This is a genomic window from Pseudomonas sp. NBRC 111119, from assembly GCF_001320125.1.
GTDB lineage: Bacteria > Pseudomonadota > Gammaproteobacteria > Pseudomonadales > Pseudomonadaceae > Aquipseudomonas > Aquipseudomonas parafulva.
In genome coordinates this window covers 1-57671 of record NZ_BCAV01000014.1, presented here as the reverse complement: position 1 = coordinate 57671, position 57671 = coordinate 1, and the positions used below count along the sequence as shown (strand labels likewise).

51 protein-coding genes (1 of these 51 running past the window's edge) are annotated in these 57671 nt (G+C 62.6%); 8 read left to right on the top strand and 43 right to left on the bottom strand.

Translation table 11 applies throughout. The features are described 5' to 3' along the window. From fliF to APH25_RS06095, 40 genes are all read right to left on the bottom strand, one after another. Positions 1-519: part of a flagellar basal-body MS-ring/collar protein FliF coding region (gene fliF, locus APH25_RS06290; RefSeq protein WP_060481441.1), annotated on the bottom strand (this coding region is incomplete at its 3' end). The annotated region extends 1178 nt beyond the left edge of the window; the window shows 519 of its 1697 annotated nt. A 15-nt stretch (positions 520-534) separates the two neighbouring features. Next, positions 535-867, bottom strand: coding sequence for a flagellar hook-basal body complex protein FliE (gene fliE, locus APH25_RS06285; protein WP_028633473.1), 333 nt, complete (start codon positions 865-867; stop codon positions 535-537). 172 nt (positions 868-1039) lie between these two features. Further along, positions 1040-2386, bottom strand: coding sequence for a sigma-54 dependent transcriptional regulator (locus tag APH25_RS06280; RefSeq protein WP_060481440.1), 1347 nt, complete (start codon positions 2384-2386; stop codon positions 1040-1042). Next, positions 2386-3576, bottom strand: coding sequence for a PAS domain-containing sensor histidine kinase (locus APH25_RS06275; protein ID WP_060481439.1), 1191 nt, complete (start codon positions 3574-3576; stop codon positions 2386-2388). Before APH25_RS06275 ends, APH25_RS06280 begins: the two co-directional genes overlap by 1 nt. 115 nt (positions 3577-3691) lie before the next feature. Then, positions 3692-8857, bottom strand: coding sequence for a glycosyltransferase (locus APH25_RS06270; protein WP_256217487.1), 5166 nt, complete (start codon positions 8855-8857; stop codon positions 3692-3694). A 47-nt stretch (positions 8858-8904) separates the two neighbouring features. Beyond that, the gene (locus APH25_RS06265; RefSeq protein ID WP_082428219.1) at positions 8905-9966 is read right to left on the bottom strand and encodes an NAD(P)-dependent oxidoreductase; all 1062 of its coding nucleotides are present in this window, start codon (positions 9964-9966) and stop codon (positions 8905-8907) included. Positions 9967-10046: 80 nt separating this feature from the next. Beyond that, a complete protein-coding gene (locus APH25_RS06260; RefSeq protein WP_177331159.1) occupies positions 10047-11225 on the bottom strand; it encodes an FkbM family methyltransferase in 1179 nt (392 codons plus the stop codon). 229 nt (positions 11226-11454) lie between these two features. Continuing rightward, complete coding sequence (locus tag APH25_RS06255; RefSeq protein WP_060481437.1) at positions 11455-12369, bottom strand: nucleotidyltransferase domain-containing protein; 915 nt, start codon at positions 12367-12369, stop codon at positions 11455-11457. Then, on the bottom strand, positions 12369-13649 hold the full coding sequence (locus APH25_RS06250; protein WP_060481436.1) for a hypothetical protein: 1281 nt from the start codon (positions 13647-13649) through the stop codon (positions 12369-12371). Before APH25_RS06250 ends, APH25_RS06255 begins: the two co-directional genes overlap by 1 nt. Next, on the bottom strand, positions 13646-14683 hold the full coding sequence (locus APH25_RS06245; RefSeq protein WP_177331158.1) for a hypothetical protein: 1038 nt from the start codon (positions 14681-14683) through the stop codon (positions 13646-13648). The genes APH25_RS06250 and APH25_RS06245 overlap by 4 nt, the downstream gene beginning before the upstream one ends. Then, positions 14680-15738 (bottom strand): FkbM family methyltransferase, encoded by a 1059-nt coding sequence (locus APH25_RS06240; protein WP_060481435.1) that lies wholly within the window; start codon positions 15736-15738, stop codon positions 14680-14682. Before APH25_RS06240 ends, APH25_RS06245 begins: the two co-directional genes overlap by 4 nt. Continuing rightward, entirely contained in the window at positions 15728-16486 is a 759-nt protein-coding gene (locus APH25_RS06235; protein ID WP_060481434.1) for a TylF/MycF/NovP-related O-methyltransferase, read from the bottom strand. Before APH25_RS06235 ends, APH25_RS06240 begins: the two co-directional genes overlap by 11 nt. After that, entirely contained in the window at positions 16483-18288 is a 1806-nt protein-coding gene (locus APH25_RS06230; protein WP_256217486.1) for a thiamine pyrophosphate-binding protein, read from the bottom strand. Before APH25_RS06230 ends, APH25_RS06235 begins: the two co-directional genes overlap by 4 nt. 24 nt (positions 18289-18312) lie before the next feature. Beyond that, positions 18313-20211, bottom strand: coding sequence for an N-acetylneuraminate synthase family protein (locus tag APH25_RS06225; RefSeq protein WP_060481433.1), 1899 nt, complete (start codon positions 20209-20211; stop codon positions 18313-18315). After that, positions 20208-21572: a CBS domain-containing protein gene (locus APH25_RS06220; protein WP_060481432.1), complete on the bottom strand. Its 1365-nt coding sequence runs from the start codon at positions 21570-21572 to the stop codon at positions 20208-20210. Before APH25_RS06220 ends, APH25_RS06225 begins: the two co-directional genes overlap by 4 nt. Beyond that, complete coding sequence (locus tag APH25_RS06215; RefSeq protein WP_060481431.1) at positions 21569-22261, bottom strand: sugar phosphate nucleotidyltransferase; 693 nt, start codon at positions 22259-22261, stop codon at positions 21569-21571. Before APH25_RS06215 ends, APH25_RS06220 begins: the two co-directional genes overlap by 4 nt. Further along, entirely contained in the window at positions 22261-23583 is a 1323-nt protein-coding gene (gene rfbH, locus APH25_RS06210) for a lipopolysaccharide biosynthesis protein RfbH (protein ID WP_060481430.1), read from the bottom strand. The genes APH25_RS06215 and rfbH overlap by 1 nt, the downstream gene beginning before the upstream one ends. Beyond that, on the bottom strand, positions 23576-24643 hold the full coding sequence (rfbG, locus tag APH25_RS06205; RefSeq protein WP_060481429.1) for a CDP-glucose 4,6-dehydratase: 1068 nt from the start codon (positions 24641-24643) through the stop codon (positions 23576-23578). Before rfbG ends, rfbH begins: the two co-directional genes overlap by 8 nt. Further along, entirely contained in the window at positions 24634-25404 is a 771-nt protein-coding gene (rfbF, locus tag APH25_RS06200) for a glucose-1-phosphate cytidylyltransferase (protein WP_060481428.1), read from the bottom strand. Before rfbF ends, rfbG begins: the two co-directional genes overlap by 10 nt. A 207-nt stretch (positions 25405-25611) precedes the next feature. Next, positions 25612-27087, bottom strand: coding sequence for a transcriptional regulator FleQ (fleQ, locus tag APH25_RS06195; RefSeq protein WP_060481427.1), 1476 nt, complete (start codon positions 27085-27087; stop codon positions 25612-25614). Between the two features lie 165 nt (positions 27088-27252). Continuing rightward, a complete protein-coding gene (fliT, locus tag APH25_RS06190) occupies positions 27253-27546 on the bottom strand; it encodes a flagellar protein FliT (protein WP_028633477.1) in 294 nt (97 codons plus the stop codon). Positions 27547-27562: 16 nt separating this feature from the next. Then, positions 27563-27964, bottom strand: a complete 402-nt coding sequence (fliS, locus tag APH25_RS06185; protein WP_028633478.1) for a flagellar export chaperone FliS — start codon at positions 27962-27964, stop codon at positions 27563-27565. Between the two features lie 127 nt (positions 27965-28091). After that, positions 28092-29477, bottom strand: a complete 1386-nt coding sequence (gene fliD / locus APH25_RS06180; protein WP_060481426.1) for a flagellar filament capping protein FliD — start codon at positions 29475-29477, stop codon at positions 28092-28094. 83 nt (positions 29478-29560) lie between these two features. Beyond that, positions 29561-29911 (bottom strand): flagellar protein FlaG, encoded by a 351-nt coding sequence (locus APH25_RS06175; protein WP_060481425.1) that lies wholly within the window; start codon positions 29909-29911, stop codon positions 29561-29563. A 76-nt stretch (positions 29912-29987) separates the two neighbouring features. Beyond that, entirely contained in the window at positions 29988-31430 is a 1443-nt protein-coding gene (locus APH25_RS06170; protein WP_060481424.1) for a flagellin, read from the bottom strand. A gap of 339 nt (positions 31431-31769) precedes the next feature. Then, complete coding sequence (locus APH25_RS06165; protein WP_060481423.1) at positions 31770-32699, bottom strand: ketoacyl-ACP synthase III; 930 nt, start codon at positions 32697-32699, stop codon at positions 31770-31772. Positions 32700-32981: 282 nt separating this feature from the next. Continuing rightward, entirely contained in the window at positions 32982-34544 is a 1563-nt protein-coding gene (locus APH25_RS06160; protein WP_028633483.1) for a flagellar hook-associated protein 3, read from the bottom strand. 12 nt (positions 34545-34556) lie between these two features. Next, positions 34557-36599 (bottom strand): flagellar hook-associated protein FlgK, encoded by a 2043-nt coding sequence (gene flgK / locus APH25_RS06155; RefSeq protein WP_060481422.1) that lies wholly within the window; start codon positions 36597-36599, stop codon positions 34557-34559. A gap of 12 nt (positions 36600-36611) precedes the next feature. Then, complete coding sequence (flgJ, locus tag APH25_RS06150) at positions 36612-37781, bottom strand: flagellar assembly peptidoglycan hydrolase FlgJ (protein ID WP_060481421.1); 1170 nt, start codon at positions 37779-37781, stop codon at positions 36612-36614. 11 nt (positions 37782-37792) lie between these two features. Then, entirely contained in the window at positions 37793-38902 is a 1110-nt protein-coding gene (locus APH25_RS06145; RefSeq protein ID WP_028633486.1) for a flagellar basal body P-ring protein FlgI, read from the bottom strand. Positions 38903-38913: 11 nt separating this feature from the next. Then, entirely contained in the window at positions 38914-39609 is a 696-nt protein-coding gene (gene flgH / locus APH25_RS06140) for a flagellar basal body L-ring protein FlgH (RefSeq protein WP_028633487.1), read from the bottom strand. A gap of 36 nt (positions 39610-39645) precedes the next feature. Beyond that, a complete protein-coding gene (flgG, locus tag APH25_RS06135) occupies positions 39646-40431 on the bottom strand; it encodes a flagellar basal-body rod protein FlgG (RefSeq protein WP_028633488.1) in 786 nt (261 codons plus the stop codon). A 47-nt stretch (positions 40432-40478) separates the two neighbouring features. Next, the gene (locus APH25_RS06130) at positions 40479-41219 is read right to left on the bottom strand and encodes a flagellar basal body rod protein FlgF (RefSeq protein WP_028633489.1); all 741 of its coding nucleotides are present in this window, start codon (positions 41217-41219) and stop codon (positions 40479-40481) included. Between the two features lie 155 nt (positions 41220-41374). Next, the gene (locus tag APH25_RS06125) at positions 41375-41572 is read right to left on the bottom strand and encodes a hypothetical protein (protein ID WP_028633490.1); all 198 of its coding nucleotides are present in this window, start codon (positions 41570-41572) and stop codon (positions 41375-41377) included. Between the two features lie 47 nt (positions 41573-41619). Next, entirely contained in the window at positions 41620-42942 is a 1323-nt protein-coding gene (flgE, locus tag APH25_RS06120; RefSeq protein WP_060481420.1) for a flagellar hook protein FlgE, read from the bottom strand. Positions 42943-42971: 29 nt separating this feature from the next. Further along, entirely contained in the window at positions 42972-43673 is a 702-nt protein-coding gene (gene flgD / locus APH25_RS06115; protein WP_028633492.1) for a flagellar hook assembly protein FlgD, read from the bottom strand. Between the two features lie 12 nt (positions 43674-43685). Continuing rightward, positions 43686-44129 (bottom strand): flagellar basal body rod protein FlgC, encoded by a 444-nt coding sequence (gene flgC, locus APH25_RS06110; protein ID WP_028633493.1) that lies wholly within the window; start codon positions 44127-44129, stop codon positions 43686-43688. 2 nt (positions 44130-44131) lie between these two features. After that, entirely contained in the window at positions 44132-44542 is a 411-nt protein-coding gene (gene flgB / locus APH25_RS06105; RefSeq protein WP_028633494.1) for a flagellar basal body rod protein FlgB, read from the bottom strand. Between the two features lie 255 nt (positions 44543-44797). Beyond that, the gene (gene cheR / locus APH25_RS06100; RefSeq protein WP_060481419.1) at positions 44798-45625 is read right to left on the bottom strand and encodes a protein-glutamate O-methyltransferase CheR; all 828 of its coding nucleotides are present in this window, start codon (positions 45623-45625) and stop codon (positions 44798-44800) included. Between the two features lie 50 nt (positions 45626-45675). Further along, positions 45676-46605 carry a chemotaxis protein CheV gene (locus APH25_RS06095; RefSeq protein WP_060481418.1) on the bottom strand — a complete coding sequence of 310 codons (930 nt, stop codon included), beginning with the start codon at positions 46603-46605 and terminating at the stop codon, positions 45676-45678. Positions 46606-46682: 77 nt separating this feature from the next. Here APH25_RS06095 and flgA point away from each other — a divergent pair, with 77 nt between their 5' ends. From flgA to APH25_RS06075, 4 genes are all read left to right on the top strand, one after another. After that, entirely contained in the window at positions 46683-47432 is a 750-nt protein-coding gene (gene flgA, locus APH25_RS06090; RefSeq protein ID WP_060481417.1) for a flagellar basal body P-ring formation chaperone FlgA, read from the top strand. Positions 47433-47596: 164 nt separating this feature from the next. Then, complete coding sequence (gene flgM, locus APH25_RS06085; protein ID WP_028633498.1) at positions 47597-47911, top strand: flagellar biosynthesis anti-sigma factor FlgM; 315 nt, start codon at positions 47597-47599, stop codon at positions 47909-47911. Between the two features lie 49 nt (positions 47912-47960). Continuing rightward, positions 47961-48428 carry a flagella synthesis protein FlgN gene (locus APH25_RS06080; RefSeq protein WP_028633499.1) on the top strand — a complete coding sequence of 156 codons (468 nt, stop codon included), beginning with the start codon at positions 47961-47963 and terminating at the stop codon, positions 48426-48428. An 80-nt stretch (positions 48429-48508) separates the two neighbouring features. Further along, positions 48509-49252, top strand: a complete 744-nt coding sequence (locus tag APH25_RS06075) for a flagellar brake protein (protein ID WP_060481416.1) — start codon at positions 48509-48511, stop codon at positions 49250-49252. A gap of 81 nt (positions 49253-49333) precedes the next feature. Here APH25_RS06075 and APH25_RS06070 read toward each other — a convergent pair whose 3' ends face one another. Then, positions 49334-50665, bottom strand: a complete 1332-nt coding sequence (locus APH25_RS06070; RefSeq protein WP_060481415.1) for an MFS transporter — start codon at positions 50663-50665, stop codon at positions 49334-49336. A gap of 135 nt (positions 50666-50800) precedes the next feature. Then, positions 50801-51286 (bottom strand): Bkd operon transcriptional regulator BkdR, encoded by a 486-nt coding sequence (gene bkdR / locus APH25_RS06065; protein ID WP_028633502.1) that lies wholly within the window; start codon positions 51284-51286, stop codon positions 50801-50803. 198 nt (positions 51287-51484) lie between these two features. On the opposite strand from bkdR, the gene APH25_RS06060 reads away from it, so the two are divergent. Genes APH25_RS06060 through lpdA form a run of 4 tightly spaced genes read left to right on the top strand, consistent with a single transcriptional unit; the run spans position 51485 to position 56413 of the window. After that, positions 51485-52717, top strand: coding sequence for a 3-methyl-2-oxobutanoate dehydrogenase (2-methylpropanoyl-transferring) subunit alpha (locus tag APH25_RS06060; protein ID WP_028633503.1), 1233 nt, complete (start codon positions 51485-51487; stop codon positions 52715-52717). Position 52718: 1 nt separating this feature from the next. Further along, positions 52719-53777, top strand: coding sequence for an alpha-ketoacid dehydrogenase subunit beta (locus APH25_RS06055; protein ID WP_060481414.1), 1059 nt, complete (start codon positions 52719-52721; stop codon positions 53775-53777). Then, a complete protein-coding gene (locus APH25_RS06050; protein WP_060481413.1) occupies positions 53778-55031 on the top strand; it encodes a dihydrolipoamide acetyltransferase family protein in 1254 nt (417 codons plus the stop codon). It begins immediately after the preceding gene. A gap of 2 nt (positions 55032-55033) precedes the next feature. Beyond that, complete coding sequence (gene lpdA / locus APH25_RS06045) at positions 55034-56413, top strand: dihydrolipoyl dehydrogenase (protein WP_060481412.1); 1380 nt, start codon at positions 55034-55036, stop codon at positions 56411-56413. Positions 56414-56435: 22 nt separating this feature from the next. Here lpdA and APH25_RS06040 read toward each other — a convergent pair whose 3' ends face one another. Then, the gene (locus APH25_RS06040) at positions 56436-57434 is read right to left on the bottom strand and encodes a diguanylate cyclase domain-containing protein (RefSeq protein ID WP_060481411.1); all 999 of its coding nucleotides are present in this window, start codon (positions 57432-57434) and stop codon (positions 56436-56438) included. Positions 57435-57671 lie beyond the last annotated feature (237 nt).

The window sequence follows — 57671 nt, the reverse complement described above, 5'->3', positions numbered from 1 at the left end:
CAGGTGCACGCGGGCGGCCTTGACGTTGTTCAGGCTCGACACGGTCCGCGCCAGCTCGCCTTCCAGGCTGCGGCGGTAGCGGGTGGCTTCCATGAACTGGCTGGTGCCCAGCCCCTGTTCCTTGTCCAGCAGTTCGAAGCCGACATTGCCGTCGCTGGGTGCCACGCCGGCCGCTGCCAGTTTCAGGCGCGCACGGGAGAGGTCGTCGGCCTTCACCAGCAGGGCGCCGGAATTGGGTTCCACGTTGTAGGGGATGTCAGCGGCCGACAGGGTATCCATGACCTGCTTGGTGTCCATGCCCGACAGGCTGCCGTACAGGGGGCGGTAATCGGGCTGCTGCGACCACAGCACCACGGCAAAGCCGATGGCCACGCTGGCGGCCAGGCCGACCATGAGGCCGATCTGACGCAGGATGGGCATCTGCGCGATGTTTTCCAGAAACGCCAGGCGCAGCATCGGCGGCTTGGACGCTGGCGGGCCACTTTTGGCGGGCGCGTTGTCGACGACTGCTTCAGCCATGGTCTACGTCCGCCCTCACACCGGCATCTGCATGATGTCCTGGTACGCCTGGACCAGCTTGTTGCGTACCTGGGTCAAGGCCTGCATCGAGACGCTGGCCTTCTGCGAAGCGATCATCACATCGGTCAGGTCAACGCCGCTCTTGCCGATTTCGAAGGCGTTGGCCAGCTGGTTCGAAGCCTGCTGGGTTTCGTTCACCTTGCCGATGGCCTGGCCGAGCATGTCGGCGAAGGTGCTTTGCCCAGGTGCCAGTTCAGGGGCGACAGCCACCTTCGGCAACGACATGGCGTCGGCCTGCATGGCGCGCATGTCCAGCATCAGACGATTGAATTCAACACCTTGGCTCATGACCTTCTCTCTCCTGCGGCCGCATTTTTTTGACAGTGATGCGGCAGATACCCTACCTAAGCAACAAAGGTGCCAGCCTTGGCTGGAGCGGTTGGCATGTTCGGAGGGGAGGTGTTCGTATTGGCGGGGCCTGCCTATGAGACCGGGCGCCGCTGCCAGCCTGCAGCCAGGTTCACTCGCCGTACAGGCTGGCTTCCACATCGAAGCCGGCATCACGCATCTGTGCAAGCTTGTAGCGCAAGGTGCGCGGGCTGATGCCCAGGCGTTCGGCGGCTTCCTTGCGCCGACCGCGCTCGGCACGCAGGGTGTCAATGATCATCTGGTACTCGTGCCGGCGAACATCGCCCTCCAGCCCGGCGCTCTCCAGTGATGGCTCAGTGCCAGCTGCCAACGGAATGGCGCCTTCCAGACAAAAATCCGCCGCCTCGATAATCCCGCCCTGCTGCAGGATCAGCGCACGCTGCAAGGCGTTGTCCAGTTCCCGCACGTTACCCGGCCAGGCCCAGGCCTGCAGACAGGCACGGGCTTGTGCAGACAGCCGTACAGGTGGGTGCTTCATCTTCTGCGCATGCCGCGCCAGCAACTTTTCGGCAAGCGGCAGGATGTCGCCCTGGCGCTCGCGCAGTGGTCGCCAGGCCAGCGGGAACACCGAAAGCCGGTAGTACAGGTCTTCCCGGAAGCGCCCCGCCGCCACTTCGCCCGCGAGGTCGCGGTTGGTGGTGGCCAGCACGCGGATATCCAACTGAATGGGCCGGCGCCCGCCCACCCGCTCCACCTCACGCTCCTGCAGCACCCGCAACAGCTTGGCCTGCAAGCCCAGGGGCATCTCCGAAATCTCGTCAAGCAGCAGGGTGCCGCCGTCGGCCTGCTCGAACTTGCCGGGCTGGGCGGCAATAGCCCCGGTGAAGGCCCCCTTCTCGTGGCCAAACAGCGTGGCTTCCAGCATGTTGTCGGGGATGGCTGCGCAGTTGATGGCCACGAACGGTTGGCTGGCACGGGTGGACTGCTGGTGAATGTAGCGCGCCAGCACTTCCTTGCCCGTGCCGGACTCACCAGAGATCAGCACCGTGGAATCGCTGCGGGCCACCCGCGCGGCCAGCTCCAGCAATTGGCGGCTGGCGGGCTCACAGGCAATCGGGCCGTCCGCGTCCTCGGCGCGCCCTGCCGCGTGCTGTTGCACCAGGCTGAGCAAGGCCTTGGGTTCGAAGGGCTTGACCAGGTAATCAACGGCGCCTTGGCGCATGGCCTCTACGGCGCGCTCCACGGCGGCATGGGCGGTCATCAGCAACACCGGCAACTGCGGTTGCTGGCGGCGTAATTGCGTCAACAATTGGTGCCCGTCCATCCCTGGCATGTTCACATCGCTGATCACCAGGTGGAACGACCGTTCGCGCACGGCCTGCAGGGCCTGCTCGGCACTGCTCACCGCCTGGTGGGCGACGCCGCCGAGGTCGAGGGTATCGGCCAGCGCCTCACGCAGCACGCGGTCATCCTCGACCAGCAACACCGTAACGGGCATCACGGGCCGTCTGCCCCATCGATCAGCGGCAGCTCGATGCGCACGCAGGTGCCACGGCCAACCTTGGAGCGCAGGCTGAGCGCGCCGTCATGGGCCTTGACCACGGCCTTCACCACCGCCAGGCCCAGGCCGGTACCCGTGGATTTGGTGGTGAGGAACGGTTCACCCAGGCGCCCTAGCAACTCGGGCGCGATGCCACTGCCGGCATCACTGACGCACAGGTGCAAGGTGCCATGGCGGCGCCACAGGTGAACCTTGAGCCTTGCCGGCGCCGGGCTGGCCTGCAATGCATTCTCGATCAGGTTGAGCAACGCGCCCACCAGGGTGTCGCGGTTACACAGCAACTCGCCCAGGCGGCTGTCGCACTGCCAGCGTACGGCATGGCCCTGAACGTGGGTCTGGGCCGCTTGCTGCAGCGCCTGGAACAGCGCCTTGGGGGTTACACGGTCCTGTAGCGGCAGCTCTCCGCGGGCAAACACCAGCATGTCGCGCACTTGCTGTTCCAGCTCGTGCAAGCGTTCTTTCAGGCTGCCGGCAAAGCGCTGGCGGGTCTGGGTGGTCAGCGCCTGCTCGGGGTCTGCCAGGTGGCTGGCATACAGCATGGCGGCCGACAATGGCGTACGGATCTGGTGCGCCAGCGAGGCCACCATGCGCCCAAGGGACGACAGGCGTTCATGACGGGCCAGTTGATCTTGCAGGCGACGGGTTTCGGTCAGGTCATTGAGCAGCACCAATTGCCCGGGCTCGGCGTCCAACGAACGGGTTGCAATGGACAAGCGGCGCCCGTCGCGCAGCGAAACCTCGTGGCCGTCGTCCTCACGCGGGGCAAAGCTGCGCGCGATCACGTGCCGCCACAGCTGGCCGAGCAACGGCTCGCCCAGCAGCTCGCAGGCAGCCGGGTTTGCCTCGCGTACCCGCCCTTGCCCGTCGATCACGATAACGCCACCGGGCAGCAGGTCCAGCAGGTTCTGCAGGCGGTTGGCCAGGCGCTCCTTTTCGTTCAACTCCTCGATGCGCTGGGCGCTGACCACGGCCAGCTCACCTTTCAGCTCGCTGACCCTGGCTTCGAGCAGGCTGTAGGACTGGCTGAGCTGGCTGGAGACCTGGTCGAACAGGGCGAACGCCTGCTCGACACCCTGCCGGCTCTCCTGCTCGGCCAGGGACGGGGATACTTGGGCGGCCTGGGGCATCGTGCTCTCTCGCATGGCTGACCGTCATAAAAACGGTGTGTTGCCAGCGATGAAGCAATAGCCGTGCCGAAACTTGGGCACCGTGCACCCAGGCGATTCCCAGCTTACCCCGCTGTTATTGAGCAGTATCCGGCAACCACGCCCTGCCCCACCTGGCCAGGTTCTCCCCTTCCAGCATCCACCCGCCCAGCACCGCACTGCGCAGTTCATCACCCGCCCTGGCCGTGGCATCCAGGTCGGCAATGTGCATGCGAATCGCATCCACCCAGGCCCGGAAACGGTTTTTCACCAGGGTCACCGGCAATTCCGGGTAGCCCTGGTAGCAGCGCACATCACTGGCGATGACCGGGAAGCCGCACGCGCCGTACTCCAGCAAACGCAGGTTGCTCTTGCAGTCGTTGAACAGGTTTTGCTCAACAGGGGCCAAGGCCAGGTCCAGGTTCATGCTGGCCAGCGTTGCCGGGTAATGCTCGATGGCAACGCTCTCATGGTACTCATGAATGTACGGCCGCAGCTTGGCCGGGCACAGGCCGAAGAATACCCACTCCACTTCGCCTGCCAGCTCCTTGATCACATCTGCGATCACTTCCAGGTCACCGGTGTGGCTCGCGCCGCCCGCCCAGCCCACACGTGGTTTGCGCGATTGCCGGCGCAAGGCACTGAGCCCGCTCCAGATCCGCGGCTCCAGGGTGTTGGGCACTACCCGTATATCGTCATGCAGCCCGGCGAAGGCCTCGGCCAGCGGCTGGGTGGACACCACAAAGCGGTCCACATAGGCCAGGCCACGGCGGATGGAGCGCAAGATGTCCTTGGGCATGTGCGACCGGTGCACGCTCTTGACCGGCAGGTTGGGCAGGTAGTCGTCCAGCTCGAACACCTTGAACGCCTGCGAAAACGCATGCATTCGGCGTATGTGCTCGATCTGCTCGTCGCCGACCTGGCGCTGCAGCACGATGCTGTCCGGGCTGAAGCGCTCCAGCTCGGCAGGCGCCAGGTGGTTCCAGGACAACACGCCCTCGGCCAGCCCCTCACGGCTGAGCGCCTCCAGCGGCTGCATGACGCGATAATGGCCACACCCATGACGGTCGGCGGCATGGGCCAGAATCAACGGCAGCGGTTTCCACGACGCCAGTGGCCGCCAGCTCAACTCGGTGGGCGCCAGGGCAAAGCCGTTGGTCGAAGACAGCGAGAAGTTGGGGTTGTAATACGGGTCGCGCGCCAATGCAGGCAGCCAGCGGGCATACAAGGCGTCCTCCTCCTTGACGCTGGGCGGCGTGGCGGCGTCTTCGCTGAGCAGCAGTTGCGCACGGGGGGTCCAGACGTTCAGGTAACCCGCGCTGTGCAGGCGCAGGCACAGGTCCACATCCACCCAGCGCTGCAACTCGGGCGACTCGTCGAAACCGCCCACCTCCAGGAACAGGCCCTTGTTCACCAACAGGCATTTGCCGCTCACGGCCACGTAGTTCTGGTCCACCTGCAGGCGTTGCAGGTAGCCGGGCGCATCCAGCGGCAAGCCGGCGAACGCCTCGGCTACCGGGCCATTGAGGCCAAGCACGTAACCGGCATGGCGGATGGTCGCGTCGCCTGCCACCAGCTTGGCCCCTACAGCGCCGACTTCCTGACGCATGCCATGGTTGAGCAATTGCTGCAGCCAGTCGTTTTCGAGCACCGCAGCGCCTTCGTCGAGCCACAGCAGGAAGTCGCCACGGGCCTGGGTGGCTGCCTGGTTGCGCATCTGCGCCGGCGACAGGCCGGCAGCAAAGCGCAGGCAGCGAATGGCATCGGTACCCAGCTGGGCAACGGCGCCCAGCCAACCGTCAACCGCAGCGCCAGCATTGGCCGGGGCCACCAGCAGCACTTCGTAATGGCGGTGGGTGGTCTTCTCCAGGATGGTTTCCATGCACCGCTGGGCCCGCTCGGTGCTGGCGCCTTGCAGCAGCACCAGGATGCTCACCGGAATGTCGCCAGGGGCGCCGTAGTTCAGGTCGTAACGCCCCGGCTGACCCGGCGCGACCTGCGCCTGGGCAAAGCCCCGGGCGTGCAGATGGCGCTGGATGACGCCGCGCTGGTCAGGGCAGTCCTGCAACGACGGGGCCTCACCGATCAGCAACGGCTCGCTGATATGCCCCAGGCCTGCAAAGCCGCCAGACTCGATCAGCCGCAGGATGTAATCCAGCTCGAAGGCCTGGCCGGCCTCCTGGCGGAAGCCGCCCATGTCCAGCCACACCTGGCGGTTGAACAGCCAGTGGCGCGACAGGCTCGCCGGCAGGCTCAGCAGCAGGTCCAGGTTCAAGTCAGGGCGCAGTGCTGCGCCCATTTCCGCGCCATCGCCGCGCAAGCCCTCGTCAGCATAAACGGCGCGGCAGCCCGGTGCCGCCAGCAGGTCCAGCGCCGCAATCAGCAAACCGCTGGCCGTGAACTCACTGCCCGCCTCCACCACCATGAACCAGTCGAACTCACCCGCCTGCACCAGCGGGTTGATCTGCTCACCCAGGCCGGCAGCGCCCAACGGCATGACAGTCAGGCCATGTTGCTGCGCCATCGTGGACGTGTCGGCCGCAGTCAGCGCCAATACCTTAACGGTGGCGTACAGGCAGCGGTCACTGGCCAGGCTCTGCAGCGTGGCGTTCAAGGCATCCAGCTGGGCGTGCGCATCGACGACGATGACCCCAATCATGGGCCCACCTTGGTGTGCTTGAAGCCGCTGCTCGATAAGCCGCCGCTGCGTGTCCCCCGGCACCCGCTGGTCCAGCCAGTCCTGCAAGGTCGATGCTGCGGGCTTGCCCGCCAGAAAATCCAGCATCTGCTGGCGGCCGCGCTGAATCTCCTCGCTGCCCGCATCGCTGTGGCGGGCGTACAACTCGCGGTACAGCGCAGGGTAGTCCTTCAGCGCTTGCTCCGAGCGCCGGGCAGGCGCGCCATCATCCAGGCGCATGCGCACCTGCACGGTCTCGTAAGGCAGGTGATGGAACGCGCTGCGGGCACACAGGCGCATGAGCAGGTCCCAGTCTTCCAGGCCTGCCAAGGTTTCGTCGAAATCCCCCACCGCCAACGCCAGCGCCCGTGGGCAGGCAAAGGTATTGATGGGGATGTAGTTGTTGATCAGCAAACGCTCACGGGAATACTGCCCATGGGGGTAGCGCTGCTCGCGGGACACCTCGTTGCGTTGCCCTGCCGTGATCACTTCCTGGATAAACACCGCGTCGGTGTACACCACGCTGTCGGGGTGCGCCTCCAGCCCCTGCGCCAACCGCTGCAGGTGGTCGGGCAGGTACAGGTCGTCATCGTCCAGGTACACCACGTACCTGCCACTGGCCAGCTGCAGCGCAGCGTTGCGCGCAGCAGCTGGGCCACGGTTACGGCCCTGGCGCAGGTAGGTGATGGGGAAGTCGTAATCGGCCAGCAGCGACTCCACCGGGTCGCCGTTGTCATTGACCAGAATGACCTCGAAGTCTTTGAAAACCTGGCCGGCGATGCTGTTCAGCGCATCACGCAGCATGTGCGGGCGGTTGTAGGTGGTGAGGATGATGGAGAACTGGCTTCTTTCAGCATCCTGGGCCAGCGCCTCCAGGCGCTCGCACAGCTGCCGCACCCGGGCACCGAGGCCAGTGGAATGCTCTAGCGGGTACAGCGACAGCCGCCGCTTGAGGTGCGCCGCGATCTCACGCTCGTAGCCGTTGAGCAGCCCCTGCTTACCACGCTCGAACACGCCTTCGACGATGCAGGTATGCCCCTCAAGCGGCGCCGACGAAACATAAAACTCGTGAGAGTGCTGCGCGCCATGCACCCGGTAGCTGACCCCGGGCACGGTGGTAAAGACGAAGTCAGGGTAAAGCTCTGCAAGCTGCACCATGAGTTGCCAGTCACCGGCGCCGCGAATCCGGACATCACGCCGCCAGGCTGTGAAAAAAGCGTCTCGGCGGATGATGGCGGCAGAGGGTGTGATGTAGCTGTCGTAGATGAGCAGGTCTGCCAGTTCATGGCGGCCGCCGACGTAATCTGCGCTGCGGTGGCCAGGGTGGGCTGGGCCAGGGATCGGCTCCCCGTGCTCGCTGACCCAACGGATTGGGCTGTAGCCAAGGGCGAATGACGGGTTGCGCTGAAGTGCGGGAAGCAGGCGCTGAAGGTGGCCAGGGTTCATGAAGTCATCGGCCATGAACAACACAAGGTACGTGCCTTTGGCAGCCCAGAAGCCATTCTGGGAGCTGTTGCCCGCGCCGATATTGCGCCGGTTACGCATGTACCGCACGCGCGGATCCGACGAAAACGCCGCCATGACCTGCTGGGTGTCGTCAGTCGAGGCATTGTCCACCACAAGGACTTCGATGTCCTCCACGCCCTGGCCCAGCACGGACCTGACGGCCTGGCCCAGGTACCGCCCGTAGTTGTAGGCCGGGATAACCACACTGACCAACGGCGCTGCACCCCGCACTTGAGCAGCATCCAACGCAATCGCCGAGGTCAGTGCATTGATCCAGAAATCGACCGTGTAGGGGTAGATACGCTCATCAGGTCGGGCACTGCCAAGCATCAGAAATGACTGCAGGCGGTTTGACAGGGCTTGGTAGTCTGGCCAAGGCATGCCGTCGACAAAAGCCCATAGCGCCGCACTGTCGGCAAAGGCACCCGCGTCGATATAGCAGTCAGCAGGGAACCACGCTGGAACGGGGGCATGGCCGCGATGTATCGGCACCGCCCCAGCCAGCAGGCAGCCCTGCCATTGAGGTGGCAGCCACTCAGGCAACTCTGGGTCCTGATCACACACGGCAAAGTGCGCGTTCGGTAAATCGATACCGTCCCGCCCAAACACTTGGGCCTTGCCCGCAAACGGGGTAGGCGGCACCCACTCAGCCAACGGAAGTTCAAGGGCCTGATTCAGCCGCACCAGGCGCTGCCCGGTAAACGCCCGGGCGGCAGGCAGGAACACGCGATCAAACCGCTCGAGCCACTGCGTACCGTCGTCATCGCCTTGCAGCCGCAGCAGGTAAGCCCGAGTGCCAGCGGGTAACGTCAAGCCAGGGTTGTCGGCGCGGATCTGCTCCACGAGCAATACTGCGTCGTATTGGGCCACCGTAGCCGCGTCCTTCACTTGCTCGAACGACAGGCCATTGGCATCGCCGTACGCCAGCAAGGGATCAAATGGCAGCAAAGCCCGCAGTGCCTGCCATTGCTCATCGCTCAAACAGAATGCATTGCACGCCTGCTCAGGCTGTACGCCGGCAATGCCCACCCGCCACGGTGCGCCTTGGCAGCTACCGCCTGCAATTGAGGCCCAATTCATCACGTATCCCCTTCTGACGGCCTCGCCTACACGCAGCCTCGTTGAAATTAATGTCGCTGACCTTGGTTTTTTGCCCAGGCCGCCATGCTGTCGATCGACTGGTCCAGCGCGGTCCAGACATCCAGCCCCACCGCCCGGGCCTTTTCGATGCCTGGTACGTAAAAAGAAGGGGCACTACCTTCGGCACGCCCCATGACCCTCACCGCTTTGCCTGGGGCCACCCGCGCGACCACACGGCGCGCCAAGTCAGCGATGCTGATCGCCTGGTCGGAGCCTACGTTATAGGCTTCCCCGGCCTGACCTCGCACCAGCAACGTCAGCAACCAGGCCGATAGATCGGCGCCATGAAGGTAGCTACGGACCGCCGTGCCGCAGGAGCGAATGACGATCGCATCCTCGAACAGCGCATCGCGGACGAAATTACCAATGGCGAAGTGGCCGTTTAGTGGCAGACCTGGCCCGGAGAACGCAAAACAGCGCGCCATGATTACGTCAACTCCATAAGTCGCTGCATAAATCGCGCCCAACGTTTCCTGCGCCCGCTTGCCTTCGGCATAGGCACTGGTCGCGCTGTTACTGATGCAGGCCGCCGTAAAGCTTTCCCGCACCCCAGCGTGCACTTCGGCCCCGACGTTCAAGGGCCCATACTGTGCTCCAGACCCGACCAACAACACGCGCGCCCCCTGCTGCACGGCCAGGTCCAGTACCCGGCGTGCCCCTGTGATAATGGTGTCGAACAGCTGCAGCGGGTTTTCATGGGCGGTCGCCGAAGTATCGGTGGCCGCATGAACAACGAGGTTTATACGCGCACCCTGATAGTCAAACGTGTCACGCACATCCCCGCTGACCCAGCGCAGCCACCCACAATCACGGTACCGGGGCTGAGCATTCAGAAACCGCGTCGGGTTGCGTGCCAGCACCGTCACGTTTACCCGTGTGCCCTGCTGGTTCAGTTGGTCGAACAACGCCAGTAACCATGCTCCGAAAAAACCGGTTCCGCCGGTGAGCAGAACATGCTGCCCGTGCAGCGCACCCTGCAGGCCAAGGTTGGAGGGGATGGCCTGCAAAGCACTGCTGATGATCGGCGACTGCAATGAAAGACTGGACATGGGCTCAGCGACTCACACGGAAGGAAGCGAAATTGAAGCAGCGCCACGCCGCGGGGTGCGCGCTGGCGCCGCGCCAGGGCTCAGTAAAAATACAGCGTGATGTCCTCAAGAATGTCTGCGTACAGGCGGATACCCACCTTGTAGTCCCCGCGAATGGCCTGCACCTCATCCATCAGTTGCCAATAGTCATCGGAGCGGTGATAGGCGCACACGGCGAGCACGGGTTTGTCACGCTGAATGATGGCACGCGCGCCCCGCAGGGCCGGCGCTTCCATCCCCTCGATATCGAGCTTGAACAAACCCACCTCACCCGGTACCACGCCATCCAACGGCACGCCCTGGATAAATGACGTGATGCTGGCCGGTACAGCGCTGCTCATTTCACCGGCGATGTCATAGGAAAGCGCGGGCTGGTAGAGAGCCCGGCTGGGCACCTCATCCAGCCCCATGTTGAATAGCCAAACGTTCGGCCGGTCTGCAACGTCCCTCAGGGCTTCGTAGTAGGCGGGCAATTCAGGCTCGAACAACCAGGCCTGCTGAACGGGGCCGAAGTGTTCTTCCAACCGATGCAGGGTATCGCCCGCCGCCGCGCCCGCGTCGACGAAGCGGGCTGCGTGCTCGGGTTGTACGAAGGCGCGGTCGAAGTACTCGTCATGCCAGGGCGATTTGACCGGTTCGGCGCACTGGATGGACAGCCCGACCCGCATGCCGATCAACCCGTCGAACACCTTGCGCGACGGTTCGTCATCAAGCCGCAGGAAGGCAGAGATGAAGCGCCAGGGGTCGCGCAGAGGCGCCTCTACGAACGCTGAAAATAGCTCACACCCCAGACCTGGGCCGGCACCGTCCAGCGCGTAGAGGCACTCATGCAGGTTGACCACTCGAATGCCAGGTACATCACGCAGTTGGCTGGCGATGGCATTGCCATGCCGGCCACTGGCGACCACCACCACGGCGTTCTCCAGTGGCAATGCCGACGGGTGATCGATAGGCACCCCCTCGAGTTCAGCCCCAGTCCTGGCCCTGTCATTGTCAAGAAAGCCCCTGACCTGCAACCCCAGTGCGCGTGCGTGGCGCACAACCCGCAAGCCAATTTTGAACGCCCCGAATATGTAGAAACCTTCCGCCAGCCACCCGCGCACCTTGTGCTTGTGGGCAGCCAGCTGCGCCAGGCCGGCAGCTGTCTCCAGCATGCGCTCGATGTTGGGGTATTGATCGAGCCGCGCAAGTACCTCCAGCTTCGCCGGGTGCCTGACCACGATGTGGTCTACTACCTCACGTAGCAGGGCCTCCGATAGGCAAACCGGTACGCGCCTGCCAGATGCAAGAGCAAATGAATGAACAACACCTGTACGCATTTCTGAAACACTGCTATCTACGGAGGACACGCTGACATTCATCCCATTACCTGCCTGAGCATTGGGCGACGGAAGCTGCCACCCCTGACGTACAATTTCTGCGATCACCTGAAGGCCAAGGCCTGCAGGCTCAACCAATGACCACCTCGAACAGCACTTCGCTGCGGTGTGGGTACAACGCAAGCAAACGTGGTTTTATCCTGGCCAACCGGCCAGCAATCCAGCGGTTCAGCACATCATCCGGATCGATCAGCAGCTTTTCCTTCGCAGTGTTTGCCTGCGCGTTGACCGTCAAGAAGCGCCGCGCCGTTTCCAACACCTGTGCGTCGTCCAGATGCTCCAGCATCACGGAAATATCAGGCGCAGGGATATCCCGGTGATCGAGGGCATACTCGATCGCCAGCAGGTCATTGATGCTTTGCAGGTAAGTGCGGAGCCTGACATTGCCGGGTTTTACAAGGTAGTGCTGGAGCCGGCCGTAGGTGGTGACGTAGCGGCGCTTACAAAACTCATACACCCGCAGGCAGCGCTTGAGCGTCGAGAAATCACGGCGCAGGGTGCCTTGGCGATCAGTCAGCACACCGTTGCCGTAGTAGAACAGATCGGAAAAAATCGACGCCGCCTTGGGCGAGTTGTCACCAGGCAGCACCGCTATATCGAAGGCCCGATCATGAACGGTGAGTGTGTTCAGGTGCTGGGGGTACGCCTGAATGAGCATGGCCTCAGGCATTTCCATGAACGCTGGCGAGAACAGGGCATTGTCGGCGAGCAGCATGTTCACCTCGCCGGGAATGTGCGCTGCCCCCAGCAACGGGGTTTTGTTATTGATGATGTCGTACTGGGCAGCGGTGAGTGCTGCCCGGGGTTGGTAAACAGCCAGCAGGTCGTAGTCCGAAGACGCATTGCCCATCCCCAATGGGATGGAGCCCATCAATGAGTAGTACAGAATGCGCACCGGGCACTCACGCTCCATACGGCTGATCGCCGCCTGCACCTGAGGTTGCAGGCCAGGCTGTGCACACTCACCGATCAATTGCACACGCATTATTCAGCCACCCATTCATCCAGGACGTAGTCACTGTGGTCCAGCGCAAGCTCCGCGTGCGTGAAACGCGCGGCCACCCGGTACAAGGCCCGAACGCAACGATCAAACTCGGTTTCCTGGTACGCGTAGCTGATCGAACAGCCCAACAGGGCAAACGCTTGTGCCAAGGGTTCATGGCACGCGCTGTGGACACGCAGACACACGCCTTTGAGGCTGACCTTGCCGGTGGTGTTGAAATGCTTCAGAACCAGCGCACGGCAAGCCCTGAGCAGTACTTCCCAGTAAGCGTTTTGTGCCTGGTAGGGCGCTCTCAAAAAATAGGAGTGAAGGACCGGATACGGCAACTCGGTAACCCCCGATTCCCCCATGCAAGTGATCAATGCCTGCAACGCAGGGCGATTGAGGTAGGTTTCATAGTCCTCGGCCGACAGCGTCAACGGAACGAGCGAGCGTTTGCGGTGGATCAAGAAGGCCGCGCGGTGTTTGCCGCTGTCCATATTGAAATGTGCTTCGTCCGCGTTCCAGTCAGCACGCACCGCATGGCGCACGAAGAATAGCGGGTCGATGGACTCGGTCTGGCGCATGCGCTCATAAACTTGCCTGCGGCTGCTGAGCACGTTGCCAACCCACGCGGCAGTTTGCGCGATGCCGAACTGCTCGGCGGCTGGGCGGCAGTACAGGTCGATGTAATGATCCGGGGTCGCACCTGCCTCGCCGTCGAACCATTTGAACAGTTCCAGATAAGGAAACAGGGTAAATGCCGGGCTGTCCTTGAACAGCCCATTGCCGTCACGTCGGGCACAAACCAGCCATGCAGGCACCCACGCCAACACCTCTGGGCCTTTTCCGTCGATCAGCGCTTCATCTTTGTACTCCGGATAAAACAGCCCCGTCATCCCAGGCACTGCCACCGGTATTGCCAGTTTCTCGTCCAGCACCGCGGCGTGCACCTTCGCCATGTGCTCGCGGTCAAGCGCGCTGCGCCATGACATGTTGGAACCGTTCACCGGGCAAAAGATGACCCGCTCGAAACCTTGCGCGGCCAGGTGCTGGGCAATGCTTTCGTGCTCGAAAATGTTATTGACGCACACCACCACAAGCGCAGCTTTGTCAGCCGTATCGACCGGCATGACAGGCAAACCCTCGTGGGTGCTTATCTCGTCGGCGCGCCTGTCGATGAAGCCAATTAAATTGCAGCGCGCCCTCAAGTAGCGCGAAACCATGGTTCCGCGGTGCGCGGCGCCGTACAGAATCACCGGCGTTTCGGCAGTCCACATCATGCTGGGCGCACTCCTTCGAGCAGGTGCAGGAATTCAGCGTCTGGAGCCTGCTCGCAAACCGGGAACGACATGAACGCTGGATGCTGGACGACCATGGGGAGTGATGCGAGGCCACTGCAGTGATCCATCAGTGCCTGCGCCTCAGGCGCCCTGAAATAGGCCTCCCACTCCGCCCGCTTCATCTTCAGCGGAATACCCTTGAACCCCTGACGCTCCAGGTACAAGGCACGGTGCGAGCCATCGAGGAGATTGAAACGATGCAAGGCGCTGTCAAACACCGCCACCGGCGCGGCCTCGCGGTAGTACTCACCCATGTCGAAAAAGGTTTTGGCGTGATAGAAATCCAATTGATCTTTGGTGAACAATGCTTCGCACGGCAACATCGCCTTCACCACAGGGTCGCCTATAGGCACGTTGGTTGCCGTGTCGATCAGCGCCTGCTCCTGACCCTGCCACTTGAAATAGTCGGCGTAATCGTGATCCAGCCCCGCATAGGAACGCCGTACGGTGTACACATCCTCCTTGTGCACGACTGCTGTGACATAACCTGACGAAGCGCTCGACACGTAGTCGTGCGCAACCAATGTGTTGAGATCGTCATAGCTGCAGTACGCTACCGTCGGGTCACCGGCGTAATAGGCGTTCCAGGCCCGCGTCATGTCCGCCGCCCGCTGGCCACGAAGGTAGGCAGGCAAATGCAGTATGTGGGTGTACCCCACACTGCGCAGACCGCGGGCAATGCTGGGGTGTGCCAGGCCGTTGCCGATCGCCACGAACACCTGCGTGTTGCCATGCTGCTGGATGCACGCTTGCGCACTCATCACCTGCACAGGGGCACCGACCACACCTTGCGGGTCGCGATCAATGACTGCGCAGACATTGACGCCGCGCTTTAGCAGGCGTCGACACAGGCCAATACCAATCTGACCACCGCCATAAACGACCACTGACACGCCTGTCGAAGGTTCAGGCATCGATCCCATACTCCCTTTTCTTTCCAACCGGCAATGAGCCTGGGAGGTATACGCCGTCATGATTCACCCGCAACGGCGTACAGCACCGTGTCGAAGGTGCTGGGTGAGTGGCAGCGCAGGTAGAAACGGTAACCTAGCTCAAAGCCCTGCAACTGCTCGGCGATTTCCCAGAGGTGTTCGGCACGGTGGTAGATGCTGATGGCCAGATGTGGCTTGTGCGTGCGCAGCAGGCATTGCGCGCCGCGCAGGGCGGCCGGCTCTTCGCCCTCGATGTCCATCTTGATGAAATTGGGTGCGAACCCGGGCAACGCATCATCCAGGCGCACGCAACACACAGGGTTGCCGCCGGCCTCCACCAAGTGGCCACCCGCCCCCAGGCTGGGGTCGTAGCCGCTCAGGCGATTGCTGTCGGAGACTCCGCACGGGAAGTGCACGGCGCCCGGCACTTGCCCAAGCCGCGCCACCAGCCGGCGGTAGTTGTCCAGATCGGGCTCGAACGTCGCCACGCTGGCGAACTGCAACCCAGCCTCCAGCAACGCTTCAACGGTATCGCCGACGTAAGCGCCGCAATCGATGAAGCGCAAAGGCTCCGGCAAGCGTGGCAGGTCCGAGGGGAAATACTGCTGCGCCGTGGCAGGCGGCAGGCAGCGCGGATCACCCAATGTACGGTATTGCACGATCGCATCCAGCAACTGCTTGCTGGCTTCATCGACCAGTGCAGCGCGCAATGCTTCGATACGTGGCACATGCTGCACATAAAATGCGGGGTCGACCAGCCAGTAGCGAAACGGTTGCGCGTGGGGGTAAAGGCCAACGAACTCGACCAGGCTGACGATGCGGCCCACCCCCAGTGCCTGCAGGTCGTCGACGATCTCCCGGGTGTCCACATGGGGGTTGAACACCCCGATGATCACGCAGGCCTTGCGCGCCTCCTGGTCTGCAGCCCAGCGCTGTGCTGTGAACACCGGCAGGCCGTCGACCTCGCCAAGGGTGCCATCACGGTCCAGGAACGCGTCGACACGCTGCCCCTGCGCCGCCAGGTACTCTCTGACGCGGCGGCCGGCGAGCCTGGCGCCATAGATGATCAACTGGTCAAAGCCAAACTCATTCGCCATGATCGGCTACCTTGATCAGAATGGCGTGGCCATTGAGGTTGTGCACAAACCGGTAACCCGTAGCTTCTGCCATGAACGCATTGACCATGCGCGTGACGCCCTCACAGCCATGAAAGCCATAGTCGTCGAATACCACCACTGCCCCACGCACAAGCCTGGGCGCTGCCCAGCGCAGCACATCCCGGGCGGACTCAAATACATCCACGTCAATGTGCAACAGTGCCAACCTGCCACCCACCTGCGACGCATTGTGTTCAGGGAACATGCCCACCAATACGCGTACGTCGTCCTCCACCTGGCAGCGCCTGGCCAACGCCAGCACGCGTTGAACGTCTGTATCTGCGTGTTCACCGCCGGTGTACCGCGTGTCGTGCTGCCCCGCCTTGACCACGCCACTGAAGGTATCTGCCAGGAACACGCCGCGCCCCGCGCGTTGGCTGGCCATGGCCAGCAGGCACCCTGAGCCACCACGCCACACGCCGACTTCCAGAAAGTCGCCGTCGACGTGATCCAGTTGGCGTGCCAGGGTCCACAGTTCATACAAGCGCATGATGTCGATCAACGTATGCCCGCGCACTGCCTCATGAGCCTTCAAGAAAGCAGTGTCATTGACCCAAGGCGCATGGCTGGCCATCGGCAGCACGCGGGCATGACGTACTTCAGGCGCCTTGTCATGGGCCCAGTCGCGTTGGCTGCGCAGGTAGCCGTAGCACAGGCCAGTCAGGCGGCGTTTGAGCCATGCACTCATGCCTGTGGGCCCAGCGACACCGCCATTTGCAGCATCAGCTCCTCGCGGCTGAGAAACGGGTACAGGTCTTCCAGTGCGCCGGTGACCGGTTTGCCGTTCTCATCCATACGGGTCATGACGCGTGGGATCCGCGGCTCTTCCACCTGCACCATCACTTCACAGATCACCGGCCCTTCACGGTCCAGCACTGCTTGCAGGTTGGCCTGCAGGTCCTTGTGCGACTCGATGCGTGCGTAGCCCACGCCATACGCGCTGGCCAGCGGTGCCAGTTCAGGCAATCGCAGGCCGCTGCTGACATCGGCACCGACCAGCAGCTGGAAGTGTGCGGTTTGCGAGGTGCGGATTGATGCATAGCCCTGATTGTTGATGACGAAGCATTTTACCGGCAGGTTCTGCGCTGCCAGGGTTGCCAGCTCCTGGATGTTCAACTGCAGGCCGCCATCCCCTTCGACACAGATGGTGGGCTTGCGGCCTGCTGCCAGGCACGCACCAATCGCCGACGGAATACCGAACCCCATCGAGCCCGTACCCCGGTTATGGAAGCACCGCTGGCCCTTCTTGAGGCGCAGGTTTAGCAGGAACAGCTCGGACGCAAAGCCGGAACTGCCAGGTGCGATCACATCTCCTTCACTGAGTAGCGAGGACAACTGGTCAGTGAAGTAGTACATGCTCACACCCAGGCTGTCGTCAGCATGCTCGCGTTGCAGCAGTGGGTATTGTTGACGCCACTCGGCTATGCGCTCCAACCAGGGCGCATACGACGGCAAGGGGGCCTGGCAAACATGGGCGGCCAGTGCCTCGATGAAGGGCTTCACATCGCAAACGACGGGCACCTCCACTGGCATCTGCAATTTGGCAATCTCAGCCGGATCGATATCCACCACTACCTTTTTCGCATAAGGCGCGAAGTGGCCGTGATTGTATGCAGTCAGGGCCATGTCCAACCGCGAGCCCAGCACGATCAGCACGTCGCAGTTCTGCAAGGCGAAGTTGGCCCAGCGCGGAGCGATGGAGCCTGGCCGGCCGGCGTACAACGGGTGTTCGTCTTCGATGATGTCCATAGCAAGCCAGGTCGGCATCACCGGCACCTGTGCGGCTTCGATCAGCTGGTTGAAGGCGGCAACCGCACCCGCCATGCGGATACCACTGCCGGCGATGATACCGGGGCGCTTGGCCTGGCGTAGCAGGCTTACGGTTTGCTCGACTGCCGCACCAAGGTCCGCTGGCGCGGCAACCTCTGGCAAGGTTGCCCGGCGCAGCGTCGCAGGGTCGATGCGGGCCGCCTGCACGTCCAAGGGTACATCCAGCCATACCGGACCCCGCCGACCGCTGAGGGCGGCCTGTTCGAGCCGGTCGAACACCTCGCCGATTGCCTCGGGGTCGGTCAGGGTGACCGCGGCCTTGGTGATGGGGGCGACGATCGACACGATATCGGCTTCCTGCACACCGAGCATGCGCAGGCCGGTATCAGCTTTCAGGTCGGCACTCTTGACCTGGCCCGACACGAAGAACACCGGGGTTGAATCCAGCCAGGCGCCCAGCACTGCCGTAACCGTATTGGTTGCACCTGGCCCGCAGGTGGTCATGCAGGCAGCCGGGCCACCTGTGAGCTTAGCTGCAGCTTCGGCAGCGATGGCGGCAGCCTGTTCGTGCAGGCACAGCACCGGCTCAAGTTCAGGGTGGCGCCCCAGGGCATCATTGAGGTGCATAGCCCCGCCACCCGGCAGAAAGTAGACCTGCCCCACGCCCAGCCGCGCCAGGCGCTCCATGATGTAGTCCGCTACACGCATCGTCTGTGTCACTTTCAATTCCCTCAAAGCCGGCAATCAAGCAAGCCGTGTCAAAAACTGCAGGGCCGACCAGAAACCAGCCCCATGATCCTTGTGCCCCTGCCACACCTCAGGGATGAAGCTGACGTCGGGGTATTTGCGAATCTGCGCCCAGGCAGCGGGCCAGTCGATGTCACCGGTGCCCATCAGCACCCCTTCACCGTTGATACCCTTGGCATCAGCCACGTGCAGGTGCGCCGAGTACGGCAGCAGCAGGGCCAGGGCTGCCTGGAAGTCCAGCCCGAAGTGGAAGCAGGTCATCTGCAAGTGCGACAGGTCCAGGCACAGGCGCAGGCCATGTTCACGAGCCTGCGCCGCCAGTTCGTCGGGCATCATGAAAATGTTCTGGTGGCGCTGGCCGCCGAAGTGCCACGGAAATGGGGCCATGTTCTGAGGGATGAGCTCGGTACCGGCAAAATCCACCTGGCGACAGGCTTCGTGGAAGCGCTCATAGAGTTCCGGGCGCATGGCCAGCGGGCGCGGCGCATCGGCGGAGAAGCCGCCAATGTTGGCAACGATCAGGCGGGCGTCGGCAGCAGGGAAGTATTCGCCGATCTGCAAGGTGGCATCCACCACCCGCTGCAAGTTGTCGATGGAGCGCTGACGGTAGGCAGCGTCGTCCGAGGCCAGGTCCAGCAGTTCGCTGTTCTCGAACAGCTCCGGGGCATGCACGACCAGACGCGAGCAGGCTACCTCGGCCAGAAACGGCTGAGGCTTCAGGCCCAGGTCGCGGTACGACAGGTGGAACTCGAACAGGTCCGGCTCGATACGACGGCGATAGTCGCCAAAATCGTGGTAGCGCACCGGCACGCCCCAGCGAATCGGCAGGTCGAAGGCCAGTTTCTGCTCGGCCTGCTGGGTTTGCAGGTCGCTGTCGAACAGGAAGTCACCCTGGGCAATGTCACGCTGGGCCGGTTTGCCCAGCAGCTCCGGCAGCCGGTAAGGCGGCAGGCCCTGGCCCGGGCTGGCGATGCGCAGCATGCTCTGCTCCAGTACCGCACCCCGGGCGATGTCACAGGCGGCAGTCACACTTTTGCCCAGGTTCTCGCGGTTCAGCAACTCACCTTGGCTGGCGTGACGCCCAGGCCCTTGCCAAGGCAGCGCCAGTTCCAGTTGGCGAATGCCGTCGACCAACTGACGAAATTCGGCGGGCTCCAGGCTGGCCAGGTGGTCGGGCCCTTCCATAGTACGGTCCAGCGTAATGTGGCGCTCCACCACGCGCGCGCCAAGGGCAACGGCGCCGAGGGTAATGGCGATACCCCGCTCGTGGCCGGAATAGCCAACCAGGCCATGCAACTGCTGCAAGCGGCGCAGGTAGCCCAGCTGGATATCCGCCTCCGGGGCCGGGTAGGCGCTGTTGCAATGCAGCAGCACGAAAGGCGTGCCCAGGGCGTTGAGCTGTTCGATGGTTCGGATGATCTCGTGCTCGAACGACATCCCGGTAGACAGAATCAGCGGCTTGCCAAGGCTGGCAGCCTTGGCGATCAGGTAGGGATTGCACAGGTCAGCGGAGGCGATTTTCAACGCCGCCACATCGAATGCCGCCAGGGCATCGACACTGGGTTCGTCCCAGGGCGTGCACAGGTAGGTGATGCCCTTCTGCGCGCAGTAGGCGCGCAGTTGGCGATGTTCGTCGAGGCTCAGCTCGACCTTGTCCAGCAGATCCTGGATGTACTCTACGCCCAGGTCTTCGGCCCGTGAGCCATCGGCTTTGCGCCGGTACAGGGCCTGGCGGTCACGCAGCTGGAATTTGACGCAGTCGGCGCCCGCCGCGATTGCGGCATCCACCAGTTGCCTGGCCAGTGCCAGGGAACCGTTATGGTTGTTGCCGGCCTCGGCGATGACGTATACACGTTCGCCCCCCAGGGCGACGCCGTCGAGAATAATGGGAGTCATTGAATTTTCGTCCGCCAGGAAGTGACACCGCAGGACTCAAAGCGAAAACCTTGAGCCTGACAGCCCAGTGCACGCACCGCATTCACCACACGCTGGCGATGCTGGGGCTGCACGTAAAACAGGAAGAAGCCACCGCCACCTGCGCCCAGCAGCTTGCCACCGAGTGAGCCAGCTGCCACTGCAGCGGCATAGATCTCGTCCAGACGACCGTGGCTGATGGCCGTGGAAAAGCGTTTTTTCAGGTGCCAGGCTTCGTCCAGGCACAGGCCGAAATCCCGCAACTCGCCACGAATCAGGTAGCGATGCATGCGCCGGCACAACGCCACGCTGGCATGCAGCAACTCGGTTTGCGATGACTCGGCCTGCATCTGTTCACGCTGCAGTTCGTGCAGGCGGCCCGAGTCGTGAGATACACCGGTATCACACAGCACCAGGCACGACTCCAGCTCGTTGCGGATCGCCTGCTCCAGACGAATCGGGTGCACCATGTTACGTTCGTTCTCGAACTCGATCAGGTTGAAGCCACCGAAGGCTGAGGCATATTGGTCCTGCCAGCCACCGGCAATACCAAAGCACAGACGCTCGGCCTGGAACGCCAGTTCAGCGATCTCATAGGTACTCCAGCGGTCCTGACGCAACTCGTTGAACACCGCGATGGTCGCGGTGGTGGCCGCTGAAGAGCCACCCAGGCCAGACCCGACTGGAAAGTCAGAACGCAGATAGAGATCAAAGCCATACTGCGGCTTGATCACCGAAACGATAGTCGCCAACAGGCTCTTTTCGGTGGCGGCCAGCAGATCAGCCAGGCATTCGAAGCCTTCCTCCCGCCCGAGGTCCTCCGAGAAAATGCGGATGCTGCGGTCACCCCGCGGAACCAGCGTGGCATGAGCGTACAGGCCCACGGTGCAACTGAGGACCGCAGCCGGGTGATCGATGAAGAAATACGTGAGGTCTGCCCCGCCGCCGCAGAAGCTCATGCGCACCGGCGCCCGCGCCCGGGCCAGCACCGGCACTTCGGGGCTGGCAGCCATCAGCCTGGTGTAGACCTCCACCAGGCGCCCCTGCTCATCCACCGCCGGGATGGCATTGAAGCCCATGTCGAACGCCTTGAGCAGCTCTTCACGGGAAGCCCCTGCCTGCACGGCCCGGAACTGGCTGTTCATGCAGGTGGTAACTGGCAGATCAGTCTGCCCGCCCTGCAGCAGATGACGGCGCACATCGCCGTTGGTAACCACCCCTATAAGGCGTTGGTCATCGGCCACCACGAAGGCAATCTGCAAGGCGCCCGCCTCGATGCATTTGACCGCGTCGAGAATGCTCTGACGTTCGCCGATGCTGAGGGTCTGCACAAGCAGGCTCATAGGGGGGTGTCCAATACGAAGTCCTGGGTATAGCGCGCCAGTGAGTCTGGCGTGCCGATATCGATGAAGCGCCCGCTGTAGCCCACAACGGCCATCGCTTCGCGCTGAAGCAGTTCGGGCAACAGCTCCTGCTCCATGGAGCAAGAGCGTACCGTTGCGCCAGAGAAGGTTGCAGCGCCGAAAGCGTACACCCCGGCGTTGATCAACCCGGGCCCCTGCAGGCCCTTCTCTTTCAGGCTAACCAGCTCCCCGGCAGCATTGAGCTCCAGGCTACCGTAGCGGGCGCGGTCGTCGACGTGTGCGGCAAGCAAGGCGTTGCCTTCGCTCATGACCATCCGACGATAGCCTTGTACCTCCACGAAGGTGTCGGCATTGAGCACAAGGTAACGCGCCTGCGCAGGTTGCTCACGCAAGGCGTTGAGCAGTGCACCGCCAGTTCCCATGGGGCTCGCCTCCACCACCAGCGATAATGACAACCCGGACCTCTGTGAAAGCACAGCCATCTGCTCGGCCACCTGTTCGGCACGATAGTGCGCGCACAGTACGCCTTCGCTGATGCCGGCAGATGCCAGTTGGCTCAGCACGCGCAACAGGAAGGGCTCACCATGCACAGGCACCAGGGCCTTCTGCGTGTCCGTGATACTGCGCAAACGGGTGCCGAAGCCGCCACAGAGTACGTAGGCCCGCATCAGTGCTGCCCTTGAAAGAATAGTTCCAGGCAGCGCACCGCGTGTTCCAAGTGACCATCGCTCAAGCCCGGCCACAGGCCGATCCAGAACGTGTCGTTCATGATCTTGTCGGTGACTGCCAGCTCACCCGCCACCCGGTACCGCAACCCCTGCATGTAGGGCTGGCGGGTGAGGTTGCCGGCGAACAGCAGGCGTGTGCCGACGCCCTGGGTATCCAGGTAGCGCACCAGCTCCACCCGGCGGCCTTCAGCGCCGTCGCGCAGGGTGATGGGGTAGCCGAACCACGACGGGTCGCTGCCGGGCGTGGCCTGGGGCAGGATCAACTGGTCGGCACAACCGGCCAGGCGCTCGCTCAGCCAGGCGAAGTTGCGTTTGCGTGCGGCGACGAACCCGTCCACACGGTCCATCTGCGCCAGTGCGCAGGCGGCCTGCATGTCGGTGATCTTCAGGTTGTAGCCCAGGTGCGAGTAGGTGTACTTGTGGTCGTAACCTTGTGGCAGGTCACCCAGCTGCCAGCAGAAGCGCTTGCTGCAGGTGTTGTCCTCGCCCGGCGCGCAATAGCAGTCACGGCCCCAGTCGCGGAACGACTCGATGATGCGCTTGAGCAGCGGCGAATCCGTGAATACCGCCCCACCCTCGCCCATGGTGATGTGATGCGCCGGGTAGAAGCTGAGGGTACCGATATCGCCAAAGGTGCCGACCATGCGCCCTTCATAGGTAGAGCCCAAGGCATCGCAGCAGTCTTCGATCAGCCACAGGCCGTACTTGTCGCACAAGGCGCGGACCACGCCCAGGTCGAATGGGTTGCCGAGGGTGTGGGCCAGCATGATGGCCTTGGTCTTCGGGCCGATGGCAGCCTCGATCAGTGCCGGGTCGATGTTGTAGGTGCCCATCTGCACATCAACGAACACCGGTACCGCGCCAAACTGCAGGATCGGGTTGACCGTGGTCGGGAAACCGGCCGCCACGCCGATCACTTCATCGCCAGGTTTGATCGCCCGATCACCCAGCCGCGGCGAGGTCAGGGCCGAGAACGCCAGCAGGTTGGCCGAAGAGCCGGAGTTGGTGGTGAGTACGCAGCGGCGCCCCAGGTATTTGGCCAGGCGCTTCTCGAACGCCTCGTTGAAGCGGCCCGTGGTAAGCCACCCGTCCAGTACCGCTTCGGTCATGGCCTGCAGTTCGCCCGCACCGATGACCTTGCCCGAGGGCGGCACATTGCTCTGCCCTGCAACAAAGGGTTTGGGCGCCATCTGCAGGTCGGCATAGCGGCCGACCAGCTCGGCAATCTGTTGGCGCAACTGCTGCGCCGTGCTGTCACTCATGGGTTTCGCCTTGATGAGCCGCGATCTGCTCGCGGGTAACAATGTTCATGTCACGCCCCGCACGCCATGCCAGGTGCCAGGCCAGGGTCTGCTTGAGGGTGTGGTCCAGCGACCAGCGTGGCGCCCAGCCCAGCAACTGCCGCGCCTTGCTGGAGTCCAGGGCCAGCAGCCCTGCCTCATGGGGCTGGGCATCGGCCGCCAACGACCAGCGGGCTTCGCCGGGCCAGTGCTGGGCAAGGCGGCTGACGATGTCACCCACGCTGGCCAGCCCAGCGCTGTCCGGGCCGAAGTTCCAGGCCCCAGCGTGCCGGTCGCCCTCGGTGAGCAGGCTTTGGGCCAGTTGCAGGTAGCCCATCAGCGGGTCGAGCACGTGCTGCCAGGGGCGCGTAGCCCCTGGGTAGCGCAGAACCACTTCCTCTCCGCCCTGCCAGGCGCGGAAGATGTCCGGCAACAGGCGTTCGGCAGACCAGTCACCGCCACCCAGCACGTTGCCCGCCCGCGCCGTGGCCAGGGCCACACCGGCCGTGCGCAGAAACGAGTCGCGGTAACTGGCGCACAGCAGTTCGACACAGGCCTTGCTGCTGCTGTAGGGGTCGAAGCCACCCAGGGCGTCCTGTTCACGGTACGGCCAGGGCCACTCGCGGTTGTCGTAGCATTTGTCGGTGGTCACCACCAGCACGGCGCGCACTGAAGGTGTAGCGCGCACCGCTTCCAACAGGTTGAGAGTGCCCATGACGTTGGTGGCGTAGGTATCGACGGGTGTACGGTAGGCCTCGCGCACCAGCGGCTGGGCTGCCAGGTGCAGCACCAGTTCGGGCTGGAACGCCTGCACGGCGCCCGCCAGGGCCGAGCCATCGCGGATGTCGCCGAAGTCACCGGCCACGTGTTGCTGCAATTGCGCGACCTGCCACAGCGAAGGCGTGGTGGCGGCGGGCAAGGCGAAGCCACGCAGGTCAGCGCCCAGCTGGCGCAGCCACACTGCCAGCCAGCCGCCCTTGAAGCCGGTATGGCCGGTGAGCAGCACCCGGCGGCCCGCCCAGAATGCCGGGGTCAACGCCATAGCTGCCACGCTGCCTCGCCGTTTTTCCAGTGAGCCTCGAGCAGGTTGCGGTCACGCAGGGTATCCATGGGCTGCCAGAACCCCCGGTGCAGGTGGCTCATGAGTTGGCCATCCTCGGCCAGGCGGCGCATGGGCGCGTCCTCCCAGGTGGTGGCATCGCCGTCTATGTAGTCCAACACGGCCGGCTCCAGCACGAAGAAGCCACCGTTGATCCAGCCGCCATCGCCTGCGGGCTTTTCCTGAAAACCGCGTACCTGGTCACCCTGCACGTCCAACGCGCCATAGCGCCCCGGCGGCTGGACGGCGGTGACGGTGGCCATCTTGCCGTGCTGGCGGTGGAAGTCGATCAGGCGCGGAATATCCACGTCCGAAACGCCGTCACCGTAGGTCAGGCAGAAGGTTTCATCGCCAACGTAGTCGCGCACCCGCTTCAGCCGGCCACCGGTAGCGGTGTATTCGCCGGTGTCGACCAGCGTCACCCGCCAGGGCTCGGCATGGCGGTTATGGATGTCCATGCGGTTTTCGGCCATGTCGAAGGTGACGTCCGACATGTGCAGGAAGTAGTTGGCAAAGTACTCCTTGATCACGTAGCCCTTGTAACCCAGGCAGATGATGAAGTCGTTGATGCCGTAGTGGGAGTAGATCTTCATGATGTGCCAGATGATTGGCTTGCCGCCTATCTCGATCATCGGCTTGGGTCGCAGGTGGGATTCTTCGCTGATGCGAGTGCCCAGCCCACCGGCCAGAATGACTGCTTTCATTGTACTTTTCGTCCGCATTGGTCGGAGGGGTGACAAAAAACCGACCCCTGGCACTGGATGCTAGGCAATAGCAAAACACATGCCGGGTTGGTGGTTGGGCGGGCGGATTCTGGGGAATTGGGGTGAAGTGGGGAGGAAGGGCTGCCTTGCAGCCCATCGCGAGCTCTGCTCGCTCCTACGGGTGCGCGAGCGGAGGCCGCTTGAGCGTTAGTCTTCTGCCTGGTCCTCGCCACCTTGGCGGCTCATGCCGTACTTGCGCATCTTCTCCACCAGGGTGGTACGGCGGATACGCAGGCGTTCAGCGGCACGGGCAACGATACCGTTGGCATCGTCCAGCGCCTGCTGGATCAGGCCTTGCTCCAGGCTGCCCAGGTAGTCCTTGAGGTCGAGCCCCTCTGGTGGAAGCATGGCAGGGTTGCTGAAGTTTGGAGTGTGGCCGTTGATGGCCACGCGCTCTTCCAGGTCACTGCGCAGGCTGTCGACCATCTGCTCGTCTTCGTCGTCGATGTAGCGGAATTTCTTCGGCAGCTCCGACACACCAATCACCCCGTACGGGTGCATGATCGCCATGCGCTCGACCAGGTTGGCCAGTTCGCGCACGTTACCCGGCCAGCCATGGCGGCACAGGGACATGATCGATGCCGAGTTGAAGCGGATGGAACCCCGTTTCTCGTGCTCCATGCGCGAGATCAGCTCGTTCATCAGCAGCGGGATGTCCTCGACGCGCTCGCGCAGGGGGGCCATCTCGATGGGGAACACGTTAAGGCGGTAGTACAGGTCTTCGCGGAAAGTGCCGTCCTCGATCATGTTTTCGAGGTTCTTGTGCGTGGCGGCGATGATGCGCACATCGATGCTCTGGGTCTTGTTGCTGCCCACGCGCTCGAAAGTGCGCTCCTGCAGCACGCGCAGCAGCTTCACCTGCATGGGCAACGGCATGTCGCCGATTTCATCCAGGAACAGCGTACCGCCGTTGGCCAGTTCGAAGCGCCCTGCCCGGCTGGTGATGGCCCCGGTGAATGCGCCCTTTTCATGGCCAAACAACTCGCTTTCCAGCAGCTCAGCAGGAATAGCACCACAGTTAACCGGCACGAAAGGTGCCTCACGGCGCTTGGAGTGGTAATGCAGGTTGCGCGCGACCACCTCCTTGCCGGTGCCCGACTCGCCCAGGATGAGCACGCTGGCGTCGGTGTCGGCCACCTGCTGCATCATCTGGCGCACGTGCTGGATGGCGCGGCTGGTACCGACCAGGCTGCGGAACAGGTTTGGCTCGCGCTGACGCCCCCGCTCACGGGCCTGGTCATACATCTCGCGGTACACCTGGGCGCGGTGCAGCGAATCCAGCAACTGGCTGTAGCTGGGCGGCATTTCGAGGTTCGAAAGCACGCGGCGGCGCAGGTCTTCAGGCAACTCGCCAGAAGAAATATCGCCTAAAAGCAAGACCGGAAGGAACTCATCCCAGGTTGCGACTGTCTTAAGCAACCCAAGCAGGGTGCCAGGCGCATCCACAGCGCCGACGAGTACGCACAGTACCTCGCGGCTGGAAGACAGCGGCTCGACCACCTGCTGCCAGTCAGCACTGGTGCAGGGCAGGTTGTCTTCGCCCAGGAAGTTCAGCACCACCGCCAGATCGCGGCGGCGGGTGCTGTCGTCATCGATCAGGAGAATCTTGGTTTCACGCCACATGCAATAGCAACTTCCCTAGTCATATCGGCGCCCGAAGGCATGCTCGACATCATTCCGACTGAATGGTCAGTGTTCGGACGTCTGAAATACGAAAACAGCCACTAGTTAAGTCAAAAAGGGTCGCACAGTCAAATTTATGGCGCCTTTTGTTCAGTTGTTCGCATCTTAACTGAACAAATGATAAACCTTTGAAGCATTCTTCGCTTGGTTGATCTGTGTCATCTCTTCGGCAATTGCCTGGCGCTCGCCGGTTGTCACTTCGATGAGGCTGCGGTAGACCTCCATCACCCCTTCGAGCTTTTCCCGCAGCAAGCCTTGGTCGTACGCGTGCGTTTCGAGCACTTCGTCGATACAGGTACGGCATGCAACGTCCAGCTTCGCAATGGAATCCCAGTCACGCTCGCCCAGGGCGCCAAGCAGGGCATCACACGTATCGTCGAGGCGTTGCAGTGCAGTCATGGTCGTCTCCTTGCCGTCAGCTGGCAGGCTGGATGTCGGCGATGCCGTCCCAACCGCTCTTCACGGTGATCAGCAGCCGGGCCACTTCATCGATGATGCCGGCATCGTTGTCGATGTTGGCCTGCATCAGGCGGTTGGTCATGTACACGTAGAGGGCATCGAGGTTTTCGACGTATTGCGGGTTCTCGCTCTTCTCAGGCGAGAGGCCGTCGCGCAAGCCGATGATGATGTCGATCGCCTTGCCCAGCATCAGCCCCTTCTCGGCCACGTCACCCCGCGCCATTGCCCCTTTGGCCTGCGCCATGCGATCAAGGCCACCTTCCATCAGCATCTGCACCAGGCGGTGCGGCGTTGCTTCGGAAATCTGGGCATGGGAATTGACCTTCTGGTACTGACGAAGGGCTCTCATGGGATTCATCTTGCGACCTCGTGGCGGGCATGCTTCTGGAAGGTTGATACTTTATGTATCGGGCAACACACGGAAAACTTTACGGGTTATTGCCCGAAACCAGCGATAAAAACCGGCTTCGAGCAACGTCTAGCCGTTAATCATCCTTGGACTTGTTCAGCGCATTCAATGTGCTGAGCACCGAGTTCTGCTGCTGGCGCAGCTGGGTCACCAGGGTGTCCATGTTGTTGTACTTGTCCTGCAAGCTCTTTTTCAGGGCATCCATGCGGGTGTCCAGGGTGTCCTGTTCGGCCTTGAGCTTGGTCAGGCTTTCGCTAAGGGTTTTCGAGCGCTCGGCCAGGGTACCGGTGGATGCCTTGGCGAACGGTTCGGTAACTTTTTGCAGGCGGGCCAGCAGCCCGTCCTTGCCATTGAAGATGCTGGTCAGGTCTGCCGCATTGGTGCTGGCGACCTTGTCCCACTTCTTGTCATCCAGGCTCAGCGTGCCGCCATCCTGCGAAGAGGTAACCCCGAAAGCTGCCAACGTCTTGAGGGTGCCGTTGCCGGACACCGCATTGAGTTCTTCACGGATGGACGTCATCAGCGTGCGCATCGATGCATCGCCGGTCAGCGCAGCCGCTGTCATGCTGCCATCGGCGTTCTTGGTGACCTTGGTTTCGGCGTTTACCACTTTCAGCAAGGCGTTGTAGGTGTCGATGAAGCCTTTGAGGCCTGACTTCAGGGTAGAGCTACTGGTGCTGAGTGAGAGAATGGTGGGGCTGTACTCGCCACTGTTGGCATTTTTGGTCGACAAACCGACCAGCTTGATATTCAGACCACTCACCGCATTGGTGATGTCGTTGGTCTTGGATTTCATCTCTACGCCATCGAGCGTGTACTCGGCATCCACCGGTTCATCGACTACTTTGTAGCCCGTGTCGAGCCCGGAATTGCCGGACAGCGTAATGTCCGAGCCCTCTCCCATCTTGGTCGACGTGATGATCAAGCGTGAGCCGGTAGCATCCGTGAGCACGTTGGCACTCAGGCCTGCAGGGCCGAACTGGCTGTTGATGCTGTCGCGCACCTGCTGCAACGTTGCACCAGGCGGAACGCTAAGGTCGAAAGCCTTGCCATTCTGGGTCATGGTCAGGGTGGTCGCTGTAGTGCCCTTGTTGACCACCGACCCTGCCCCGTCCGCATACACCTGCGTGGACACCTTGGACGCCTTGGCCAGCTTGCTGACCAGCAACGAGAACGAACCGGTGGCAGCGCCGCTACCCATGGTGACGGTAGCCACCTTTTCGTTGGACGACTGCAAACTCAGGCCGCCAAAACTGTTGGTATCGGTCATGTTGCTCAGCGCACCACGGAAAGCGTCGAGCGCCGACTGAATCTTGCCAATCGAGGACAACGTGGTGGTTGCCTTCAGCGTTTGGGTATTGATTTGCGTCTGCTTGGGCGCCTTCTGGGCGGCCACGAGCGAATCGACGATGGCCTGGGTGTCGATACCCGAGCCGATACCACTGACGGTTGTACCTGCCATCATTGCTCTCCTTGAACGGTAGCTGCCAGATCCTTGGCGAAAAAATCCTTAAAAGACCTAACAACAACAAAAATCATGCCAGCCTAAGCGCGCCCCTCGAACAGCAGGCTGCCGGCTTCGCTGAGGCTCTGCGCGAGCTTTAACGCCGTTTCAGACGGTAGCTGGCGGATGACCTCGCCCGAGTCGGTGGCGATCACCTTGACCACGACCTGCCCGGTGGAATCATCAATGGAAAAGTCCAGCTGACGCTGGCTCGACTGGACGAAATCACGGATATCGCCAACCGCTTTTTCCAGGTCCTCGCGCGTGTGCGGCTTGGGCTCGGGCGGCGCGGCTTCCTGCACCTTGGCAGGCACGGCCGGGTCCCGCTCCGCCGCAGAGGGCTGGGGTAACACAGGGGGGTACACCTGACTCAGCTTGAGACTGATGTCCATGTTCCGAACTCCTCATGTCAAAAAGGGTGAAAGGGCACGTAAACGCGCCCTTTCACCCTTTACTCAGGCGCCTGAATTACTGGAGCAGTTTCAGGACCGAGGAAGGCAGCTGGTTGGCCTGGGACAGGATCGCAGTGGATGCCTGTTGCAGGGTTTGCTGCTTGGTCAGCTCGGCAGTTTCCGAAGCGAAGTCCACATCCTGCACGGTGGAACGGGCAGCGGTGGAGTTCTTCTGGATGTTCTGCAGGTTGTCAACGGTGGTTTGCAGACGGTTCTGGGTAGCACCCAGGCCCGAACGTACGCTGTCGATCGAACCGATGGCCTTGTCGATAACGGCCAGGGCGTTCTGGGCGTTGACGGCAGCGGTCACGTCGGTGTCGGCGATGGTGGTCTTGGTCGAAGAAACCGAAGCCGCACCGAACAGCTCGGTTGCACCCGTGCCAGTAGCACCGTTGGCCACAGAGTAACCTTTGGCAGAGTCCAAGGAGATCTGGCCAGTTACTACTGCCTTGTCGTTCGCAGTCGCCGACAGCGCAGTCAACGTTGCAGCGTATTCGCCACTGCCATTTTTCGCGCCAACAGAGATTGCTTCTGCACCGGCTTTCGAAGTGAAGCTGAGGTTCTCACCAGTGTCGGACTTGACTTCCAAGCTCTTGGTCGAGTCATCGTAGTTGACGCTGATGCCGAGCTTCGCAGCGTTGGACTTCAGCTGGTCAGCCAGGCTGCCAACGTCGGTCACACCGATGAAGCTAACGGTGCTGTTGCCGACTTTCAGGTCGAAGTTGGCAGGGGTGGCGGCAGCGCCGCTGGCAACGGTCAGCTTGACTTCGGTGCTGGCGGCGGCGGTCAGGCCACCGACGGCGCCATTGAGCTTGGCCGCGATGTCCTTGGCCGAAGCGCCGGCATCGTAGCTGACAGTTTTGGTCTGGCCGTTACCGGTCACCACCAGGTCGGCTGCAGCCACGCCACTTGCACTCGGGGTGATGGTGCCGGATTTAACCTGCTGCGAACCAATGCTCTTGGCCGAGACGTTGTCCAGGGAAACGTTGATGGTTTCGTTGGCGTTGGCACCAACCTGGATGGCCTTGGTACCGTACGAGCCGTCCAGCAGCTTCTGACCACCGAAGGTGGTGGTGTCGGAGATACGGTTCAGTTCGGCAGTCAGCGCCTGGTATTCGTCGTTGTTCGACTTACGGTCTTCGGGGCTCAGGGAGCCAGTGGCCGAGGACAGTGCCAGGGTACGCATTTTTTGCAGGATGTCGGTGGAAGCCTGCATTGCACCTTCAGCGGTCTGCGCGATCGAGATACCGTCGTTGGCGTTCTTTACAGCCTGGCCCAGGCCGTTGATCTGGCTGGTCAGGCGGTTGGCGATCTGCAGGCCAGCAGCGTCGTCTTTAGCGCTGTTGATACGCAGACCCGAGGACAGACGCTGCATCGCGGTGGCCTGAGCGTTGCTGGCCTTGTTCAGGTTTACTTGGGTAGTAACCGAAGCAATGTTGGTGTTTACAGTTAAAGCCATGACGAAATCCTCGTTGTATGGGTACTGCGGCTTCCGGCCTTGGCAACCGCCGGATTGGCCTAGAGAACCTTCGTAATAGTTATCGTCGGATGGCCTGGTTGCTTGAGGGGTTTTTCAAAAAAAAAATGCTGGCACGCGGCCAGCCTTTGAAATCAAGGGGTTGAGGGCGGTTTGTTGGCGCCAGAAATAATGCATATCGGGCATGTAGGAGCGAGCAAAGCTCGCGATGGGGTGCAAAGCACCCCCATCAGATTGCGCGTGACTGCCGAGATAGCTGGGGGCTGCTATGCAGCCCATCGCGAGCTGCGCTCGCTCCTACGAGGCCACGCCGGAGAGGCCTTAGCTGCGATAAAGAATCGCCGAGCCCCACGACAGCCCCACACCGAAGCCGCTGATGGCCACGCGTTTCCAGTTGCCATCGAGCATGTGCTTCTGCAGCAACAGTGGCACGCTGGAAGACACCGTGTTACCGGTTTCCAGCATGTCCTTCACGAATTTCTCGGGGTGATGCTCTTCGAAGCGCCGCGCCACGGCATCGACGATCGCCGCGCTGCCCTGGTGAATGCAGAAGGCGTCGATATCCGCAGACTGCAGCCCGCTGGCGTCGAGCAGCTCGTGCAGGTGCGCCGGCACCTTGACCAGCGCGAAGTTGAACACCTGGCGGCCATTCATGAAGAATTTGCCATCGCTCACCTTCAGATGCTCGGCACCCGAACCGTCGGTGCCGAAGCGGGCCTGGCCCAGGTTCCACACGGCATCTTCGGCCATCCATGTGGCGGTAGCGGCGTCACCGAACAGCATGGTGGTGTTGCGGTCTTCGGGGTCAACGATCTTGGAGTAAGGGTCTGCGGTAATTAGCAGGCCGTTCTTCAGCCCCGCCGCCTCCATGAAGCCCTTGATGGCGTAAAGGCCATATACGTAACCGGAACAGCCCAGCGAAACATCGAAGGCCGCCACGCGGGTGGAGAGGCCGAGCTTGCTCTGAACGATGGCGGCCGTGTGTGGCAGGCCTTCTTCATCGCCGTTCTGGGTGACCACGATCAACGCGTCGATCGACTGCGGATCAAGATCGGGGTTGCTGGCGAACAGGGCCCGTGCAGCCTCTACGCACAGGTCGGAGGTCTCCTGCTCCGGGGCCTTGCGCGGCAGGAAGGACGCGCCGATCTTGCCGAACATGAACTCTTCGTCCTTGCCGAACTTCGCACCCTGGACGTAGTTGTCCAGGCCAGCGGTGGGCACGTAACTCGCGATGCTTTTGATGCCAATCATTCTGGCTTCCCAATGAAAACAGCCAAAGACCACCACTCGATAAATTGAGGGCGCCAAATACCGGGGCGTCACCGCTGGGGAAGGAAAGCAGCGCTTTCCTGCACACCGGTAACAAAATGCTGCTGCATAGAATACAGGGAAGATGACCGTTTTGACTCATTGGTCACATTGAAATGCAATGAAAGCCGGGTAATACGGCAGCACAGCGCTGCCCCGCCCGCCCCCGTAGGAGCGAGCGCAGCTCGCGATGGGCTGCGCAGCAGCCCCGCATTGCATGAGTGATCAGAGCTTGTTGAACAAACTCAACTGGGAAATGCGCGAGAAGGCCAGCTGGGAGGCCTCCAGCATGGCCTGCTGCAGGGTCAGGGTGATCGCAGCCTGAGACATGTCGGTGTTGCCGATCGCATCCTGGGTGGTCTTGTTGGCCAGACCCAGGCTGGTGTTTTCCTGCCGCTGGATTTCCAGCGAACTGCCCCGCGCACCGATCGAACCCCGGGTGATGTCCACCTGCTCACGCGCACTGGCCAGGTTGGCAATGGCCGAGGCCACCGCATCCTTCAGGCCGTTGGCCACGCCCGCGCCAGTCACGGGGGTGTCCAGCGCCGCACGCAGCTGGCTGATGGTTTCCAGCACGTTCTGGTTCTGGTGGGTGTTGGCCGTGACCGCGAACTGGTCGCCGGCCTGCGGCGCGCCGTTCACGTCATAGGTCACCCCCGCCACCGTCAACTGCGGCGCAGTGAAGGTACCGGTGGCCACCGGCTTGCTGTCAGCTTTCATGGGCTGCGCATAGAACTCGTACGTGTCTGGCCCGGTGAACTTGATCACCGCCCCGTTGCTGGGGAACGTGCTGCGGTAGGCAGTGGGGTCCGTGACAGCGCTATTGGTCACTTGCGCCGTGGACGGGTTGCCAGCCCCACGGGTCGTGGTGAAGGAGTCCGGGCGCGCTGCCAATGAGAACTCGCGCCCGGCCACGGCCGCGTCGGCGTCCTTGCCCTCTTCCAGCGTGACGGTGATTTCGAACTCGACACCGCGCAGGGCAATACGGTTGGCCCCCTCGGTCTTGCTGTCGAAATGACCGTTGGTGGGGGTTTCTGCCGTAATGTCGTTGCCATTGGCATCGGTGATCGAATACTGCGTGGCGCTGGTGAACGTAAGCTTGTACGGCTGCCCGGCAGTGAAGCTGTCGTTGTAGCTGTTGCTCGACTTCAACAGACCCGGCGAAACGCCGACCACGCCATCATCGGTGGCCGGCACCAGCAAGGTCGACTGGGTACGGCTCTTGTTCTTCGCTGCATCGAACACGCTGGCACCGCTGTCGTTGGTGGCCAGGTTCAGGGTGTCGGAAACCTGCAGGCTCAACTGGGTCTGGTCACCGTGGTAGCTGTAGGTGCCATCGGAGTTGCGCACGTAGGGCGGTGTCGTGCTCTTGGAGCCGGCGAACATGTAGTCGCCATTGGCATCGCGCGAGTTGAGCAAGCCAAAGATATTGGCCTCGATTTCCTTCAGCTCGGTGCTGATCGATACCCGGTCAGCGTCTGTCACACCCGCGCCGCCGGCACGGATGGCCAGCTCGCTGGCCCGCTGCATCGCGTCATTGATGGTGGAAAGCACGCTCTCTTCCTGCAGCAGCGCATTGCTTACCGTGTTCATGTTGCCGCTGTACTGGTCCAGCAGCGACTGCTGCTGTTGCAGCAGCAGCAACCGCGCCGCGCCCACCGGGTCATCGCCGGCGGTCTGGATACGCACGCCCGACGTTACCTGGGCGCTGGTCTTGTTCATGTCCGAGAAGTTCTTGGAATAGCTGCTGGCGCTGGCTTCATAGAACTGAGCAGTGGAAATACGCACGGTCGCTACTCCTTACAAGGCGTTGATGAGGGTGCTGAAGGTTTCTTGCGCCGCCTTGATGATCTGCGACGACGCGGTGTAGTAGTGCTGGAACTTGACCAGGCTGGCCGCCTCGTCGTCCAGGTTCACCCCAGACACCGCACTGCGGCTTTCGCTGGCCGACTTGAGCACCGCCTGGGTGGCGGTGGTATCGATGGTGGCCTGGCTGGCTTTGGCCCCTACCCGCTCGACCAACGACGCATAGGCCGAGGTGAAGCTGGTGCCACCGCCAGACCCGGTATTGACCGTAGACTTGGTCTGCAAGCCCAGCAGAGCCGTGGCGTTGCGGTTGTCTGCCTTGCCATCGGCGTTGAACGACAGGGTAAAGCTGTCGTTGGCTGCCGGGCTGCCGCCAACGGTGGTTTCCAGCGCGAAGGTGCGCGGGTTGCCGCTGCCATCGACAATCGGGTTGCCAGCCCCGTCGCGCATGGGCACCGATATGGAGAGCTTGTTGTCCTGCCCCGGCACCACGGTGCCGGTACCGATTTGCGCGCCCTTGGCATCGAACACCTTGTAACCCTGGGAGCCGCCGCTGGCGGTGTCCATCACCACCCGTACCGGCATGGAGTCGCGAATCGCCTGCTGCACCAGGGCATTGTCGGCGCCGCCGTAGATATTCAGGGGCTGGCCCAGCGTAGGCTGGGTGATGGTGCCGGTACCGCTGTTGCCACTGCCGGTGGTGGCACTGACCGGGCCGGCGAAGGCCAGCTTGTTGGCATCGGTGAGCACCGTATTGATGGCACCTGCCGCCGACCGGGTGGGGATCACCTTGAAGCTGTCGCCTGCCGCCAACGCCCCGCCTTTGAGCGAGAGGCTGAAGCCGTCGATCACCGGCGCAGGGTCGGCATTGAGGTCGAACGACCCCATGCTGGTGCCGTCGGAACGGCGCACGCTGTACTGGTTGGCGCTGGTGAACTTGACCTCGTAGTCATAGGTACTGACCGCGCCACTGTTGGCGATGGTCACGTCGAGGTTGCCGGAGCCCGCGCTGTTGTTGGACGACGCCAGGCTACGCTGGGCGATGGCAGAGGCGCTGTTGATGCTGGTGAACAGCGAGCTGCCAAACTGACCGTTGGCATCCAGGCCCTGGCCCAGCTGGCTGTTGATGCTGTCAGTGACCACCAGGGCAACGCGGCCCAGCTCGTTCATGGACGGGGTCAGCACATCCTGACGGTAGCGCAGCAGGCCGCCAATGGTGCCGCCGGTGGCGACCGAGGTCACGTCCGAGCTGAACGACTCATAGTTGATGCGCAGGGTGGCCTGGCTCTTGTCCGCCACCCCCGGCTGTACCGACAGGGGGTTGGCCTTGCCGCCGGTGACCAGCGACTGGCCGCTGCCCAGAATGACATCGTAGTTACCTTCGCGCTCCTGCACGGTCACGCCCACCAGCCCATTCAACTGGCGCACCGCTTCGCTGCGGGCATCGAGCAGGTTGTTGGGGGTACTGCCAGTGGCAGTGGCCGCGACGATCTGCTTGTTGTACTCGGCGATGCTGGTGGTGAGCTTGTTGACCTGCCCGGCCAGCGTGTCGAGCTGCGAGTTGATCACTTCGTTCTGCTGGGTCAGCTGGGTGCTGACGGCGTTGAAGCGGTTGCTCAGGGTTTGCGCCTGGGTCAGCAGCAATTGCCGCGAAGCGACGTCACCTGGCTTGGCGGATGCTGTCTGCAAGGCCGAGAAAAACGCGGTGAGCACCGAGCTGATGCCGGTGTCGCGGTCGGCCAGCAGTTTGTCGACGCTGGTGATCTGGTCCTGGAAGGCAGCCGAATCGGCCTGCAGCGACGTGGCGGTCTGCAGCTGGTTGTCCAGGTAGGCGCTGTACACCCGGCGCACGTCGGCCAGTGTGGTGCCACTGCCCAGAAACCCCGCACCGATGTACTGCGACGGGCCCGCCTGCTGCATCGCCTGCTGGCGCGAGTAGCCGCTGGTGGCAGCGTTGGCGATGTTGTTACTGGTTACCGACAAGGCCGCCTGGCTGGCACTCAGGCCACTCAGGCCGATGGAAATCAGGCTCGACATGATTTAGTCCTTTTAAAGATTCGTGGGTCTGCCAGCCATGGCGTATTGCGGTGTGTTCTGCATCTGCTGGGCAATGCTGATGATCTTCTTCGCATAGCCCGGGTCGGTCGCATAACCTGCTTTTTGCAGCTCGCGTGCAAACTGTTCGGGGTTATCGGCCGAGTTGAGTGCATCTTGATAGCGTGAATTGCTCTGCAACAAGGTGACCAGGTCGTGGAAGCTGTCCTGGTAGGAGTCGTAGCTGCGGAAGGCGGCCGTTTCCTTGACGAACTGCCCGTCGCGGAACTCGCTGGTGATCGCCCTCGCCTGCTCGCCCTGCCAGTTACCGGTGGCCTTGATGCCGAACAGGTTGTGGCTGCTGCTGCCGTCGCTGTTGCGCATCACCGATTTGCCCCAACCGGTTTCCAGTGCTGCCTGGGCCACCAGGTAGCGCGGGTCGATACCGATGCGCTTGGCCGCCTGTTCGGCCATGGGCAGCATGGTGGCGACGAACGTGTCGCTGTCGCTGAACGCCTTGTTGGGGGCCAGCGGCGGCTGGGCAACTGCACGGCCGACGATGCGCAAGCCGTTATCCGGCACCGCAAAGGCCCTGGCAGGCTGCTGGCCATCACGGGCAGGCACGGCGGCGGTGTTGACAGTAGCGGCGTCGCTTGCGGTAGCAGACGGCACGATGCCTGCCAGCAGGCGGTCGGTGAGCCTGCTCGGCAACGCCAGGCGCCGCGCATTCAGCGCGGCCACATCGTTGCGGGTGCCAACGGCATCATTGCCGTGCACCGGCGCTGCCACCTTGTTGCCCCACAACGCCGGGCCACCGCTTTCGCCACGCGGGAACGGGCTGGTGTTGGCAGAGGCGCCACGGCTCTTGGTCAACTGGCGCACCAGTACATCCTGCAGGCCGATGCCACCGCCCTCGCGGGACATGCTCACGGCCAACTGCTGGTCGTACATGTCGCGGTACTGTTTCACCGTCTCGGTGTTCATCGGGTTGTCGTCGGCCAGCACATCGCTGGCCTTGCGCGAAGCCTTGAGCATTTCGCTGATGAACAGCGATTCGAATTCCTGGGCCACCTTGCGGACGTTGGCGGCGCTGTCGCGGTCCCCGTGCTTGAGGGCGTTGAGGCGGTTGAGGTCGGTGAAGGCACCACTGTCGCCACTGCCAGACACCAGGCTCTTGCTGTTCATCAGTGGCGTCCTCAGATCACGATCAGGTCGGCTTGCAACGCGCCGGCCTGTTTCAGGGCTTCAAGGATGGCCATCAGGTCACCGGGCGCTGCGCCCACCTGGTTCACTGCCCGGACAATTTCATCCAGCGTGGTACCCGGGCCGAACTTGAACATCGGCTTGGCCTCCTGCTCGGCATTCACCCGGGAGCGCGGCACCACCGCGGTCTGGCCGTTGGACAGCGGCCCTGGCTGGCTGACGATAGGGTCTTCGGTGATGGTGACGGTCAGGCTGCCGTGGGTGACCGCCGCAGGCGACACCTTGACGTTCTGGCCGATGACGATGGTACCGGTACGCGAATTGATGATGACCTTGGCCACGGCCTGGCCGGGGTCGATTTCGAGGTTTTCCAGGATCGACAGGTAGTCCACCCGCTGGCTGGGGTCCATGGGCGCGCTGACCCGCACCGAACCACCGTCCAGCGCCTGGGCCACCCCTGGGCCGAGCAGTTCGTTGACCTTGTCGACGATGTGCTTGGCGGTGGTGAAGTCGGGGCGGTTCAGGTTCAGGGTGAGGGTATTGCCCTGGTTGAACCCGCTCGGCACTGCACGCTCGACACTGGCCCCGCCTGGAATACGGCCAGCAGACGGTACGTTGACGGTGATCTTGGACCCGTCGCGGCCCTCGGCGTCGAAACCGCCCACCACCAGGTTGCCCTGGGCGATGGCGTAGACGTTGCCGTCGATACCCTTGAGCGGCGTCATCAGCAGGCTGCCGCCGCGCAGGCTCTTGGAGTTACCGATCGACGACACCGTGATGTCCACCACCTGGCCCGGCTTGGCGAACGCCGGCAGGTCAGCGTGCACCGACACCGCCGCCACGTTCTTCAACTGCACGTTGCCAGACCCGGCCGGCACCTTGATACCGAACTGCGATAGCATGTTGTTGAAGGTTTGCAGGGTGAACGGCGTCTGGGTGGTCTGGTCACCCGTGCCGTTGAGCCCCACCACCAGGCCGTAACCGATCAGCTGGTTGGAGCGCACGCCGGAAATACTGGCGATGTCCTTCAAGCGCTCGGCCTGCGCGGCAAAGGCGCAGGACAGGAGCAAGGTTGCGGCAATCAGCTGCCTCAGGTTGAGCATGGTCTGTGTACTCAGAAGGGCCAAAGCGGGCTCATGAAGAAGCGGTCCAGCCAGCCGGGCTGGCTGGCGTCGGCAAACGAGCCGGTGCCGGAATAGGTGATGCGCGCATCGGCTACCCGGGTGGACGGTACGGTGTTGTCGGTGGCGATGTCATCCGCCCGGATCAGGCCCGCAATGCGCACCAGTTCTTCACCGGTATTGAGCGTCAGCCACTTCTCGCCGCGCACGGCGATGATGCCGTTGGGCAGCACCTCGGCCACGGTGACGGTCACCGAACCGGTCAGGGTGTTGCCCTGGGTGGCCTTGCTGTCGCCCTTGGTGGTGCGGTCGCCGCTGTAGCCGGCGTCCAGCGACAGGTCGCCACCGCCGAACGGGTTGTTGGTATTGGGCTTGCCGCCGAACAGCGACGTAAGGCCCAGGTTGGCCTTGCTGTTCTTCTGGATCTGCGAGCCGGCATTCTTGCTGGCCGAGGTGCGTTCATTCAGCGTGATGGTGATGATGTCACCCACGCGGAAGGCCTTGCGGTCGCCATACAGGTTCTGTTCGAACCCGGCCTGGTAGATCGAACCGTTGTTGGCCGCTGCCGGCAATGGGGTGCGCGGCAGTACCGGCGCATAGTACGGGTCGTTGGGCTTGGCCACCGGGGCGACACAACCTGCCAGCAACACCGCCCCGCCCAGGGCGAAAACGGACAACAGACGATTCATGGTGCTTACCTCACGGGTGCAACGGGGTTGCAAGGGTTACAGCTGCTGGGTCACGAACTGCAGCATGGAGTCGGCGGTGGAGATCACCTTGGAGTTCATCTCGTAGGCACGCTGGGTGGTGATCATGTTGACCAGTTCTTCCACGGTGCTGACGTTGGAGTTCTCCAGGGTTTGCTGCAGGGTGGTACCGAAGCCGTTCAGGCCCGGGGTACCCACCTGGGGCGCGCCACTGGCCGCGGTTTCGAGGAACAGGTTGCCGCCGATGGCCTGCAGGCCGGCCGGGTTGATGAAGTCGGCGGTCTGGATGTTGCCGATCACCTGGGCAGCCGGGTTGCCGGCAGTGGTGATCGACACGGTGCCGTCCTGGCCCACGGTGAAGGTCTGTGCGTCGTTGGGCACCACCACCGCAGGCTCCAGCGCGTAACCGTTGGCGGTGACGATCTGGCCGTCGGAGTTCAGGTGGAAGGTGCCGTCACGGGTGTACGAAACGGTGCCGTCCGGTTGCAGGATCTGGAAGAAGCCACGGCCGTTGACCGCCATGTCCAGGGGGTTCTCGGTGGTCTGCAGGCTGCCGGCCACGAAGCTCTTCTGGGTGCCGACGATGCGCACGCCAGTACCCACCTGCAGGCCGGAAGGCAGTTCGCTGTCCTGGGTCGACTGGGCGCCAGGCTGGCGACGGATCTGGTACAGCAGGTCCTGGAACTCGGCACGGTCGCGCTTGAAGCCGGTGGTGGACACGTTGGCCAGGTTGTTGGAAATGACCGTCAGGTTGGTGTCCTGGGCGGACAAACCTGTCTTGGCGACCCAAAGGGCTGGAAGCATGTGTGTTCTCCTCGCGCGCCTGTTTTACGGCACCCGTTCAAATGTGATTAGCCGATTTGCAAAACCCGAGCCATGGCTTCGTCGCCTTCCTTGGCCGTGTTCATCATCTTGACGTGCAGTTCGAACTGCCTGGACAACGCCAGCACCGAGGTCATTTCCTCGACGGCATTGACGTTGCTGCCTTCCAGAAAACCCGACACCACCCGCACATTGACGTCGGCATCGGCGGGCCGCCCGGAAGCGGTATGGATCAAGCCGTCCAGCCCTTTGGTCATGCCTTTGGTGTCCGGGTTGACCAGCTTGATGCGGTCCACTTCAGCCATCACCCGTGGGCCTTCACCCATGGATCGGATACTGATGGTGCCGTCTTCCCCCACTTCCACCTTCTGCTCGGGCGGGATGGCAATGGGGCCGCCATTGCCGATCACCGGCATGCCGTTGCCGGCACGCAGCACGCCCAGGGCGTCGATGTTCAGGCTACCGGTGCGCACGTACGCTTCGCTGCCGTCAGGGGCCTGCACGGCGATAAACCCTTTGCCGGTAACCGCCACATCCAGGTCACGGCCGGTTTCAACCATCGGCCCTTCGCTGAAGTCGGTTGCCGGGCGCTCGGTCATGGCAAAAGCACGCGCCGGAAAGCTGTCACCAAACACTGGCATCGAGCGGGCCTGTTCCAAGTCCCGTTGAAAACCGTTGGTGGATACGTTCGCCAGGTTGTTGGCATGAGCCTTCTGTGCCAGGGCGTTCTGGCTGGCACCGGTCATGGCCACATAAAGCAGTTTGTCCACAGCATTTCCTCCGCGCGCCACTGCCGCGCTGTCACCTGGGCAGGGTAAAGCAAAAATCGAACCAGCTTTGCAAGCCTTTAGAATCGGGCGCTACAGCCCGTTCAGGGCTCAGCAGTGTCAGTTTGTTGTCGTCGGGCTGCAGAAGGCAGGTTGCATCACTGATCGCGGCAGGCCGCGTTGTTGTAAGGCCCCGAAAACTTCATCCAGCCTGGGCCCGGATTGTTCTCGGTGCAGAAATAGCGGCCGGTGGCCACGCTCTGCCAAAGATAGAAAGGCCTGGGTGCCGCATAGGCCGATAGGGCCAAGCCAACCCCCAGGGCCGTGAGCAGGGCCAGCGCCCATGCCTTGTTCATTACATACCCCTCCAACCGCCGCCGGTCACCCGGCGGCGCTACCTCACTCAGCTCATCTGGATGATGGTCTGCATGATGGTGCTTTCAGTGGAGATGGTCTTGGCGTTGGCCTGGTAGTTGCTCTGGGCCTTGATCAGGTTGACCAGCTCACCGGTGAGGTCGACGTTGGAGTCTTCCAGCGAAGCGCCGGCAATCTGGCCCAGGGTGCCGGTGTCTGGCGCACCGATCACCGGCACGCCCGACGAGTAGGACTCCTGCCAGTTGGTACCGCCAATCGGGGTAAGCCCCTGCATGTTGGCGAAGCTGGCGACGGCCACCTGGCCAATGACCTTGTTCTGGCCGTTGGTGAAGCTGGCAAACAGCACACCGCTCTTGTCGACGTTCAGGCCCGACAGTTCACCGGTGGCGAAACCGTCCTGGTTCTTGGCAGTTACGGCAGAGGCCGCGTTGTACTGGGTGGTCTTGAGCATGTCCAGGCTGATGCCACCGGTGCTGGCGGTGGCGCCATTGGACGACCACTGGCCGGCAGCGTTTTTCTGCGCAGGGACCCAGTTGTCGAGGTTGAAGGTTTTGTTGGCGTTTACGCTCAGGCCGCCCGTCACCGGCCCTGCAGTGAGGCCATCGGCGTTCAGCGTACCGTCGGACTTGAACGGCAGGTTATTGATCAGCGGCTGGGTCGAGGTCGGGTCGGTAGGGTTGCGGCCGTCGATGGTGGTGTACATCTTCCAGGAGTTGGATGCATCGTCCTTGAGGAAGTACTGGTTCAGCTGATGCGCATTGCCCTGGCTGTCATACACGTCGCTGCTGAACGTGTAGTTGTAGCTTTTCACATCGGACGGGTCGAACGGGGTAACGGTGGGCGCCGCATCGCTGGACTTCAGGTTGATGGTCTGCTCGATCTTGCCAGTGGCCTTGGGGGTCAGGTTGGCGGTGTCGATTTGCAGGTTGGTCAGCACACCCTGGATGATCTGGCCGTTGGCATCCACGGCGTACCCTTGCAGGTTCGCACCGGACGAGTTGACCACGAAGCCCTGCTTGTCGCTGTAGAACGCACCGGCGCGGGTGTAGATTTTCGAGCCGTTGTCGTTCAGGGCAAAAAAGCCGTTGCCGTCGATGGCCATGTCCAGCGCCTGGCCGGTGCCGTTGATGTTGCCCGAAGTGAAGCGCTGCGACACCGCCGCGGTGGTCACCCCGGTACCGATGGTGGTGCGCCCGGCGCTGGTACCCCGAATGGAGCTGGAATACTGGTCGGCGAATTCGGCACGGGACGACTTAAAGCCGGTGGTGGCGACGTTGGCAATGTTGTTGCCGGTGACGTTCAGGGCCTTGTTCGCTGCGTTGAGGCCGCTAAGGCCGATGTTGTAAGACATGTGCTAACTCCTGAAGGTTGCGGAAGGCCCTAGATGCCGATGCTCTGGATTTTGGAGAGCGGAACACTGCCCAGCCCGGCGAGGTTGAGCGTCATTTCTGCGCCATTGCTGCCCATGGTCACGCTGGTGACACTGGCCGGCAGGTTGGTGGTCATGGCGGTGGCGGTGCCGTCGACCGAGGCCGTGGCCTTGAACGAATAGGTGCCCGCCGCCAGCGCCTTGCCGTCGTCGTCCTTGCCATCCCAGGTGAAATCGACCTTGCCGCCCGCCTGGCTACCCAGCTCGAGCGTGCGCACCAGCTTGCCATCCTTGTCGTACACCCCCACCGATGTGGCGGTGCTGGACGCGGTCAGGTTCACCGAGCCTTTCATGTCCTTGCTGGTGTCCACCATGGCCTTGTCGGTTTGCACCATCACGTTGCGGCCCACCAGTGACGAGGCCTGCAAGGCCTGGGAGGACTGGAACGCAGCAGCAATGGAGGTCACCGAACTGTTGAGCGTCTGAATACCTTCAAGGCTGCTGAACTGTGCCAACTGGGCCACGAACTCGCCGTTCTGCTGCGGATCGAGCGGGTTCTGGTTTTTCATCTGGGTAACCAGCAGCTGCAGGAACGCGTCCTTGCCCAGGGCGCTGCCGGCCGCACCGGTGTTGCTGTTGTTCTTGCTCTGCTGTTGCTGCAGCGACGTCAGGTAGGCACTACCGACGTCAGCCGTGGAGTTGGTGGTGGTCATGTCGGCTTCCTATCACTGGCCCAGGGTCAGGACCTTCTGCATCATGCTTTTGGCGGTGTTCATCAGCTCGGCATTGGTCTGGAACGCACGGCTGGCAGAAATCATGTCGGCCATCTCTTCCACCACATTGACATTGGGGTAGTACACATACCCGTCCTTGTTGGCGGCTGGATGATTCGGCTCGTAGCGTGCCTCCAGGTTGCTCTGGTCCTCGACAATGCCCGTCACCTGCACGCCCTGCCCGGCTTCGCCCTGGTCTTCGAACAGCGACTGGCTGCTGCCGGCCTGCGCGTTCTGGAACGTGGTGGCGAACACCGGGTGGCGGGCGCGGTAGGTCTGGTCGATGCTCGAAGACACGGTTTCGGCGTTGGCGATATTGGAGGCAACGGTGTTCAGGCGCGTGTTCTGCGCGCTCATGCCGCTACCGGCAATGTTGAAGACACTGGACAGCGACATGGTCATTCTCCCCGCAGGGCCGAAACCAGCCCTTTGAATTTACTGTTGAGCAGCGTGAAGCTGGCCTGGAAGCCGATGGCATTCTCGGTGTAGTTGGACTGCTCGATCTGCGCATCCACGGTGTTCTGGTCGATCGAGGGCTGCGCCGGCGTGCGGAACTTGAGGCTGTCGTCCGCCAGTGCCATGCCTTCGGCTTCGATGTGCCGGCTATTGGTCCGCTCCAGGCCGATGCGCCCGTTGTTCTGCTGTTTCTCGCTTTCGGCAGCCAGCACCGAGGCGAAATCCATGTCACGGGCCTTGTAGTTGGGCGTGTCGGCGTTGGCGATGTTGTTGGCCAGTACCTCGGCACGTTGGGCGCGGAAGCCCAGGGCCTTCTCGTGGATGCCAAGCGCCTTGTCGAAGCTGATGCTCATATCGGGGAAACCTTCAGAGGTTGACCGGAATTACGTTGAGCAAGCTATAGCAAAGGCTGTGCCAATCGGCCGAAAGCCTTTAGATAGGGGGGCTGAGCGAGAAGTGCGCCAACCGTGATGCCAGAAAAGCGGCAAAGGGCTGCCGCCAGGCGTGCCGAAAGCGGCAATTGCAGGGCGCCATAAGTGGCAAAACAAAAAATTGACAGCCCCTGCAACGAAGAAGGCCGGCAACCCTGGTTGCCGGCCTGAAGTACTTTATTTGGCCTGGTAGATGATACCCGGGCTGCATTGCACCATCTGGTAGTGGTCAGGCAGGCCGTTAAGGGCTTCGGAGGCACCGAGGAACAGGTACCCGCCCGGCTTCAGCGTGCTGTGAATGCGCAGCAGGATGTCTTTCTTCACCTGGGCCGAGAAGTAGATCAGCACGTTGCGGCAGAACACCACATCGAACTTGCCGAGGCTGGCGTAGCTGTCCAGCAGGTTGAACGAGCGGAATTCGACCCGGCTGCGGATCGCGGGCTTGACCGCCCAGCGCCCTGGCCCCTTTGTCTCGAAGTACCGTTGCAAGCGCTCCTGGGATAGGCCACGGGCGATGGCCAAGCTGTCGTACTCGCCGGTCTTGCAGTTGGTCAGCATGGTGCCTGACAGGTCGGTGGCGACAATTTGCGCCCCCATCTTCAGCTGGCCCAGATTGCTGCGTTCAAACTCGTCGATGGCCATCGAAATGGAGTACGGCTCCTGCCCCGACGAGCACGCGGCCGACCACATGCGCAGGCGTTGCCCCGGGTTGGCGCGGATGAACTCGGGGATGACCTTGTTCTTCAGCACCTCGAAGGGGTAGGTATCGCGAAACCACAAGGTTTCGTTGGTGGTCATCGCATCCACCACCTGTTCGCGCAGGCCGCTGCGCGGCTGGGTCTGGATACGCTGCACCAGCTCGCCCAGGCTCTTGATGCCCTGCTGTTCCATCAGCTTGTTGAGACGGCTGGACACCAGGTATTGCTTATTCTCGCCCAGCAGAATGCCACAGGCTTTCTCCAGGAATACCCGGAACTGTTCGAAATCCAAATTACCCGTAGACACTACTGCCGCCTCTTTTCAATCACTGTGGCCGGGGCTTGCCCCGGCTGCTTTCAATGCGTTGCCTTGATCCGGTCGACCACACGCTGGGCCAGGTCATCCGGCCTGAACTTGGCCAGGAAGTCGTCGGCACCCACTTTTTTCACCATCGCCTGGTTGAATACCCCGGACAGCGAAGTATGCAGGCAGATGTGCAGTTTTTGCATGCGTGGGTCGCTGCGGATTTCTGCGGTCAAGGTGTAGCCGTCCATCTCCGGCATTTCGATGTCGGAGATCATCATCAGGAACTCCTCTTCGGGCTTCTTGCCCTCCTCCACCAGTTGGTGCAGGTAGTTGAGAGCCTGGCGACCATCATTTAGTGCCACAACCTCCACACCGACCGTTTGCAGGCAACGGCTGACCTGCTTGCGCGCCACCGACGAATCGTCGACGGTGAGCACCCGCAACATCACGGCCTTGTCCTGCACTTCGGCGTCCACCACCCCGGCGGATACCGACTCCGAAGACGGCGCTACCTCGGCCAGTACCTTTTCCACGTCGATGATCTCGACCATGCGGTTGTCCACACGGGTGACGGCAGTCAGGTAATGGTCGCGGCCAGTGCCCTTGGGTGGCGGATGGATCTCCTCCCAGTTCATGTTGACGATGCGCTCTACCGAATGCACCAGAAAGCCCTGGGTCTTGGTGTTGTACTCGGTGATGATCACGAAGCTGCTGCGCGTGTCCTCCTGCAGCGGCCGCAAACCGGTGGCCATCGACAGGTCGAGGATCGGGATGGTCGCCCCGCGAATGTTGGCCACACCCCGCACCACCGGGTGGGCCTTGGGCAGCAGGGTCAGTGCAGGGCACTGCAGCACTTCTCTGACCTTGAAAACGTTGATGCCATAAAGCTGCTCGCCATTGAGGCGAAACAGCAGCAGTTCCAGGCGATTCTGCCCTACCAGCTGAGTGCGCTGGTTGACCGAATCCATAACCCCCGCCATGCCAGACTCCTTAACCTTTCAGCCATTCGTTGCAACTCACCAGGTGAGTCGGCACGGGCTTTGCTTTTTTGAGCGCCATGTACACGAAAACGACATTTTCCCGACGACTGACGCGCCTGCTGACCGGCTTGCTGGCCACGCTGTGCCTGCTGGTGCCTGTTCGCACGTTGGCGGACGCGTTCACCATGCCTGAACAGCTTATCGGTGTCACCCAAGGGTTTCTTGAATTCACCGTTGAAGATTATCTGGCCACCACCCAGACGGCGGGGCGTTACGAAATCCAGGTCAACCCGCTGGACCCTCGCCTGCGCATGCCACTGTGCAGTCAGGCGCTTGACGCGTCACTGCAAAGCCCCAACGTACCGCTTGGCCGGGTGACCGTGCGCGTGCGCTGCGACAGCGCGGCGCCCTGGACAGTATTCGTGCCGGCAACCGTGCGCCTGTTCCGGGACGTGGTGGTGGTCACCCGCCCCCTCAGGCGCGACAACGTGGTGGGCCCCGGCGACGTTGCCCTGCGCGAACGCGACGTGGGTACGCTGGGCCAGGGCTTTCTGACTGAACTGGACCAGGCGGTGGGCATGAAAATGCTGCGCCCCACCGTCATCGATCAGGTACTGACCCCGCAACACCTTGAGCAGGCCGAAGTGGTGCGCAAAGGCGACCACGTGGTGATCGTGGCCCGCAGCGGCAGCCTGAGCGTGCGCATGCCGGGTGAAGCCTTGAGCAAAGGCGGCCTGAGCGAACAGATACGGGTGCGCAACCTCAATTCCAAGCGCGTGGTTAAAGCCATGGTGACCGGCCCGGGCCAGGTCGAGGTGAGCATGTAGGCCAGCGGCCGGAGGGTACTGGCGGTAAAGAGGCGCTTTTTCTAAACTGTGTCAGAAATCGGGTTGTGTGCTGACGGAACGCCGGCCACGCATTTTGTGCCTAAAGTTTATTGCGGGTTGGCCGAAAACAAGGCAAGCGTCCATAAACCCAGAGGTTTCTGATCATGGTCATCGACTTCAGTCGTTTGAATAATTCCCCGTCCGTAACGGGCGGTGTGCGCGGTAACAGCGCACCCGGCAGCGCCGAAAAACCGGCGGCCAGCCAGGAAGCGGTAAAAGACACCAGCGCCAGTGGCGAGACGGTGCACCTGAGCCCTGAGGCCCAACAATTGCAAAAGATCAGCGACAAGCTGCGTGATGAGCCCGTGGTCAACAACGCCCGTGTGGCCGAGCTGAAACAGGCCATCGCCGACGGCAGCTACCAGGTCGATGCCGGCCGGGTCGCCAGCAAGCTGCTGAATTTTGAAGCACAGCGCTGACCGCTCGGTGCGCTGACTTCATGGACGCTTGAAAAACCAAGAGTTAGCCATGCACGACACTACCCTGCTGCAACTGATCGAAGAAGACATCGCCCCTATGCAGGAGCTGCTCGAGCTGCTGCAGAACGAGGCGGTGGCCCTGCATGGTCGCGACATGCCCTTGCTGGAGCAGATTCTCGCTCGCAAGCAGTCGTTGATCATTCTGCTCGAACAGCACGGCCAGCGCCGCAGCCAGTTGCTGGTCAGCCTGGGGCTGAGCGCAGACCGGGCCGGCGTGCAGGCAGTCGCTGACACTTCCGTGCATGGCGAGGCCATGCTGCAGCGCCTGGACATGCTCTCGCAGTTGATGGAAGCGTGCCAACAGGTCAACCAGACCAACGGCCGCATCATTCAGGTCCAGCAACACGTCACCAACAACCAGGTGCGTATCCTCATGGGCGGCGATTCTCCATCGCTGTACAACAGCCGTGGCAACACCTCACCTCTGGCCAAACCGCGCGCCCTCAACCAAGTGTGATTTTTCTATCAAGGCACCGTACATACTGGCAAAATGCCGCTAATTTGCCTGTGTCGCTTTTGCCTGGAGACCGATAAGCCGTGTTCAATGAATCCGATGCCCCGCAACCGCCAAAGGTGTTGACCACCCCTTTGGAAATTGCGGCCAACCTGCGGCAGCTTCAGGAAAGCCACGACCCACTGATCATCACCTTCCACGACCGCGGCCACCGCTTCCAGAGTTACGTGGTGCACGTGGACCGTGAAAGCAACACCCTCGCATTGGATGACATGATCCCCCGCGATGGCGAGAAGTTCATCGAGAACGGCGAGCACTTTCGCGTCGAAGGTTTCCATGATGGCGTGCGTATCGCCTGGGAATGCGACCATGCGCTGAAGATCAGCGAAGTCAACGGGCACCGCTGCTACGTGGGTGCCCTGCCGGTCGAGATGACCTACCACCAGCGCCGCAACGCTTTCCGCGCCGCGCTGAAACTGTCGCAACTGGTCGACATCATCCTCGACGGCAGCCACCTCAAAGGCAATGGCGCCATGCGCGGCAAACTGCTGGACGTGTCGGCCACGGGCTGCAAGCTGCGTTTCGACGGCAATGTCGAAGACCGCCTGCAACTGGGCCAGGTGTACGAGCGCTTCAAGGCGGGCAGCCCGCTTGGCCTGGTCGACACCATGGTCGAGTTGCGCCACCTGCATTACGAAGAACGCATCAACACCACGTTTGCCGGCGTGCGTTTCCATAACCTGAGCGGCCCTGCGCAGCGCAAGGTGGAAAGTTTCGTGTACCAACTGCAGCGCGAAGCACGGCGGTTCGACAAAGACGACTACTGAGGGCTGAAGGGTTCACCCGCAAACACCAGCGGGTGAACCCGTCGCCAAAAAGCCGACAGGGCCAGGCGAGCCCCACCGTCCCTATCTGGCAGATTCCAAATCGTTTGCGGGTTGCTCCGGTTGCTTTTCCGGGTCTTCGGTGTCTTCTGCCGCCACCGGGGCCTGCATCACATCCTGCACCGTCTGCCCATCCACCCTCGGGTCCAGTGCTGCCGACAGCGGCGAGCCAGCGGCCGGCATTGCCACGTGGCCCAGTGGCGCGTCCTGCACCTGGTGCAGCCCGGTAACCGCTTTTGGGCGGATACGCCATACCAGCACCAGGGCAAAGAACACGAAGAAGGCATACAGCATCTGCACACCCAGCAGCTTCATCAGCACGCCGGTCGCCAACGGGCCGATACATGCTCCCACGCCATAGGTGACCAGCAGCATGGCCGTCAGCGACACGCGTCGTTCGCTTTCCACATGGTCGTTGGAAAACGCAACCGCCAGCGGGTACAGGCAGAATTGCAGCAGCGACACCAGAAAGCCGATACCGAACAACAACTCCAACGGCACGCTGGGCAGAATGGCCAACGGCGCTGCCACCAGCGCCAGCCCGCCTGCCACACTGCGGATCAGCACAGCCCGGTCGTAGCGGTCGGACAACCAGCCCAAGGGGTACTGCACCACCAGGCCAGCGAAAATGCAGCTACCCATGAACAGGCCGACCTGCTCGGTGGTCAGCCCCTGGCTGGCCGCGTACAGGGGCGCGAGGCCATAGAACGAGCCAACGATCAGCCCCGCGCCCAATACGGTACTGAGCGACTGCGGCACCCGCTTGATGAAGAACCTGGGCTCCATGGGGGCCGGCCGTAACGGTGCGGGGTGGATGCGGCGGGTCATGGCGACCGGCACCAGGCACAGGGCAAAACACATCGCCACCAACATCAGCAGTTCAGGGCCGAGCTCTGGGTGTACCACCAGGATCAACTGGCCAAGTACCAGGCCCAGATAAGACGCGATCATGTACCCGCTGAACACGGCACCCCGGTATTTTACGTCCGCCTGCTCGTTCAGCCAACTTTCGATGACCATGTACTGGCACATCATGCCGAGGCCGACGATCATGCGCAGGCCCACCCAGGCCGGCAGCCAGTTGGTCAGGCCGTGGCCCAGCACCGCCGCGCCGACGATGCCGGCACAGGTGGCGTAGGCGCGGATGTGCCCTACCCGGCCGATCAGCCGGTGGCCGACCTTGCCGCCCACGGCCAGGCCAAAGTAGTTGGCCGCCATCAGCGCACCCACCCACAGGCTGTCGACATGGTCGGCCGCCAGGCGCAAGGCCAGGTAGGTACTGAGCAGGCCCGAGCCGATCAACATCATCAGCGCAGCAAAATACAACGACTGAAACGGCTTCCAGATAGTGCGCATACGTCCCTTCAGGCTCCCTCGTCAACAGGCGGTGGGTGCTAGCAGCATAATGGCAAATGTTGCCGGTTTGCAGGCCCCGCTTGCGAATCACAATAGTGTCGGGCGCCGTAGGGCGCCGACAGCCTTGGACCACCGTTATTCGCGCAAGGTCAGACCATTTGGCGGCAGCGGCAACGCGGTCTTGTAACGCACCTGCTTCAAGGCAAAGCTTGAGCGGATATTGGCCACGCCCGGCAAGCGCGTGAGGTAATCCAGAAACCGCTCCAGGGCCTGGATGCTGGGCAGCAGCACGCGCAGCAGGTAGTCCGGGTCGCCGGTCATGAGGTAGCACTCCATCACTTCGGGGCGCTCGGCAATTTCTTCCTCGAAGCGGTGCAGAGACTGCTCGACCTGTTTTTCCAGGCTGACATGGATGAACACATTCACATCAAGCCCCAGCACCTCAGGCGACAGCAGCGTGACCTGCTGGCGAATCACCCCCAGTTCTTCCATCGACCGCACGCGGTTGAAGCACGGCGTGGGTGACAGGTTGACCGAGCGGGCCAGCTCGGCATTGGTGATGCGGGCGTTTTCCTGCAGGCTGTTGAGGATGCCGATATCGGTACGATCGAGTTTGCGCATGAGACAAAATCACCGGTTTATTGTGTTTATGCGGAATGTTTATCTGGCCTGTTCGGCAAAGGCAATCAACTAGAGAGAAAAATTCTCCCGCAGGGCAACTACCATGTAGGTGACGCTGACCTACTGGTCACAAGCCGGTGCTCAGCCGCGACCGCTTCAAAGCTCACAAAAACAAATACCCGAGCGAGCGTAAACAGCATGAACGAGTACGCCCCCCTGCGTTTGCATGTGCCCGAGCCTACAGGCCGGCCAGGCTGCCAGACCGATTTTTCCTACCTGCGCCTGAACGACGCGGGCCAGGTCCGTAAACCTCCCGTCGATGTGGACGCTGCCGACACTTCCGACCTTTCGGGCAGCCTGGTGCGGGTGCTGGACGAGCACGGCAATGCCCAGGGCCCCTGGGCCGAGGGCATCGACCCGCAGGTGCTGCGCCAAGGTATGCGAGCCATGCTCAAGACGCGTATCTTCGACAGCCGCATGGTGGTCGCCCAGCGCCAGAAAAAAATGTCTTTCTACATGCAGAGCCTGGGTGAAGAAGCCATCGGCAGCGCCCAGGCGCTGGCGCTGAACCGCACCGACATGTGCTTCCCCACCTACCGCCAGCAAAGCATCCTGATTGCCCGCGACGTGTCGCTGGTCGACATGATCTGCCAGTTGCTGTCCAACGAACGTGACCCGCTCAAAGGCCGCCAACTGCCGATCATGTACTCGGTACGCGAGGCCGGTTTCTTCACCATCAGCGGCAACCTGGCCACCCAGTTCGTGCAGGCGGTGGGCTGGGCGATGGCTTCGGCGATCAAGGGGGATACCAAGATTGCCTCGGCCTGGATCGGCGATGGCGCCACCGCAGAATCAGACTTCCACACCGCCCTCACCTTTGCCCACGTCTACCGCGCCCCCGTAATCCTCAACGTGGTCAACAACCAGTGGGCGATCTCGACATTCCAGGCCATCGCCGGGGGCGAGTCCACCACCTTTGCCGGGCGCGGCGTGGGCTGTGGCATTGCCTCGCTGCGGGTGGACGGCAACGACTTCATCGCGGTGTACGCGGCCTCGCGCTGGGCGGCCGAGCGCGCCCGTCGCGGCCTGGGCCCGAGCCTGATCGAATGGGTCACCTACCGCGCCGGCCCCCACTCCACCTCCGACGACCCTTCCAAGTACCGCCCCGCTGACGACTGGAGCCATTTCCCGCTGGGCGACCCGATCGCCCGCCTGAAGCAGCACCTGATCAAGACCGGCCACTGGTCCGAGGAAGAACACCAGGCCACCACGGCCGAGTTCGAAGCGGCCGTGCTGGCCGCGCAGAAGGAAGCCGAGCAGTACGGCACGCTGGCCAACGGCCATATCCCGAGCGCGGCCTCGATGTTCGAGGACGTGTACAAGGACATGCCCGACCACCTGCGCCGTCAGCGCCAGGAACTGGGGGTTTGAGATGAACGACCATACCAACGGCATCAACCCGGAAACCGCCATGGCCACCACCACCATGACCATGATCCAGGCCCTGCGCTCGGCCATGGACATCATGCTTGAGCGCGACGACAACGTGGTCGTGTACGGGCAGGACGTCGGCTACTTCGGCGGCGTGTTCCGCTGCACCGAAGGCCTGCAGAACAAATACGGCAAGGCCCGGGTGTTCGATGCGCCTATCTCGGAGAGTGGCATCGTCGGCACGGCGGTGGGTATGGGGGCCTACGGCCTGCGCCCCGTGGTAGAGATCCAGTTCGCCGACTATTTCTACCCCGCGTCTGACCAGATCGTGTCGGAAATGGCGCGCCTGCGTTACCGCTCTGCCGGCGAATTCATCGCACCGCTGACCCTGCGCATGCCCTGCGGCGGCGGCATCTACGGTGGCCAGACCCACAGCCAGAGCCCGGAGGCGATGTTCACCCAGGTATGCGGCCTGCGCACCGTCATGCCCTCCAACCCTTACGACGCCAAAGGCCTGCTGATCGCCTCGATCGAGTGCGACGACCCGGTCATCTTCCTCGAACCCAAACGCCTGTACAACGGGCCATTCGACGGCCACCACGACCGCCCGGTCACACCGTGGGCCAAGCACCCGCAAAGCGCCGTGCCCGATGGCTACTACAGCGTGCCGCTGGACAAAGCCGTGATCACCCGCCCGGGCAGTGATGTGACGGTGCTTACCTACGGCACCACGGTGTACGTTGCCCAGGTGGCTGCGGAGGAAACCGGTGTCGACGCGGAAGTGATCGACCTGCGCAGCCTGTGGCCGCTGGACCTGGACACCATCGTCGACTCGGTGAAAAAGACCGGTCGTTGCGTGGTGGTGCACGAAGCCACCCGCACCTGCGGTTTTGGCGCCGAGCTGGTGTCGCTGGTGCAGGAGCACTGCTTCCACCACCTGGAAGCGCCGATCCAGCGCGTGACCGGCTGGGATACCCCCTACCCGCACGCCCAGGAATGGGCGTACTTCCCCGGCCCTTCACGGGTAGGCGCGGCATTGAAAAAGGTCATGGAGGTCTGAATGGGTACGCACGTCATCAAGATGCCGGACATTGGCGAAGGCATCGCCCAGGTGGAGTTGGTGGAGTGGTTCGTGAAGGTCGGCGACGTGATCGCAGAAGACCAGGTGGTGGCCGATGTCATGACCGACAAGGCTACGGTAGAAATCCCGTCGCCGGTCAGCGGCAAGGTGCTGGCGTTGGGCGGCCAACCCGGTGAAGTGATGCCGGTGGGCAGTGAACTGATCCGCATCGAGGTGGAGGGCAACGGCAACCACACGGACGCGCCGCAGGCCAAGGCCGCCGAGCCAGTGCCTGAGGCGGCCAGGCCCCAGGCGGTACAGGCAGCACCGCAGAAAGCGGCCGAGCATGAGGCTGCCGCCCCGGTGCCGCGCCAGGCGGGCGACAAGCCGTTGGCCTCACCGGCTGTGCGCAAGCGTGCCCTGGATGCCGGCATCGAATTGCGCTACGTGCACGGCAGCGGGCCGGCCGGGCGCATTCTGCACGAGGACCTCGATGGCTTCATGAGCAAGCCACACAGCGCTGCCGGGCAGGCACCCGGTGGTTATGCCAAACGCACCGACAGCGAGCAGGTGCCGGTCATCGGCCTGCGCCGCAAGATCGCCCAGCGCATGCAGGACGCCAAGCGCCGGGTCGCTCATTTCAGTTATGTGGAAGAAATCGACGTCACGGCCCTGGAAGCCCTGCGCCAGCAACTCAATGCCAAGCATGGCGACAGCCGCGGCAAGCTGACCTTGCTGCCGTTCCTGGTGCGTGCACTGGTGGTTGCGCTGCGCGATTTCCCGCAGATCAACGCCACCTACGACGACGAAGCCCAGGTGATCACCCGCCATGGGGCGGTGCATGTGGGTATCGCCACCCAGGGCGACAACGGCCTGATGGTGCCGGTGTTGCGCCACGCCGAGGTCGGCAGCCTGTGGGCCAATGCCGGCGAGATCGCACGGGTGGCGAATGCAGCGCGCACCAACAAGGCCAGCCGCGATGAGCTGACCGGCTCCACCATCACCCTTACCAGCCTGGGCGCACTGGGCGGCATCGTAAGCACACCGGTGGTGAACACGCCGGAAGTGGCCATTGTTGGCGTGAACCGCATGGTCGAGCGGCCCGTGGTGGTCGATGGCCAGATCGTTGTGCGCAAGATGATGAACCTGTCCAGCTCGTTCGACCACCGGGTGGTCGATGGCATGGACGCCGCGTTGTTCATCCAGGCCGTGCGCGGCCTATTGGAGCAACCCGCCTGCCTGTTCGTGGAGTAAGCATGCAACCGATCATTCAAACAACACTGCTGATCATCGGCGGCGGCCCTGGCGGCTACGTGGCGGCCATCCGCGCCGGGCAGTTGGGCATCCCGACCGTGCTGGTCGAAGGGCAGGCACTGGGCGGCACGTGCCTGAACATCGGCTGCATACCCTCGAAGGCGCTGATTCACGTGGCAGAACAGTTCCACCACGCCACCGGTTACGCAACGGGCTCGCAACTGGGTATCAGCGTCAGCTCGCCACAGCTCGACATCAGCCGCAGCGTGGCCTGGAAAGACGGTATCGTCGACCGGCTGACCACCGGTGTGGCGGCCTTGCTGAAAAAGCACGGGGTAAAGGTGATTCACGGCTGGGCGAAGATTCTGGACGGCAAGCAGGTGGAGGTCGACGGCCAGCGCATCCAGTGCGAGCACCTGTTGCTGGCCACAGGTTCCAGCAGCGTCGAACTGCCCATGCTGCCACTGGGCGGGGCAGTGATCTCGTCCACCGAAGCCCTGTCGCCCCAGGCCCTGCCCCGTCACCTGGTGGTGGTGGGCGGGGGCTATATCGGCCTGGAGCTGGGTATTGCCTATCGCAAGTTGGGCGCTCAGGTCAGCGTGGTGGAGGCGCGTGAACGCATCCTGCCCACCTACGACAGCGAACTGACCGCACCGGTGGCCGAGTCGCTCAAGGCGCTGGGTATCGCCGTGCACGTCAATCACAGCGTCGAAGCGTATGAAGCCGGCAACCTGCTGGCCCGTGACGGCCAAGGGGCGCTGCTGCGCCTGGAAACCGACAGGGTACTGGTGGCAGTGGGTCGTCGCCCCCGCACCCAGGGCTTCAACCTGCAATGCCTGGACTTGAAGATGAACGGTGCAGCCATCGCCATCGACGCGCAGTGCCAGACCAGCATGCGCAATGTGTGGGCCATTGGCGACGTGGCAGGTGAGCCCATGCTGGCCCACCGTGCCATGGCCCAGGGCGAGATGGTCGCCGAGCTGATCGCAGGCAAGGCTCGCCGCTTCGAGCCTGCTGCCATCGCCGCCGTGTGCTTCACCGACCCGGAGGTGGTGGTAGCCGGTACGACGCCAGAACAGGCCAAGGCTCAGGGCCTGGACTGCATCGTCGCGCAGTTCCCTTTTGCCGCCAATGGTCGGGCCATGAGCCTGGAGTCGAAAACCGGCTTCGTGCGCGTGGTGGCACGACGGGACAACCACCTGATTGTTGGCTGGCAGGCGGTGGGCGTGGCGGTATCGGAGCTGTCCACGGCGTTTGCCCAGTCGCTGGAGATGGGCGCACGCCTGGAAGACGTGGCGGGCACCATCCATGCCCACCCCACGTTGGGTGAGGCGGTGCAGGAGGCAGCGTTGCGCGCCCTGGGGCACGCACTGCACATCTAACCTTTGCCTGCCGCCTGGCAGGCTACTCGGCAATGGCGTTCTTGCCGGCCCCTTTGGCCCGGTAGAGCGCCTTGTCGGCACGCGCCAGCACCGACTGGCGGTCGTCACCCTCCTGCCACTGCACCACACCGTAGCTCATGGTCAGCGGCCAGTCCCCGACCGGCGCCAGTTGCGCCAGGCCCTGGCGTAACTGGGCCGCACGGCTTTTCGCCTCTGGCAGCGTGGTATGCGGCAGTACCACCACGAATTCGTCACCGCCCCAACGGGCCAGCAGGTCTGCAGCGCGCAAACCGTGGCGCAAGGTGTCGGCCACCTGCACCAAGGCGGCATCACCGCGGGCATGACCGAAGTGGTCATTGATGGGCTTGAAGTCGTCCATGTCCATGGCGATGACCGAAAACGGCTGGCGAAAGCGCTGGGCACGCTCACACTCACGCTTGAGCGAATCCTCCAGCCGGTAGCGGTTGGCAAGGCGGGTCAGGGCATCGCGCTCGGCGAGCTCGCGGTTCTCGTCCAGTTGGCGTTGCAGCTGCTCATTGACCTTCGACAGTTCACGGGTGCGCTCGGCAACCAGCTCTTCGAGCGACTGGTTGCGACGCTCCAGCTGCGCCAGTTGGCGCTTGCCAGCATCGATGTCACGGTGAGCACCGAGCATACGGGCTACCGAGCCATCCGGGTTGCGGGCGATGACATAGCCGCGGTCCTCGATCCACAGGTAACTGCCATCGCTGCAGCGGCAGCGATACTCGACCAAGTAGCGCTCGTTGCGCTGGTTGATATACGCATCGAAGTGCGCCATCACCCTGGGGTAGTCCTCTGGGTGAATCACGTTTTCCCACGTGAGCACCGAGTTGTCCATGGAGTGCACGGGGTAACCGAGCATGGCATACCAGCCTGGGTTGCGGTAAACGTAGCCGGTATTGGCGTCCCAATCCCAGACGCCATCGCTGATCAACTCGAACAAGGTATGCAGTTGCTGGTCACTGAAGCCGGAAGGCGCCGGCCTGGTACGCTGATTCATGGAAGCTCCCTGATGCCCAGCAACTACGCTCCACTCAAGGGGCTGCCGACAGTGTTGTACGCCGCACGCGTGTAATTGTTATTTGCCGTGGCGAGCATAGGCGCCTTTGGTCGGTGCTGGAATAGTCCACAAGGCGTAGACCAGACGAGTGGCCAGGTGGGAGGAAACAGCCCTGCCCCAGGGGCTGCGCGGTAGCGCAGGAAACTGATTTCGCAAGCATGCCATACCCCCCTGTGG

Excerpts from the sequence above, each read along its gene's own strand:
- APH25_RS06250 (WP_060481436.1), bottom strand. The coding sequence starts at position 13,649 with ATGATGTGGACTGCCGAAACGCCGGTGATTCTGTACGGCGCCGCGCAC.
- APH25_RS06265 (WP_082428219.1), bottom strand. The coding sequence starts at position 9,966 with ATGTCCAGTCTTTCATTGCAGTCGCCGATCATCAGCAGTGCTTTGCAG.
- fliS (WP_028633478.1), bottom strand. The coding sequence starts at position 27,964 with ATGAATCCCATGAGAGCCCTTCGTCAGTACCAGAAGGTCAATTCCCAT.
- APH25_RS06165 (WP_060481423.1), bottom strand. The coding sequence starts at position 32,699 with ATGATTGGCATCAAAAGCATCGCGAGTTACGTGCCCACCGCTGGCCTG.
- flgH (WP_028633487.1), bottom strand. The coding sequence starts at position 39,609 with ATGAATCGTCTGTTGTCCGTTTTCGCCCTGGGCGGGGCGGTGTTGCTG.
- flgE (WP_060481420.1), bottom strand. The coding sequence starts at position 42,942 with ATGTCTTACAACATCGGCCTTAGCGGCCTCAACGCAGCGAACAAGGCC.
- rfbG (WP_060481429.1), bottom strand. The coding sequence starts at position 24,643 with ATGGCGTTGACCCCGGCATTCTGGGCGGGCCGCCGGGTGCTGCTCACC.
- flgM (WP_028633498.1), top strand. The coding sequence starts at position 47,597 with ATGGTCATCGACTTCAGTCGTTTGAATAATTCCCCGTCCGTAACGGGC.
- APH25_RS06175 (WP_060481425.1), bottom strand. The coding sequence starts at position 29,911 with ATGGACATCAGTCTCAAGCTGAGTCAGGTGTACCCCCCTGTGTTACCC.
- APH25_RS06080 (WP_028633499.1), top strand. The coding sequence starts at position 47,961 with ATGCACGACACTACCCTGCTGCAACTGATCGAAGAAGACATCGCCCCT.
- flgA (WP_060481417.1), top strand. The coding sequence starts at position 46,683 with ATGTACACGAAAACGACATTTTCCCGACGACTGACGCGCCTGCTGACC.
- APH25_RS06255 (WP_060481437.1), bottom strand. The coding sequence starts at position 12,369 with ATGCGTGTGCAATTGATCGGTGAGTGTGCACAGCCTGGCCTGCAACCT.
- APH25_RS06125 (WP_028633490.1), bottom strand. The coding sequence starts at position 41,572 with ATGAACAAGGCATGGGCGCTGGCCCTGCTCACGGCCCTGGGGGTTGGC.
- fliE (WP_028633473.1), bottom strand. The coding sequence starts at position 867 with ATGAGCCAAGGTGTTGAATTCAATCGTCTGATGCTGGACATGCGCGCC.
- APH25_RS06095 (WP_060481418.1), bottom strand. The coding sequence starts at position 46,605 with ATGGCGGGGGTTATGGATTCGGTCAACCAGCGCACTCAGCTGGTAGGG.
- flgK (WP_060481422.1), bottom strand. The coding sequence starts at position 36,599 with ATGTCGAGCCTGATTTCCATCGGCCTGAGTGGCCTGAGTGCCAGCCAG.
- fleQ (WP_060481427.1), bottom strand. The coding sequence starts at position 27,087 with ATGTGGCGTGAAACCAAGATTCTCCTGATCGATGACGACAGCACCCGC.
- flgG (WP_028633488.1), bottom strand. The coding sequence starts at position 40,431 with ATGCTTCCAGCCCTTTGGGTCGCCAAGACAGGTTTGTCCGCCCAGGAC.
- fliT (WP_028633477.1), bottom strand. The coding sequence starts at position 27,546 with ATGACTGCACTGCAACGCCTCGACGATACGTGTGATGCCCTGCTTGGC.
- flgJ (WP_060481421.1), bottom strand. The coding sequence starts at position 37,781 with ATGAACAGCAAGAGCCTGGTGTCTGGCAGTGGCGACAGTGGTGCCTTC.
- APH25_RS06050 (WP_060481413.1), top strand. The coding sequence starts at position 53,778 with ATGGGTACGCACGTCATCAAGATGCCGGACATTGGCGAAGGCATCGCC.
- lpdA (WP_060481412.1), top strand. The coding sequence starts at position 55,034 with ATGCAACCGATCATTCAAACAACACTGCTGATCATCGGCGGCGGCCCT.
- flgC (WP_028633493.1), bottom strand. The coding sequence starts at position 44,129 with ATGTCGCTGTCCAGTGTCTTCAACATTGCCGGTAGCGGCATGAGCGCG.
- flgB (WP_028633494.1), bottom strand. The coding sequence starts at position 44,542 with ATGAGCATCAGCTTCGACAAGGCGCTTGGCATCCACGAGAAGGCCCTG.
- APH25_RS06060 (WP_028633503.1), top strand. The coding sequence starts at position 51,485 with ATGAACGAGTACGCCCCCCTGCGTTTGCATGTGCCCGAGCCTACAGGC.
- APH25_RS06040 (WP_060481411.1), bottom strand. The coding sequence starts at position 57,434 with ATGAATCAGCGTACCAGGCCGGCGCCTTCCGGCTTCAGTGACCAGCAA.
- APH25_RS06245 (WP_177331158.1), bottom strand. The coding sequence starts at position 14,683 with ATGACGGCGTATACCTCCCAGGCTCATTGCCGGTTGGAAAGAAAAGGG.
- rfbF (WP_060481428.1), bottom strand. The coding sequence starts at position 25,404 with ATGAAAGCAGTCATTCTGGCCGGTGGGCTGGGCACTCGCATCAGCGAA.
- APH25_RS06280 (WP_060481440.1), bottom strand. The coding sequence starts at position 2,386 with ATGCCCGTTACGGTGTTGCTGGTCGAGGATGACCGCGTGCTGCGTGAG.
- APH25_RS06215 (WP_060481431.1), bottom strand. The coding sequence starts at position 22,261 with ATGCGGGCCTACGTACTCTGTGGCGGCTTCGGCACCCGTTTGCGCAGT.
- flgD (WP_028633492.1), bottom strand. The coding sequence starts at position 43,673 with ATGACCACCACCAACTCCACGGCTGACGTCGGTAGTGCCTACCTGACG.
- APH25_RS06240 (WP_060481435.1), bottom strand. The coding sequence starts at position 15,738 with ATGGCGAATGAGTTTGGCTTTGACCAGTTGATCATCTATGGCGCCAGG.
- APH25_RS06225 (WP_060481433.1), bottom strand. The coding sequence starts at position 20,211 with ATGACTCCCATTATTCTCGACGGCGTCGCCCTGGGGGGCGAACGTGTA.
- APH25_RS06070 (WP_060481415.1), bottom strand. The coding sequence starts at position 50,665 with ATGCGCACTATCTGGAAGCCGTTTCAGTCGTTGTATTTTGCTGCGCTG.
- APH25_RS06270 (WP_256217487.1), bottom strand. The coding sequence starts at position 8,857 with ATGAATTGGGCCTCAATTGCAGGCGGTAGCTGCCAAGGCGCACCGTGG.
- rfbH (WP_060481430.1), bottom strand. The coding sequence starts at position 23,583 with ATGAGTGACAGCACGGCGCAGCAGTTGCGCCAACAGATTGCCGAGCTG.
- APH25_RS06275 (WP_060481439.1), bottom strand. The coding sequence starts at position 3,576 with ATGCCCCAGGCCGCCCAAGTATCCCCGTCCCTGGCCGAGCAGGAGAGC.
- APH25_RS06145 (WP_028633486.1), bottom strand. The coding sequence starts at position 38,902 with ATGCTCAACCTGAGGCAGCTGATTGCCGCAACCTTGCTCCTGTCCTGC.
- APH25_RS06220 (WP_060481432.1), bottom strand. The coding sequence starts at position 21,572 with ATGAGCCTGCTTGTGCAGACCCTCAGCATCGGCGAACGTCAGAGCATT.
- APH25_RS06235 (WP_060481434.1), bottom strand. The coding sequence starts at position 16,486 with ATGAGTGCATGGCTCAAACGCCGCCTGACTGGCCTGTGCTACGGCTAC.
- fliD (WP_060481426.1), bottom strand. The coding sequence starts at position 29,477 with ATGGCAGGTACAACCGTCAGTGGTATCGGCTCGGGTATCGACACCCAG.
- APH25_RS06055 (WP_060481414.1), top strand. The coding sequence starts at position 52,719 with ATGAACGACCATACCAACGGCATCAACCCGGAAACCGCCATGGCCACC.
- APH25_RS06170 (WP_060481424.1), bottom strand. The coding sequence starts at position 31,430 with ATGGCTTTAACTGTAAACACCAACATTGCTTCGGTTACTACCCAAGTA.
- bkdR (WP_028633502.1), bottom strand. The coding sequence starts at position 51,286 with ATGCGCAAACTCGATCGTACCGATATCGGCATCCTCAACAGCCTGCAG.